Origin of the sequence: Microbacterium sp. 77mftsu3.1, from assembly GCF_900100525.1 — a bacterium.
GTDB classification, from domain to species: Bacteria; Actinomycetota; Actinomycetes; order Actinomycetales; family Microbacteriaceae; genus Microbacterium; species Microbacterium aquilitoris.
In genome coordinates this window covers 344843-401814 of record NZ_FNCR01000004.1, presented here as the reverse complement: position 1 = coordinate 401814, position 56972 = coordinate 344843, and the positions used below count along the sequence as shown (strand labels likewise).

General features: G+C 70.0%; 57 protein-coding genes (2 of these 57 running past the window's edge). 3 read left to right on the top strand and 54 right to left on the bottom strand.

The features are described from left to right. The 46 genes from gltB to BLR68_RS12535 all read right to left on the bottom strand — a co-directional run. On the bottom strand, positions 1-1616 hold the 5' end (the start) of the coding sequence (gltB, locus tag BLR68_RS12760) for a glutamate synthase large subunit (RefSeq protein ID WP_018186774.1). It extends 2989 nt beyond the left edge of the window; the window shows 1616 of its 4605 coding nt (coding positions 1-1616); it begins with the start codon at positions 1614-1616; the stop codon falls past the left edge of the window. Positions 1617-1669: 53 nt separating this feature from the next. After that, positions 1670-2641 carry a prolipoprotein diacylglyceryl transferase gene (gene lgt / locus BLR68_RS12755; RefSeq protein ID WP_018186773.1) on the bottom strand — a complete coding sequence of 324 codons (972 nt, stop codon included), beginning with the start codon at positions 2639-2641 and terminating at the stop codon, positions 1670-1672. Between the two features lie 10 nt (positions 2642-2651). Continuing rightward, on the bottom strand, positions 2652-3452 hold the full coding sequence (gene trpA / locus BLR68_RS12750) for a tryptophan synthase subunit alpha (protein ID WP_018186772.1): 801 nt from the start codon (positions 3450-3452) through the stop codon (positions 2652-2654). Further along, complete coding sequence (trpB, locus tag BLR68_RS12745) at positions 3449-4708, bottom strand: tryptophan synthase subunit beta (protein ID WP_018186771.1); 1260 nt, start codon at positions 4706-4708, stop codon at positions 3449-3451. The genes trpA and trpB overlap by 4 nt, the downstream gene beginning before the upstream one ends. Continuing rightward, on the bottom strand, positions 4705-5481 hold the full coding sequence (gene trpC, locus BLR68_RS12740) for an indole-3-glycerol phosphate synthase TrpC (RefSeq protein ID WP_018186770.1): 777 nt from the start codon (positions 5479-5481) through the stop codon (positions 4705-4707). The genes trpB and trpC overlap by 4 nt, the downstream gene beginning before the upstream one ends. 1 nt (position 5482) lies before the next feature. Further along, positions 5483-5710: a DUF6704 family protein gene (locus BLR68_RS12735; RefSeq protein ID WP_018186769.1), complete on the bottom strand. Its 228-nt coding sequence runs from the start codon at positions 5708-5710 to the stop codon at positions 5483-5485. 94 nt (positions 5711-5804) lie between these two features. Beyond that, positions 5805-6389, bottom strand: coding sequence for a Trp biosynthesis-associated membrane protein (locus tag BLR68_RS12730; RefSeq protein ID WP_018186768.1), 585 nt, complete (start codon positions 6387-6389; stop codon positions 5805-5807). Continuing rightward, complete coding sequence (gene hisI, locus BLR68_RS12725) at positions 6386-6745, bottom strand: phosphoribosyl-AMP cyclohydrolase (RefSeq protein WP_018186767.1); 360 nt, start codon at positions 6743-6745, stop codon at positions 6386-6388. Before hisI ends, BLR68_RS12730 begins: the two co-directional genes overlap by 4 nt. After that, positions 6742-7506, bottom strand: coding sequence for an imidazole glycerol phosphate synthase subunit HisF (hisF, locus tag BLR68_RS12720; RefSeq protein WP_018186766.1), 765 nt, complete (start codon positions 7504-7506; stop codon positions 6742-6744). The genes hisI and hisF overlap by 4 nt, the downstream gene beginning before the upstream one ends. A gap of 1 nt (position 7507) precedes the next feature. Beyond that, the gene (gene hisG, locus BLR68_RS12715; protein WP_018186765.1) at positions 7508-8350 is read right to left on the bottom strand and encodes an ATP phosphoribosyltransferase; all 843 of its coding nucleotides are present in this window, start codon (positions 8348-8350) and stop codon (positions 7508-7510) included. A 46-nt stretch (positions 8351-8396) separates the two neighbouring features. After that, positions 8397-8660 (bottom strand): phosphoribosyl-ATP diphosphatase, encoded by a 264-nt coding sequence (locus tag BLR68_RS12710; RefSeq protein ID WP_018186764.1) that lies wholly within the window; start codon positions 8658-8660, stop codon positions 8397-8399. Between the two features lie 56 nt (positions 8661-8716). Beyond that, entirely contained in the window at positions 8717-9400 is a 684-nt protein-coding gene (gene rpe / locus BLR68_RS12705; protein ID WP_026302856.1) for a ribulose-phosphate 3-epimerase, read from the bottom strand. Positions 9401-9415: 15 nt separating this feature from the next. Continuing rightward, positions 9416-10771 carry an RsmB/NOP family class I SAM-dependent RNA methyltransferase gene (locus BLR68_RS12700; RefSeq protein WP_018186762.1) on the bottom strand — a complete coding sequence of 452 codons (1356 nt, stop codon included), beginning with the start codon at positions 10769-10771 and terminating at the stop codon, positions 9416-9418. Beyond that, the gene (gene fmt / locus BLR68_RS12695; protein WP_018186761.1) at positions 10768-11700 is read right to left on the bottom strand and encodes a methionyl-tRNA formyltransferase; all 933 of its coding nucleotides are present in this window, start codon (positions 11698-11700) and stop codon (positions 10768-10770) included. Before fmt ends, BLR68_RS12700 begins: the two co-directional genes overlap by 4 nt. A gap of 10 nt (positions 11701-11710) precedes the next feature. Beyond that, positions 11711-13660: a primosomal protein N' family DNA-binding protein gene (locus tag BLR68_RS12690; RefSeq protein WP_018186760.1), complete on the bottom strand. Its 1950-nt coding sequence runs from the start codon at positions 13658-13660 to the stop codon at positions 11711-11713. A gap of 5 nt (positions 13661-13665) precedes the next feature. Further along, complete coding sequence (gene metK / locus BLR68_RS12685; protein WP_018186759.1) at positions 13666-14859, bottom strand: methionine adenosyltransferase; 1194 nt, start codon at positions 14857-14859, stop codon at positions 13666-13668. A 116-nt stretch (positions 14860-14975) separates the two neighbouring features. After that, positions 14976-15230 carry a DNA-directed RNA polymerase subunit omega gene (rpoZ, locus tag BLR68_RS12680; protein WP_018186758.1) on the bottom strand — a complete coding sequence of 85 codons (255 nt, stop codon included), beginning with the start codon at positions 15228-15230 and terminating at the stop codon, positions 14976-14978. A gap of 111 nt (positions 15231-15341) precedes the next feature. After that, positions 15342-15923, bottom strand: coding sequence for a CoA-binding protein (locus BLR68_RS12675; protein ID WP_018186757.1), 582 nt, complete (start codon positions 15921-15923; stop codon positions 15342-15344). Further along, positions 15920-17257 (bottom strand): O-acetylhomoserine aminocarboxypropyltransferase/cysteine synthase family protein, encoded by a 1338-nt coding sequence (locus tag BLR68_RS12670; RefSeq protein ID WP_018186756.1) that lies wholly within the window; start codon positions 17255-17257, stop codon positions 15920-15922. The genes BLR68_RS12675 and BLR68_RS12670 overlap by 4 nt, the downstream gene beginning before the upstream one ends. Positions 17258-17287: 30 nt before the next feature. Further along, on the bottom strand, positions 17288-19303 hold the full coding sequence (gene acs, locus BLR68_RS12665; protein WP_018186755.1) for an acetate--CoA ligase: 2016 nt from the start codon (positions 19301-19303) through the stop codon (positions 17288-17290). Continuing rightward, positions 19300-20124 carry an ABC transporter permease gene (locus tag BLR68_RS12660; RefSeq protein ID WP_018186754.1) on the bottom strand — a complete coding sequence of 275 codons (825 nt, stop codon included), beginning with the start codon at positions 20122-20124 and terminating at the stop codon, positions 19300-19302. The genes acs and BLR68_RS12660 overlap by 4 nt, the downstream gene beginning before the upstream one ends. Positions 20125-20126: 2 nt before the next feature. Then, positions 20127-21155, bottom strand: a complete 1029-nt coding sequence (locus BLR68_RS12655; RefSeq protein WP_018186753.1) for an aliphatic sulfonate ABC transporter substrate-binding protein — start codon at positions 21153-21155, stop codon at positions 20127-20129. Further along, a complete protein-coding gene (locus BLR68_RS12650; protein ID WP_018186752.1) occupies positions 21152-21991 on the bottom strand; it encodes an ABC transporter ATP-binding protein in 840 nt (279 codons plus the stop codon). The genes BLR68_RS12655 and BLR68_RS12650 overlap by 4 nt, the downstream gene beginning before the upstream one ends. A gap of 87 nt (positions 21992-22078) precedes the next feature. Continuing rightward, positions 22079-22975, bottom strand: coding sequence for a guanylate kinase (gmk, locus tag BLR68_RS12645; RefSeq protein ID WP_018186751.1), 897 nt, complete (start codon positions 22973-22975; stop codon positions 22079-22081). Next, on the bottom strand, positions 22968-23831 hold the full coding sequence (gene pyrF, locus BLR68_RS12640; RefSeq protein WP_018186750.1) for an orotidine-5'-phosphate decarboxylase: 864 nt from the start codon (positions 23829-23831) through the stop codon (positions 22968-22970). The genes gmk and pyrF overlap by 8 nt, the downstream gene beginning before the upstream one ends. Continuing rightward, complete coding sequence (carB, locus tag BLR68_RS12635) at positions 23828-27115, bottom strand: carbamoyl-phosphate synthase large subunit (RefSeq protein WP_018186749.1); 3288 nt, start codon at positions 27113-27115, stop codon at positions 23828-23830. The genes pyrF and carB overlap by 4 nt, the downstream gene beginning before the upstream one ends. Continuing rightward, a complete protein-coding gene (carA, locus tag BLR68_RS12630) occupies positions 27108-28268 on the bottom strand; it encodes a glutamine-hydrolyzing carbamoyl-phosphate synthase small subunit (protein ID WP_018186748.1) in 1161 nt (386 codons plus the stop codon). The genes carB and carA overlap by 8 nt, the downstream gene beginning before the upstream one ends. Then, the gene (locus BLR68_RS12625; RefSeq protein WP_018186747.1) at positions 28265-28798 is read right to left on the bottom strand and encodes a PH-like domain-containing protein; all 534 of its coding nucleotides are present in this window, start codon (positions 28796-28798) and stop codon (positions 28265-28267) included. The genes carA and BLR68_RS12625 overlap by 4 nt, the downstream gene beginning before the upstream one ends. After that, positions 28795-30099, bottom strand: a complete 1305-nt coding sequence (locus tag BLR68_RS12620; protein ID WP_018186746.1) for a dihydroorotase — start codon at positions 30097-30099, stop codon at positions 28795-28797. Before BLR68_RS12620 ends, BLR68_RS12625 begins: the two co-directional genes overlap by 4 nt. Next, entirely contained in the window at positions 30096-31067 is a 972-nt protein-coding gene (locus BLR68_RS12615) for an aspartate carbamoyltransferase catalytic subunit (RefSeq protein ID WP_018186745.1), read from the bottom strand. The genes BLR68_RS12620 and BLR68_RS12615 overlap by 4 nt, the downstream gene beginning before the upstream one ends. Then, positions 31064-31594, bottom strand: coding sequence for a bifunctional pyr operon transcriptional regulator/uracil phosphoribosyltransferase PyrR (gene pyrR / locus BLR68_RS12610; protein ID WP_018186744.1), 531 nt, complete (start codon positions 31592-31594; stop codon positions 31064-31066). Before pyrR ends, BLR68_RS12615 begins: the two co-directional genes overlap by 4 nt. Before the next feature lie 214 nt (positions 31595-31808). Then, the gene (nusB, locus tag BLR68_RS12605; protein ID WP_018186743.1) at positions 31809-32216 is read right to left on the bottom strand and encodes a transcription antitermination factor NusB; all 408 of its coding nucleotides are present in this window, start codon (positions 32214-32216) and stop codon (positions 31809-31811) included. 7 nt (positions 32217-32223) lie between these two features. Beyond that, positions 32224-32784, bottom strand: a complete 561-nt coding sequence (gene efp, locus BLR68_RS12600) for an elongation factor P (RefSeq protein WP_018186742.1) — start codon at positions 32782-32784, stop codon at positions 32224-32226. Between the two features lie 90 nt (positions 32785-32874). Further along, positions 32875-33321, bottom strand: coding sequence for a type II 3-dehydroquinate dehydratase (aroQ, locus tag BLR68_RS12595; RefSeq protein WP_018186741.1), 447 nt, complete (start codon positions 33319-33321; stop codon positions 32875-32877). 9 nt (positions 33322-33330) lie between these two features. After that, positions 33331-33864, bottom strand: coding sequence for a GNAT family N-acetyltransferase (locus BLR68_RS12590; RefSeq protein WP_018186740.1), 534 nt, complete (start codon positions 33862-33864; stop codon positions 33331-33333). Then, positions 33861-34940, bottom strand: a complete 1080-nt coding sequence (gene aroB / locus BLR68_RS12585) for a 3-dehydroquinate synthase (protein WP_018186739.1) — start codon at positions 34938-34940, stop codon at positions 33861-33863. Before aroB ends, BLR68_RS12590 begins: the two co-directional genes overlap by 4 nt. Then, on the bottom strand, positions 34937-35482 hold the full coding sequence (locus tag BLR68_RS12580; RefSeq protein ID WP_018186738.1) for a shikimate kinase: 546 nt from the start codon (positions 35480-35482) through the stop codon (positions 34937-34939). Before BLR68_RS12580 ends, aroB begins: the two co-directional genes overlap by 4 nt. Next, the gene (gene aroC / locus BLR68_RS12575; RefSeq protein ID WP_018186737.1) at positions 35469-36695 is read right to left on the bottom strand and encodes a chorismate synthase; all 1227 of its coding nucleotides are present in this window, start codon (positions 36693-36695) and stop codon (positions 35469-35471) included. Before aroC ends, BLR68_RS12580 begins: the two co-directional genes overlap by 14 nt. 4 nt (positions 36696-36699) lie before the next feature. Further along, a complete protein-coding gene (locus tag BLR68_RS12570) occupies positions 36700-37548 on the bottom strand; it encodes a shikimate dehydrogenase (protein ID WP_018186736.1) in 849 nt (282 codons plus the stop codon). Continuing rightward, a complete protein-coding gene (gene mltG, locus BLR68_RS12565) occupies positions 37548-38948 on the bottom strand; it encodes an endolytic transglycosylase MltG (protein ID WP_018186735.1) in 1401 nt (466 codons plus the stop codon). Before mltG ends, BLR68_RS12570 begins: the two co-directional genes overlap by 1 nt. Before the next feature lie 19 nt (positions 38949-38967). Further along, positions 38968-39420: a Holliday junction resolvase RuvX gene (gene ruvX / locus BLR68_RS12560; protein ID WP_018186734.1), complete on the bottom strand. Its 453-nt coding sequence runs from the start codon at positions 39418-39420 to the stop codon at positions 38968-38970. Next, positions 39417-42083, bottom strand: coding sequence for an alanine--tRNA ligase (gene alaS / locus BLR68_RS12555; RefSeq protein ID WP_018186733.1), 2667 nt, complete (start codon positions 42081-42083; stop codon positions 39417-39419). The genes ruvX and alaS overlap by 4 nt, the downstream gene beginning before the upstream one ends. A gap of 70 nt (positions 42084-42153) precedes the next feature. Beyond that, on the bottom strand, positions 42154-42390 hold the full coding sequence (locus tag BLR68_RS12550; protein WP_018186732.1) for a hypothetical protein: 237 nt from the start codon (positions 42388-42390) through the stop codon (positions 42154-42156). An 81-nt stretch (positions 42391-42471) separates the two neighbouring features. Then, the gene (gene rpsD / locus BLR68_RS12545; RefSeq protein ID WP_018186731.1) at positions 42472-43128 is read right to left on the bottom strand and encodes a 30S ribosomal protein S4; all 657 of its coding nucleotides are present in this window, start codon (positions 43126-43128) and stop codon (positions 42472-42474) included. 139 nt (positions 43129-43267) lie between these two features. Next, positions 43268-44776 carry a tetratricopeptide repeat protein gene (locus BLR68_RS12540; RefSeq protein WP_256335390.1) on the bottom strand — a complete coding sequence of 503 codons (1509 nt, stop codon included), beginning with the start codon at positions 44774-44776 and terminating at the stop codon, positions 43268-43270. Next, complete coding sequence (locus BLR68_RS12535) at positions 44769-46124, bottom strand: replication-associated recombination protein A (protein ID WP_081626443.1); 1356 nt, start codon at positions 46122-46124, stop codon at positions 44769-44771. The genes BLR68_RS12540 and BLR68_RS12535 overlap by 8 nt, the downstream gene beginning before the upstream one ends. Before the next feature lie 89 nt (positions 46125-46213). On the opposite strand from BLR68_RS12535, the gene BLR68_RS12530 reads away from it, so the two are divergent. The 3 genes from BLR68_RS12530 (at position 46214) to BLR68_RS12520 (ending at position 48545) form a co-directional block, all read left to right on the top strand. Beyond that, entirely contained in the window at positions 46214-46555 is a 342-nt protein-coding gene (locus tag BLR68_RS12530; RefSeq protein WP_256335389.1) for a dioxygenase, read from the top strand. A gap of 70 nt (positions 46556-46625) precedes the next feature. Further along, positions 46626-47879: a DUF349 domain-containing protein gene (locus BLR68_RS12525; protein WP_018186727.1), complete on the top strand. Its 1254-nt coding sequence runs from the start codon at positions 46626-46628 to the stop codon at positions 47877-47879. 96 nt (positions 47880-47975) lie between these two features. Next, on the top strand, positions 47976-48545 hold the full coding sequence (locus BLR68_RS12520; protein WP_018186726.1) for a hypothetical protein: 570 nt from the start codon (positions 47976-47978) through the stop codon (positions 48543-48545). On the opposite strand, the gene BLR68_RS12515 is transcribed toward BLR68_RS12520, so the two are convergent. From BLR68_RS12515 to BLR68_RS12480, 8 genes are all read right to left on the bottom strand, one after another. Next, on the bottom strand, positions 48524-50791 hold the full coding sequence (locus tag BLR68_RS12515; protein WP_018186725.1) for a RelA/SpoT family protein: 2268 nt from the start codon (positions 50789-50791) through the stop codon (positions 48524-48526). The genes BLR68_RS12520 and BLR68_RS12515 overlap by 22 nt on opposite strands. A gap of 69 nt (positions 50792-50860) precedes the next feature. After that, complete coding sequence (gene secF, locus BLR68_RS12510) at positions 50861-51850, bottom strand: protein translocase subunit SecF (RefSeq protein WP_018186724.1); 990 nt, start codon at positions 51848-51850, stop codon at positions 50861-50863. Next, positions 51850-53565 carry a protein translocase subunit SecD gene (secD, locus tag BLR68_RS12505; RefSeq protein WP_018186723.1) on the bottom strand — a complete coding sequence of 572 codons (1716 nt, stop codon included), beginning with the start codon at positions 53563-53565 and terminating at the stop codon, positions 51850-51852. Before secD ends, secF begins: the two co-directional genes overlap by 1 nt. A 39-nt stretch (positions 53566-53604) precedes the next feature. Then, positions 53605-54054, bottom strand: coding sequence for a preprotein translocase subunit YajC (locus BLR68_RS12500; RefSeq protein WP_018186722.1), 450 nt, complete (start codon positions 54052-54054; stop codon positions 53605-53607). 76 nt (positions 54055-54130) lie between these two features. After that, on the bottom strand, positions 54131-55162 hold the full coding sequence (gene ruvB / locus BLR68_RS12495) for a Holliday junction branch migration DNA helicase RuvB (protein ID WP_018186721.1): 1032 nt from the start codon (positions 55160-55162) through the stop codon (positions 54131-54133). Continuing rightward, entirely contained in the window at positions 55155-55766 is a 612-nt protein-coding gene (gene ruvA, locus BLR68_RS12490; RefSeq protein WP_018186720.1) for a Holliday junction branch migration protein RuvA, read from the bottom strand. Before ruvA ends, ruvB begins: the two co-directional genes overlap by 8 nt. 47 nt (positions 55767-55813) lie before the next feature. Then, on the bottom strand, positions 55814-56374 hold the full coding sequence (gene ruvC, locus BLR68_RS12485; protein ID WP_018186719.1) for a crossover junction endodeoxyribonuclease RuvC: 561 nt from the start codon (positions 56372-56374) through the stop codon (positions 55814-55816). A 56-nt stretch (positions 56375-56430) separates the two neighbouring features. Beyond that, a protein-coding gene (locus BLR68_RS12480; protein ID WP_018186718.1) for a YebC/PmpR family DNA-binding transcriptional regulator crosses the window boundary here: on the bottom strand, positions 56431-56972 show its 3' portion. Its footprint extends 223 nt past the window's final position; the window shows 542 of its 765 coding nt (coding positions 224-765); its start codon lies beyond the right edge, outside the window — the gene reads right to left on this strand; the stop codon is at positions 56431-56433.

The following is a 56972-nucleotide window of genomic DNA, read 5'->3' as shown; positions in this document are numbered from 1 at the left end:
GGCGGGTTCGTGACCTGCGCGAACTGCTGCACGAAGTAGTCGAAGAGAAGGCGCGGCCGCTGGCTGAGGACGGCGATCGGCGTGTCCGAGCCCATCGCACCGAGGGGTTCGGCGCCGGTCTGGCCCATGGGGGTCAGGAGGATGCGCACCTCCTCCTCGGTGTAGCCGAACGTGCGCTGACGCCGGGTGATCGAGGCGATGGGGTGCACGATGTGCTCGCGCTCGGGAAGGTCCTTGAGGCGGACGCGACCTGCGTCGAGCCACTCCTGCCACGGGTGGAGCGAGGCGAGGTCGCGCTTGATCTCGTCGTCCTCGACGATGCGGCCCTGCGCCGTGTCGACGACGAACATGCGTCCCGGTCGGAGCCGACCGCGCCGCTTGATGCGCTGGGGCTCGAAGTCGAGCACACCCGTCTCACTTCCGATGACGACGAGGCCGTCCGTCGTCTCGGTCCAGCGACCGGGGCGCAGGCCGTTGCGGTCGAGCGTCGCGCCGACGAGCGAGCCGTCGGTGAAGATGAGCGCTGCCGGGCCGTCCCACGGCTCCATCTGCATCGAGTGGTAGTCGTAGAAGGCGCGCAGGTCGTCGGGGATGTCGGCCTGCTTCTCGTACGCCTCGGGGACCATCATCATGATCGCGTGCGGCAGGCTGCGGCCGGTCAACGTCAGCAGTTCGAGCACCTCGTCGAACGACGCGGAGTCGCTCTGGCCGGGGCTGCAGATCGGCAGCAGCGGACTGATGTCGCCGAGGAGCTCGGACTCGAGCTGGGACTGCCGCGCCCGCATCCAGTTGCGGTTGCCGTTGACGGTGTTGATCTCGCCGTTGTGGGCCAGCATGCGCAGCGGCTGGGCCAGCGGCCACGAGGGGAAGGTGTTGGTCGAGTAGCGGGAGTGCACGACCGCGAGCTCGGTCGCGAAACGATCGTCCTGAAGATCGGGGTAGAACGGCTCGAGCTGGAGCGTCGTCACCATGCCCTTGTAGCCGAGCGTGCGGCTCGACAGCGACACGAAATACGCATCGAGCTCGTGCTGGGCGCGCTTGCGCAGGCGGTAGGTGCGGCGGTCCAGCGCGATGCCGGACAGCGCCGGCGCATCGCCGACGGCGGGCCGTGACACGAAGAGCTGCTCGAACGCCGGGCGTGCGTTGAACGCCAACTTGCCCAGGTTCTCGTCCGCCGTCGGGACCACGCGCCACCCGAGGACCGTCAGGCCCTCGCTCGCCGCGATGTCCTCGACAGCCGCCTTCTGCGCGGCACGCTCATCGTGGTCGGTCGGCAGGAACGCGAGACCGACGGCGTACTCGCCGACCGCGGGCAGGTCGAAGTCGACGACCGCGCGCAGGAACGCGTCGGGCATTTGAGTCAGGATGCCGGCGCCGTCACCGGTACCGGCATCCGACCCGATGGCACCGCGGTGCTCGAGGTTTCGGAGCGCGGTGAGGGCGAGGTCCACGATGTCGTGGCCCGCCTCGCCGCGCAGAGTCGCGACCATCGCCAGACCGCAGGCGTCCTTCTCGAACGCCGGGTTGTACATCCCCTGCTTCGCAGGGAACGAACGACCGGTGATGGACCCGGCCGGCCGGGTCGTGGTGTCTTCGTGACGGGAGCTCGAGGGCATGCCTACCGTCCTCACATGGGTGCTCAACCTGGGACGACGTCGGCCCTGCGGTGCTATCGGGTGGTGAGGGAGCTTGTGGCCCCACCGGAGGATTCTTCGGACGCGGGGGGTGCGCTCACGTCCACGAAGTCATCGGTTCCCTGTGAGTGTACCCCGCCCGGCGGAGTCCATTCGCGACCCGGCTGGTACGGCGAGGGCTCGAGCCCCGGGTGCCGACGCTTCTGCACGATCATGATGACCAGACCCACGATGACACCGAAGATCGCCGCCCACACGTTGGTGCGGAGACCGAGGTACACCTCGCTCGGATCGATGCGGATCGACTCCCAGACGATGCGACCGGCCGAGTACCAGACCAGGTAGAGGCCGAACAGGCGTCCCCACTGCAGTCGGAACCGGCGTCCCGCCGCAGCGATGATGATCACGCCCATGACGTTCCAGATGACTTCGTAGAGGAACGTAGGGTGGAACAGGGTGCCCACGGGCAGCCCGGCGGGCCACGCCGAGTTCGGGTAGTCGATCTCCAGACCCCAGGGCAGGTCGGTGGGAAGACCGTAGAGCTCCTGGTTGAACCAGTTGCCGAAACGTCCGAACGCCTGCGCCAGCAGCAGTGCCGGCGCGAGGGCGTCGGCGAACGTCCAGAAGCGGATGCCGCTCCACTTGCAGCCAAGCCACGCGCCGATCGCACCGCCGATGAGGGCGCCGAAGATGGCGATGCCACCCTCCCAGATCCGGAAGATCGCCCACAGGTCCTTGCCCTCGCCGAAGTAGAAGCCGGGGTGGGTCAGGACATGGAAGATGCGCGCGCCGATGATGGCCAGCGGGACGGCCAGCAGAGCGATGTCGATCACGACCCAGGGCTCCGCGCCGCGCGTGGTGAGGCGACGGTTGGTCCACAGCGTCGCGACGATGATGCCCGCCAGGATGCACAGGGCGTAGAAGTGGATCGTCAGCGGGCCGAGCTGGAACGAACTGATCGACGGGCTGGGGATGCTCGCGACGACAGAGAGGGCAGCAGAAGTCACGACGGCGAGTCTACGCGGTGACGGCGTGCGGTCCTGCGCCCTGCGACAGCTCGCGCGCCGTCGCCGCGAGCCCGTCGACGCCGCCGTCGCGCAGCGCGCGGACGAGCGCCGTGCCGACGATCGCGCCGTCCGCGTACTCGAGGACACCGTCCACCTGGTCGGCGGTGGAGATCCCGATGCCGACGCAGGCGTTCTCGACCCCGTGGGCCCGCAGGCGGTCGACGAGGGCGCGGGCTGCGGCATCCAACTCGGCACGCTCCCCCGTGATGCCCATCGTCGAGACGGTGTAGACGAAGCCCGTGGAGTGCTCGGCGATCATCTTGATCCGCTCCTCGGTGGAAGAGGGCGCCGCGAGGAAGATGCGGTCCAGGCCGGTACGCTCCGACGCGGCGATCCAGTCGGCAGCGGCGTCGGGGGTGATGTCGGGCGTGATGAGCCCCGCACCGCCCGCAGCGGCCAGGTCGTCGGCGAAGCGGTCGACGCCGTACTGGAACACCGGGTTCCAGTACGTCATGACGACGATCGGGACGTCGACGCGCTCGGCGATCGCACGGACGGCCGTGAACGTGTCGCGGAAGCGGAACCCGGCCGCCAGGGCGGCCTGCGTGGCCTCCTGGATGACGACGCCGTCCATGACGGGGTCGGAGTAGGGCGGGCCGAGCTCGAGGATGTCGGCGCCGTTCTCGGCGAGAGCGACGGCGGCGTCGATGCTCGTCTGCAGGTCGGGATATCCGATCGGGAGGTAGCCCACGAAGGCCCCGCGTCCCGCCTCCTTCGCGGCGGAGATCGCCGCCGCGACGCGAGAGGTCACAGTTCGACCCCTTCGCCGCTGCCGTGCGCGGGGTCGGTCGGCACCTCGACGGGCTCCTTGTCGGCGTCGTAGAGCTCGAACCACCGGGCGGCGGTGTCCATGTCCTTGTCACCGCGGCCCGAGAGGTTGATCGCGATCACGCCGTCGGGACCCAGCTCGCGTCCGATGCGCAGCGCCCCGGCGAGGGCGTGCGCGGACTCGATGGCGGGGATGATGCCCTCGGTCCGGCTCAGCAGACGCAGGGCCTCCATCGCCTCGGTGTCGGTGGCGGGGATGTACTGCGCACGGCCGATGCTCGCGAGCCACGCGTGCTCGGGACCGACGCCCGGGTAGTCGAGCCCGGCCGAGATCGAGTGCGATTCGGTCGTCTGCCCGTCCTCGTCCTGCAGGACGAACGTCTTCGCGCCGTGGAGGATGCCGGGGCGACCGCGTTCGATGGATGCCGCGTGCTTGGGCGTGTCGACGCCGTCGCCGGCCGCCTCGACGCCGTACAGCGCCACGCCCTCGTCGTCGAGGAAGGCGTCGAACATGCCGATCGCGTTCGACCCGCCGCCCACGCAGGCGACGACCGCGTCGGGGAGCCGGCCGATCTCGTCGAGGAGCTGCTGACGCGCCTCCTCGCTGATGATCTTCTGGAAGTCGCGCACCATCGCGGGGAACGGGTGGGGCCCGGCGGCGGTGCCGAAAATGTAGTTGGTCGTGTCGACCGACGCGACCCAGTCGCGGTACGCCTCGTTGATCGCGTCCTTCAGCGTCCGCGAGCCCGTCGTGACGGGGATGACCTCGGCCCCGAGCAGCCGCATGCGCGCGACGTTCAACGCCTGTCGCTCGGTGTCGACCTCGCCCATGTACACCGTGCACTCGAAGCCGAACAGGGCGGCGGCGGTCGCGGTCGCGACGCCGTGCTGGCCTGCCCCGGTCTCGGCGATCACGCGCTTCTTGCCGAGCCGCTTCGTGATGAGCGCCTGACCGATGACGTTGTTGATCTTGTGCGAGCCGGTGTGGTTGAGGTCTTCGCGCTTGAGGAAGACCCGCGCGCCGCCGGCGTGCTCGGCGAACCGGGGCACCTCGGTCAGGGCCGACGGTCGGCCGGCGTAGACGCTCAGGAGCCGGGAGAACTCGGCAGCGAAGGCGGGGTCCGCCTTCGCATCCTCGTAGACCGCCGTGAGCTCGTCGATCGCGGCGATCAGGGACTCGGGCATGTACCGCCCGCCGAACTCGCCGAAGAACGGACCGGTAGCTGCACGAAGACTCATGAACCTGCCTCCAGGAAGGCGGCGAGCGTCGACACGGGGTCACTCGTGACGAGCGCTTCGCCGATCAGGACGACGTCGGCACCCGCGGCACGGTAGTGCGCGACGTCGGCGGGTGAGAGGACCGCGGACTCGGCGATCTTGATCACACCCTCAGGGATGTCGGCCGCGAGCCGCCCGAAGAGGTCGCGGTCGAGCTCGAAGGTCGAGAGGTTGCGCGCGTTGACTCCGACCAGACGCGCACCGATGTCGTTCGCGCGCGCCAGTTCCTCCGCCGAGTGCGTCTCGACGAGGGGCGTCATCCCGAGCTCCTGCACGAGACCGTGGAGCTCGGCGAGCAGGTCCTGCTCGAGCCCGGCGACGATGAGCAGCACGAGGTCGGCGCCCGCGGCGCGTGCCTCGAACACCTGGTAGGCCGTCGAGATGAAGTCCTTGCGGAGTACGGGAAGCGTGACCGCGGCGCGGACGGCCTCGAGGTCGGGGAGCGAACCCTTGAACTTGCGCCCCTCGGTCAGGACCGAGATGGCGGACGCGCCGCCGAGTTCGTACCGGCGCGCCTGCAGCGCGGGATCGGGGATGTCGGCGAGGTCACCGCGCGACGGGCTCGCGCGCTTGACCTCGGCGATGATCTTGACGCGCTCTGCGGGTGCGAGGGCGGCGAGGGCGTCGATCGCGGCAGGCTGCGCGAGGGCGAGCTTCTCCACGACAGCAAGGGGGCGGACGGTCTCCCGCTCCCGTGCATCCTCCACCGCGCCGCCCATGAGGTCGGCGAGCATGTCAGTGCTGCTTCGAGACGGTCTTCGACCCGCCGACGCCGTAGCCGGCCTTGGTCATGATGAAGCCGACGACGAGACCGAGGAGCAGCAGGACGACCGAGAGCCAGACGAGGAGCGGCATCTCGAGGAAGAAGAACACGGTGCCGATCGTCAGCGCGACGAGCATGATGATGACCGTCGTCCATGCCGCCGGGGAGTGTCCGTGGCCGGGGTCCTCGATGCCGCTCATTGTTCTCCTTCGATGGGACGCACGGGTTGTCTGGGTCGGCTGACGCCGCCTGATCAGTCTAGCGGGGCGTGCAGACTCCCCCGCCCCGCGGAGCTCAGGTGGTCGGGTCCTCGCCGCGCGAGAGATCGTCCCAGGAGTCGATGCTGTCGCGGGGACCGGCCGCGCGATCCGTGCGGTACTTCCGGCCCGCCGAACTCCATCGGTGTGCCGTCGCGAGGGCGAGCACGCCGCCGAGCAGGATCAGAGCGGATGCCGCGACGGTGACCGCCGGCCAGGGCGTCGCCGTGACCTCGGTCACGATGGCGGCGATGCTCTTCTCCCCGCTGAGACCGGTGGCGTCGGTGACCGGGCCGGCGACGGCATCCACGGGTCGCTGAGAGGCGATGCGGAACGCACCCCATCCGAGGCCGGCGCCGAGGGCCACGGCGATGACGGCGAAGACGTGGCGGAGCACGCGGCCGACGATCGTCAGGGCGAGCCCGAGAGCGAGCGCCGCGAGGCTCAGGGGCGCGACGACGGCGAGGGCATCGGCTCCCGCGACGGCGATCGGCACCGGAGACCCGTCGTCGACGGTCGCCTCGAGCCAGGTCTGGGTCGACCCGATGATGCCGACTGCGCCGCCGGCCAGGATCGCGAGGACGGCCGACAGGCGTGTGCGCCGCGACGTCGCCTCGGTCACAAGAACTCGCCGACGACGGGATCGAGGTCGTCGGCGTCGAAGCACGTGCGGTCGCCGGTGTGGCAGGCCGCACCGACCTGCTCGACGGACACCAGCAGCGTGTCGCCGTCGCAGTCCAGCCGCACGCCCTTCACGAACTGCGCGTGGCCGGACGTGTCGCCCTTGCGCCAGTACTCCTGACGCGACCGCGACCAGAACGTCACGCGACCCTCGGTGAGCGTCCGGCGGAGGGCCTCGGCATCCATCCACCCGAGCATGAGCACCTCGCGCGTGTCGTGCTGCTGCACGATCGCGGGGACGAGGCCGTCGGCGTTGTAGACCACTCGGGACATGCGCTCCTCGATCGACCGGGTCATCGGCGGACCTCCACCCCTTCGCGGACGAGCGCGTCCTTGACGTCCGCGACGGTCAGCTGGCCGGAGTGGAAGACGGATGCCGCGAGCACCGCGTCGGCACCGGCGGCGATCGCCGGGGCGAAGTGCGCGGCATCCCCCGCTCCTCCGGAGGCGATCACGGGCACCGTGGACACCTCGCGCATGAGCGAGACGAGCTCGAGGTCGAAGCCGTCCTTCGTGCCGTCGGCGTCGATCGAGTTGACGAGGAGCTCCCCCGCACCGCGCTCGATCGCCTCGCGCGCCCAGGCGAGCGCGTCGATGTCGGTGAGGGTGCGTCCGCCGTGCGTCGTGACGGCGAAGCCGGACGGCGTGCCGGGATCGCGCTTGACGTCGAGGGAGAGGACGAGGACCTGCGCCCCGAAGCGGTCGGCGATCTCGCCGAGGAGCTCGGGCCGGGCGATCGCGGCCGAGTTGACGCCCACCTTGTCGGCGCCGACCCCGAGGAGCCGTGCGACGTCCTCGGCCGAGCGCACTCCCCCGCCCACGGTGAGCGGGATGAAGACCTGCTCGGCGGTGCGCTGTACGACGTCGTACGTCGTGTCGCGCGCGTCGACGGTGGCCGTCACGTCGAGGAAGGTGATCTCATCGGCGCCCTGCTCGTAGTACCGGCGCGCCAGTTCGACGGGATCGCCCATCTCGCGGAGGTTCTCGAAGTTGACGCCCTTGACGACCTTGCCCGCGGCCACGTCGAGACACGGGATCACGCGGCTGACGAGCGACACGTCAGAGCCTCGCGTTGTGGATGGCGGTCACGAGGATCGCCCGCGCGCCGATCTCGTAGAGGGCGTCCATGACCTGGTTCACGGTCTTCCGGGGACTCATGACGCGGACGGCGACCCACTCGGGGTCGCGGAGCGGCGAGATCGTGGGCGACTCGATGCCGGGAGCGAGGGCGACCGCCTGGTCGACCAGGTGCGCGGGCAGGTCGTAATCGATGAGGACGTAGCGCCGGGCGACCATCACGCCGCGCAGGCGGCGCAGGAGCGTCTCGGTGCCGTCGGCCTCGGTCGGCGCGCCGATGAGGACGGCCTCGGACTCCAGCAGCACCGGTCCGAAGATCTCGAGCCCCGCCTGGCGGAGGGTCGTGCCGGTCGAGACGACGTCGGCGACGGCATCCGCGACACCCAGCTGGACGGCGGATTCGACCGCACCGTCGAGCGGCACGAGGTCGACGGCGACGCCGAGGTCGTCGAGGTACGCGTCGACCAGGCCCGGGTAGGCCGTCGCGACGCGCAGTCCGTCGAGGTCGGCGAGCTCGGTGAAGCGCCCGGGAGGGCCGGCGAACCGGAACGTCGAGCCGCCGAAGCCGAGCTTCTCGATCTCGCGGGCACCCGGCATCCGGGCGTCCAGCAGCAGGTCGCGACCGGTGATGCCGACGTCCAGCGCACCGGAGCCGACGTAGGTGGCGATGTCCTTGGGACGGAGGTAGAAGAACTCGACGTCGTTGACGGGGTCGATGGCGTGCAGGTCCTTGGGGTCGCGTCGACCGGTGTACCCGGCTTCGGCGAGCATCCCCGCGGTGGTTTCGGCGAGCATGCCCTTGTTGGGGACGGCGATGCGCAGCATGGAGCGTCTTTCGGTGTGGAGGTGGGCGGACGAGTCGAGGGACCGATCAGAGATGTCGGTACACGTCCTCGAGCGTCAGGCCCTTCGCGAGCATCATCACCTGCAGGTGGTAGAGCAGCTGCGAGATCTCCTCGGCCGTCTCGGTGTCGGACTGGTACTCGGCGGCCATCCAGACCTCGGCGGCCTCTTCGACGATCTTCTTGCCGATGGCGTGGACGCCGCGATCCAGCTGCGCGACCGTGCCCGATCCCTCGGGACGGCTCGCCGCGGTCTCGCTCAGCTCGGAGAACAGTGCGTCGAAGGTCTTCACACCCTCCAGGGTACCGGCCCGCCGATCCCGGCCGGTCCGCGTGACGGCGGTGCGCGTCAGTGACGGTGAGCGGATGCCGCGGCCGAGCGGAGCGCGCTGATCGCTGCGCCGGGATCCTCGGCCCCGAAGACGGCCGAGCCCGCCACGAACGTGTCGGCACCGGCATCGGCTGCCTGCGCGATGGTCGACTCGCCGATGCCGCCGTCGACCTGGAGCCAGACCTGCGACCCGCGGCGGCGGGCCTCGTCGCTGAGCCGGCGGAGCTTGGGCATCTGGTCGGCCATGAAGCTCTGCCCGCCGAAGCCGGGCTCGACGGTCATAACGAGGATCTGGTCGAACTCGTCGAGGACGTCGAACAGCTGCTCCACGGGGGTCGCAGGCTTGACCGCGACGCCGGCACGTGCGCCGATCTGCCGCAGCCGACGAGCGAGGGCGACGGGGTCGGCGGCCGCCTCGAGGTGGAACGTGACGGATGCCGCCCCGATCTCGGCGTACTCGGGAGCGCAGCGATCGGCGTCGCTGATCATGAGGTGCACGTCGAGCGGGACGGGGCTCGTCGCCTGGATGCGCTGAACCATCTGCGGGCCGAACGTCAGGTTCGGGACGAAGTGGTTGTCCATGACGTCGACGTGGACGAAGTCGGCCGACGCGATGCGGGCGAGTTCCGCCTGCATGTTCACGAAGTCGGCGGCGAGGATGCTGGGGTTGATGCGTACGTCGGAATCGGCCACGTCAGCCATTATCCCGGTGCCCGGTCAGTTCTTGCGGAGCAGCCAGATCGACATCGCGTCGGTGCCGTGACGGTGGGGCCACAGCTGGGCGCGGCCCGATCCATCCGACGGCTCCGCGAGATCGATATCCCCACCGACGACCTGCCGGAGCACCTTGCGCGCGTCGAGCTGGGTGAGAGCGTCACCGAACCGACGTTCGACCTCTGCCACGACACCCGCGGTCTCGGCGAGGTGGGGTGAGCACGTCACGTAGGCGACGACGCCGCCGGGAGCAAGCGCGTCGACCGCCGCGATGAGGAGTTCGGTCTGCAGCTGCGTGAGTTCGGGGACGTCCGCCGGGGCCTTCCGCCACCGCGCCTCGGGCCGGCGTCGGAGGGCGCCGAGGCCCGTGCAGGGGGCGTCGACGAGGATCCGGTCGTAGACCCCGCGGCCCGCGCGGGTGCGGCCGTCCTCCTCCGACACAGGCACGTCGAGAGGGACGGCGGCGACCGACTGCCGGACGAGGCGGGCCCGCGCAGGTGACACTTCGTTCGCCTCGACGATCGCGCCGCCGGTGGCGCCCTCGGCAGCCAGCACGGCGGTCTTGCCGCCGGGCGCGGCGCAGAGGTCCAGCCACCGCTCCCCCGCGCGGATCGGCACCGCACGCGACAGGGCGAGGGCCGCAAGCTGCGACCCTTCGTCCTGCACGCGGACAGCGCCCCCCGACCCGCGGACGATCCGGTCCGGGTCACCACCGGCGAGGCGGAATCCGATCGGGGAGAACGGGGTGCGCTCCGCGTCCTCCGGGATCGACCCGACGCCCGGCAGGGCGGTGAGGGTCACGGTGGGTGCGGCGTTGTCGGCGGCGAGGAGGTCGAGGAGCTCGTCGCCGCGTCCCTCGACGGAGAGTGCGCGACGGAAGGCGCGGATGATCCAGACGGGGTGCGCGAACCGGACCGCCAGGCGCTCGTCGTCGGAGCGGGCGGCATCCTCGATGCGGGTCAGCCACTCCTCCTCGTCCCGTTCCGACACGCGGCGGAGGACGGCGTTGGCGAACCCCGTCGCGCGGCGGCCCGCCACACGACCGACGAGGTCGACCGTCTCGTGGACGGCGGCGTGCGCGGGGACGCGGGTCGCGAGGAGCTGGTGCGTGCCGAGTCGAAGCGCGTCGAGGACGGGCGCGTCGATCCCCGAGACGGGTCGCGACGCCGCCATCTCGATGATGGCGTCGTAGGTCCCGACGCGGCGGAGGGTGCCGTAGGTCAGCTCGGTGGCGAGGGCGGCATCCGCCGTCGACAGCCGGGCGCGCTCGAGTTCGCGCGGCAGGAGGAGGTTCGCGTAGGCGTCGTCCTCGCCGACGGCGCGGATGACCGCGTACGCGACGTCGCGGGCGGCGCTCACGAGACCGCTCCAGGGAGATCGATCCGAGGATCATCGACGCGGAGCCCGCGCCACCAGTCGGCCGCGTTCATCGCACCCTTTCCGGCGGGTTGGACCGTCCGGAGAAGGACGGTTCCCTCCCCCGTGCCCGCGACGACGTCACGGCCGACGAGCGCGACCTGACCGGCCTCGAGATCGGCGTCGGGACCGCGGAGGGCGGCGAGCACCTTCACCCGCTGACCGTCGAGCGACACGTGGGCACCGGGCTCGGGCGTCGTCCCGCGGAAGCGGTCGATCACCCGGTCAGCGGGTTCGGCCAGATCGAGGGCGCCGTCGGCCTGTGTGAGCTTCGGCGCGAGGGTGGGTTCGCCGTGCTGGGGCGTCGTGACCGCCGAGCCGTCGGCGATCGCATCCACGACTCCCGAGACGAGTTCCGCGCCGGACGCGGCCAGGTCCGTGAGCACGTCGCCCGCCGTGGCACCGCGCGGGACGTCGTAGCGGAGCTCGGCGAAGACGTCCCCGGCGTCGAGGGCGGGGACGAGCTGGAACACGGCGGCGCCCGTCACACGGTCGCCGGCGATGAGCGCGTGCTGCACGGGCGCCGCGCCGCGCCAGCGCGGGAGGAGGGAGAAATGCAGGTTGATCCAGCCGTGCGGCGGCATCGACAGGAGCGGTTCGCGCACCAGTCCGCCGTAGGCGACGATGACACCCAGGTCCGCGCCGAGCGCGGCGATCTCGGCCGTCGCGACGTCGTCGAGGCGGTCCGCCTTGACGATCGGGAGCCCGAGCTGCTCCGCCGCCACCGCGACCGGCGAGGGCGTCAGGACGCGCCTGCGTCCGATCGGAGCATCGCGTCGCGTGACGACGCCGACGACCTCATGGGACGAGGCCGCGAGGGCGCGGAGGGACGGGACGGCCGGTTCGGGGGTTCCGGCGAAAACGACGCGCATGCAGGGGTCCTCACAGATCGAGCTCGGGCACATCGAGCCGAACCCTGAGTGTAGTCCGGGGTCCAGGACCCCGCCGGCGACCCCGGACCGCATCGGCGACGACGGATGCCCGCAGCTGCTCGGCGACGGCGCGGCCGTGCGCGTAGTCCACCCGGACGAGAGCGCGCGCGCCGTCGTCGGTGGGCACGGGGCCGAGCACCGACAGCGGGACGAGGTCGGGAACCGCCTCGCGCAGCTCGGCGAGGGCGCGGTCGACGGATGCCGCGGCCCCCTCGACGGCGGCGACCCGGACGGTCGGGGGCATCAGCAGTGGAGCCCGGTCCGCGAGCTCGGCACGTGCGTATGCGGCGTGGGTCCACGTCGCGAGGGCACGGGCGACGGGACCGGTGACGCCGACGAGATGGACCGGCGAGCCGGGAGCCGCCAGCGCGGCGGCGTTCGACCACCACCGCAGGCACGATTCGCCGATCCGCAACTGCTCGGCCATGAGCATCTTGTCGCCGTCGAGGAGGATGACCGCACGGTAGCCGCCCTCCGCCGCGGGCTCCGCTCCGCGCGTAGCGATCACGAGGGCCGGTCGGCCGTCGACCGATGCAACGGGGTGATCGCCGTCGGCGACGATGACGCGGATGCCGGGGAACGCCCGACCGAGTTCGTCCGCCGTACGTTCACTCCCCGATGACGCCATCCGGAAGCGCGTCCCGGCGCAGTTGGCGCACGTCCAGTTCGGCGCCGACCGGCCGCACCATCCGCAGTCGGGAGTCGCACCGGGGCGGCGCGCACGGAGCGGGCCGGAGCAATGCCGGCACCGGGCGGGAGTTCGGCACTCCGCGCAGACGAGGACGGGTGAGTAGCCCGGCCGGGCGACCTGGACCAGCACCGGGCCGTGCTGCAAGGCCTCTCGCGCCGCACCGAAGGCGGCCGAGGGGACGCGGGCACCGCGGTACTCGGCCTCGTGCGTCGCGGACAGGACGACCCTCGGACTGACCCGTCGCGACGCGGGGATCTCACGCACCCACCCGAGCTGGACGAGACGCTCGACATCGGTGGTGCGGGTGTGGCCGGCGAAGACGAGCGCGGAGTGCTCCTCCTCCTGACGGACGAGCGCGGCATCCCGTGCGTGGACTCCCGGACTGAGCGGCTCGGCGAGAAGCGTGTCGCCGTCGTCCCAGACGAAGACGGCGCCGACATCGTGAGCGGGCGCGTACACGGTGGACCTGTTCCCGACGACGATGCAGGGCGTGGGACTCAGCATCCGCAGGTACGTCGCGTACCGCTCCGGGCCCGAGCGTCGGGCGTCGTCGCGGACGACCGCCTCGCCCGGGACGAGGGTCGTGAGGGCGTCGAGGAGCTGCGTCTGGTCCCGGTGATCGGGGACGACGAGCAGCGCGCTCCGACCGCTGTCCAGGACGAGCGCGGCGAGGCTCGCGAGCAGCTCCGCCCACGCACCGCGGAGAGCTCCGGGAGTCGGATGCGGCGGGGCGTCGATCGCGACCCGCTCCCCGTTCAGGACGGCGTCGGCGAGCCCCGGATAGGGTGATGCGAGCTCGTGCGCGCGGGTCGCGGCATCCGGATCCACCTGCGGAGCTTCGGGCGGATCGGCGGCGAGCCAGGCCTTCTCGGCACGCACCATCCGCTTCGGCACCGCAAGGCGCAGGATGTCGCTCGCCGAGCCCGCGGCACGGTCGGCGACGCGCCGTGCCAGCGCGTAGAGGGATGCCGGAAGCACCGGTACCGGAGAGACGACGGATGCCACCTCGGACAGCGGCCGCCCGCCGGGCTCGACCTCGGCCCGCTCGATGACCCAGCCCTCGATCATCCGGCCGGCGCTCCGCAACGGCACCTTCACCCGCACACCCGGTTGCGCGTCGGCGTCCAGGGCGCCCGGCACGGCGTAGTCGAAGAGCCGGTCGAGTTGAGGGAGCGGCGAATCGAGGAGGATCCGTGCGACGGCGATCACGGGCGTCAGAGCCCGGCGGCGGCCCGCAACGCGTCGACGCGGTCGGTGCGTTCCCACGTGAACTCGGGCAGTTCCCGCCCGAAGTGCCCGTAGGCGGCGGTCTGCGCGTAGATCGGGCGCAGGAGGTCGAGGTCGTCGATGATCGCCTGCGGCCGGAGATCGAACGATTCGCGAATCGCGGCGGTGATCTTCTCGTCCGAGACGTGGCCCGTTCCGAACGTCTCGACGTACAGCCCCACGGGGGCGGCACGGCCGATCGCGTAGGCGACCTGCACCTCGAGCCGGTCGGCCAAGCCCGCCGCGACGGCGTTCTTCGCGACCCAGCGCATCGCATACGCCGCCGAGCGATCGACCTTGGAGGGGTCCTTGCCGCTGAACGCCCCACCGCCGTGACGCGCGGCCCCACCGTAGGTGTCGATGATGATCTTGCGACCCGTCAGGCCTGCGTCACCCTTGGGACCGCCCACGACGAAGGGGCCCGCCGGGTTGATGACGTAGCGCACGCCCGAGACGTCGAGCCCCGTCTGGGCGAGGACGGGGTCGATGACCTCGGCCTGCACCGCGGCGCGGAGGGCCGGGAGCGAGATGTCGGGGTGGTGCTGAGTGGAGAGCACGACCGTGTCGACGGTCCGCGGCGTCGTGCCGTCGTAACCGAGGGTCACCTGCGTCTTGCCGTCGGGGCGGAGGAACGGCAGCGCGCCGCTGCGACGCGCATCGGTGAGCCGCTCGGCCAGCCGGTGGGCAGTCCAGATCGCGGTCGGCATATACGAGGGCGTCTCGTTCGTCGCGTAGCCGAACATGATGCCCTGGTCCCCCGCGCCGAGCGCGTCGACGGGGTCGACCGAACCGCCCTCGCGGTGCTCCAGGGCGTTGTCGACGCCCGCGGCGATGTCGCCCGACTGCTCGCCGATCGACACCGTCACACCGCACGAGTCGCCGTCGAAGCCGGTCTCGGAGGAGGTGTACCCGATGCGGTTCACGACGCGACGGACGATCCCCGGGATGTCGACGTAGCCGTCGGTGCGGACTTCACCTGCGACGTGGACGAGGCCCGTCGTGACCAGTGTCTCGACGGCGACGCGGCTGCCGCGGTCGACCGCGAGGAGGGCATCGAGGATGCTGTCGGAGATCTGGTCGCAGATCTTGTCGGGGTGACCTTCGGTCACGGACTCCGACGTGAACAGGCGCAGCGCGCTCATCGGTCCTCCAGAGGGCGGATCGGGGGTGTGGAAACCATCATGCCCGCGGCCCCCGACACGGGGGGCTCGCGGGCATGAGGATGACGCCGTGTGGCGCCCGGGTCAGGAGGTCGAGATCACTCGGCCGCGCGGAGGCGCAGCTTGTCCTCGTGGATCTCGTGGAGGGCGATCGTCAGCGGCTTGTCTTCGACGTTGGAGTCGACGAGCGGGCCCACGTTGTCGAAGAGGTTGCCCTCGTGGAGGTCCGAGTAGTAGTCGTTGATCTGACGCGCGCGCTTGGATGCGTAGATCACGAGCTGGTACTTCGAGTCGACCTTGTTGAGGAGTGCGTCGATGGGCGGGTCGATGATGCCCTGGTCACGGTTGGCCATGGTGGTCCTCCAGGATCGGTGAGGAGAGATGTCTGCCGGAACGCGCGCGGACGCGGCGCGGCATCCTCTCAGTCTACAGGTCGCCGCGCGCCTGTGACGCCTGCGCCCGGCTCACCGGCTGAGAAGCTGCCGCTTCGAGCTGAGGACCCCGGTGTCGAAGCCCGCCAGGTGCAGACCACCGTGGAAGCGGGCGTGCTCGATCTTGACGCACCGGTCCATGACGACCGACAGACCCGCGTCGGCGGCGATCTTCGCGGCGCCCTCGTGCCACGAGCCGAGTTGCAGCCAGAGCGTCGAGGCACCGGCATCCACCGCCTCCTGCGCGACGCCGGGCAGGTCGTCGTGCTTGCGGAAGACGTCGACGATGTCGGGGACGACGGGCAGGTCGGCGAGCGACGCGTAGGCGGGCCTCCCGAGGATCTCGCTCGCCCGCGGGTTGACGTAATAGACGTCGTACGGCGAGCTTCCACTCAGGTAGGTGGCGACGAAGTAGCTCGCGCGCGCCGGGTTGTCGGAGGCACCCACGATCGCGATCGTCTTCGCCCGGCGCAGGATCTCGAACCTCTCCTGAGGGCCGGCGGCGGGCCACGTCCGCACATCGTTCGCCGCCGCCGGCGCGCCGGGCAGCGCGCAGGCGACGCCGTCGGCCGGTGCCGGCGGGGTCGGAAGGGCGCAGGCGTTCGGATCGGTCATAGGGAGACTCCTGTCGCGGCGGTGAGGGCCTGATCGAGGTCCCACACGATGTCCTCGGGGTCTTCGAGACCGACCGAGATGCGGATGAGGTCGGCCGGCACCCCGGCGGCGACGAGCTGATCCGCGCTGAGCTGCTGGTGCGTCGTCGAGGCGGGGTGGATGACGAGCGTCCGGGCGTCGCCGATGTTGGCGAGGTGCGAGGCGAGCTGGAGCGCGTCGATGACCGCCTCCCCCGCCCGGCGACCCGCGGCGACGCGGTCGTCCTCGTTCGCGGCATCGTCGCCGGCCTTCACGCCGAACGCGAAGACCGATCCCGGCCCGAGCGGGAGGTACTTCTCGGCCCGTTCGCGGTGGGGGTGATCCGGCAGCCCCGCCCACGTGACGAACGAGACCCGGGGGTCTGAGGCGAGCCACTCGGCGACGATCCGCGCGTTCGCGCCGTGCGCGTCGATCCGCTGCGGCAGGGTCTCGATGCCCTGCAGCAGCAGGAAGGCGGAGTGCGGGCTGAGAGCCGCACCGATGTCGCGGAGCTGCTCGCTCCGGAGCTTGGTCAGGAAGCCGTACTCGCCGAAGTTGTCCCACCACTTGATGCCGCCGTACGAGGCGACCGGCTCGGTCATCTGCGGGAACTTGCCGTTCCCCCAGTCGAACGTCCCCTTCTCGATCACGACGCCGCCGAGGGTCGTGCCGTGTCCGCCGAGGAACTTGGTCACGGAGTGGATGACGATGTCCGCGCCGTGCTCGAGCGGGCGCGCGAGGTAGGGGGTCGCGAGGGTCGAATCGACGACGAGCGGGATGCCGGCCGCGTGTGCGACCTCGGCGAGGCCCTCGATGTCGGCGATCTCCCCCGACGGGTTGCCGATCGTCTCGACGTAGAGCACCTTCGTCTCGGGGCGGATCGCCGCCGCGTAGTCCGCCGGGTCGCTCGAGGCGACGAAGGTCGTGTCGACGCCGAAACGGCGGAGCGTCACGTCGAGCTGCGTGACCGTGCCGCCGTAGAGCTGCGCCGACGCGACGACGTGGTCGCCGACACCGACGAGCGCGGCGAAGGTGATGAACTCGGCGCTCATCCCGGAGGCGGTCGCCACTGCGCCGATGCCGCCCTCGAGGGACGCGAGGCGCTCCTCGAGTGCAGCGACCGTCGGGTTGCCGATGCGCGAGTAGATGTTGCCGTACTTCTGCAGCGCGAACAGGTTCGCGGCATCCGTCGCGTCGTCGAAGACGAAGGAGGAGGTCTGGTAGATCGGCACGGCGCGGGCGCCGGTCGCGGCATCCGGTGTTCCTCCCGCGTGCAGTGCGCGCGTGCGGAAGCCGAAGCGGTGTTCGTCAGTCATGTTCTCTCTCTGGCGGATGGGTGCCGAAGGTCACGCCGCGGCCAGCGCGGCGGCGATGCGGTCGACGGCGTCGGGGTTCTGCAGCGACGTGGTGTCGCCGAGGGGCGCGGGTTCACGTCCGGCGCGGCGGTCCTGCTCGGCCTCCCACAGCTGGGCGAGGAGGCGGCGGAGGATCTTGCCGGAGCGGGTCTTGGGGAGGTCGGGGACGACGACCACATGACGGGGCTTGGCGACCGGGCCGATCTCGCGGGCGACGTGCGCGCGGAGGGCAGCGGCATCCGGCTGCCCCGCCCCGGACGGGACGACGAACGCGGCGACGGCGTGACCGGTGATCGGGTCGACGACGCCGGTGGTTCCGGCCTCTCCTACGGAGGCGTGCGCGACGAGCGCCGATTCGATCTCGATCGTCGACAGCCGGTGGCCCGAGACGTTCACGACGTCGTCGAGGCGGCCGAGGATCCAGATGTGGCCGTCGGCGTCGCGGGTCGCGCCGTCGCCGGCGACGTAGTACCCACCGTGCTCGCCGTGGCCGGCATAGGTCGACCAGTAGGAGTCGCGATAGCGTTCGGGGTTCCCCCAGACGGTCCGCGCCATCCCGGGCCAGGGACGACGCACGACGAGGGTGCCCGATCGGCCCGGCTCGACCTCGCGACCGTCCGTGTCGACCACGGCGGCGTCGATCCCCGGGAGCGGCACGCTCGCCGAGCCCGGCTTCAGCGTCGTGACTCCCGGGAGCGGGGCGATCATGGCGGCGCCGGTCTCGGACTGCCACCACGTGTCGACCACGGGGACCTCGTCGCGTCCGAAGGCGCGGCGGAACCACGCCCACGCGGCGGGGTTGATCGCCTCGCCGACGGTGCCGAGGAGGCGGATGCTCGACAGGTCGTGGCCCTCGGGGAGGTCGTCGCCGAACCAGGTCATGAAGGTGCGGATGAGGGTGGGCGCCGTGTAGTACACCGTCACGCCGTACCGCTCGATGATCTCGAGGTGGCGCTCCCGGTGAGGTGCGTCGGGGGTGCCCTCGTAGATGACCTGCGTGAGGCCGTTCGACAGCGGCCCGTAGATCTCGTAGGTGTGGGCCGTCACCCACGCGAGGTCGGCGGTGCACCAGTGGACGTCGTCGGGCTTCGCGTCGAAGTGCGCCCAGTGGGCCCAGCTCGCGTGCGCGAGGTACCCGCCCGTGGTGTGGACGAGGCCTTTCGGCTTTCCGGTCGTGCCCGACGTGTAGATGATGAAGAGCGGATGCTCCGCATCGAACGGCGTCGCCTCGTGGACGGGCGATGCCGTGTCGACGACGTCGTGCCACCAGACGTCGCGGCCGGGCGTCCAGGGCACGTCGCTGCCGGTGCGTCGGACGACGAGCACGTGCTCGAGCGCGGGCAGGCCTGCGGCGGCGGTGTCGGCGGCGGACTTGACCTCGACCGCTCCCCCGCGTCGGAACTGACCGTCGCTCGTCACCAGCAGCTTCGCGCCGGTGTCCTCGAGGCGGAACCGGACGGCCTCGGCCGAGAACCCGCCGAACACGAGCGAATGCACCGCACCGATGCGGGCGCAGGCGAGCGCGATGACGACGGTCTCGACGAGGACCGGCAGGTAGACGACGACGCGGTCGCCGGGCTGGATGCCGAGGGCGATGAGCGCGTTCGCGGCCTGCGACACCCGGCGCCGGAGGTCGGCGTAGGTGACCGCGGTGCGGTCGCCCGGCTCGCCTTCGAAGTACAGGGCCACCTTCTCGCCGTGCCCGGCCTCGACGTGACGGTCGACGCAGTTCGCCGCGACGTTCAGGGTGCCGCCGTCGAACCATCGGGCGACAGGGATCGACAGGTCGCCTTCCGCGGAACGGACGGGAGGGCGCCAATCGAGGGCGGTGTGCCACGGCGTCTGCCAGTCGAGCCGCCGGGCGGCGTCCTCCCAGAACGCGATCGGATCGGCCGCGGCATCCGCGTAAGCACCCTGTGACACGTTCGCCTGCGCGGCGAAGGCCGACGGGGCAGGGTACGCGCGCGTCTCGACGAGGCGGAGCTCTTCGGCGGAGTGACCCGTCATGCCCATCTCCTCAGCAGACGGCGCTGCAGCAGGGTCACGAGCGCGTTCGACAGGGTCCCTAGTGCCGCCAGGATGACGATCGCGAGGAAGATGCGATCCACGCGGCCGGTGCTCTGCGCGTCGGTGAGGAGGAACCCGAGTCCCATCGACGCCGCGAGGAGTTCGGCGGCGACCAGGAAGAGCCAGGCCTGTGCGAGCGCGAGGCGCAGCCCCGAGATCAGGGCAGGAACGGTCGCGGGGAGCTGGACCGACCGGAACAGATCCCAGCCGCGGAGGCCGAAGGAGCGTCCCATCTCGACGAGGTGCGGATCGACGTGCCGCAGAGCGCCCGCAACCGTCGTGAACATCGGGAAGAACGCGCCGATGGCGACGAGAGTGACCTTCGAGTCCTCGCCGATCCCCATCCAAAGCAGGAGGAGCGGAACGAGCGCAAGGGAGGGGATCGCGCGGAAAGCGGCAAGGATCGGGCTCAGCAGCACGTCGCCGGAGCGCGTCAGCCCAACGATGGCCGCGACCGCCAGTCCGACGAGCGATCCGAACACGAACCCGAGAACGACGCGCTGCACCGAGATCGCGACGTGGGTCCACAGCGCGCCGCCCTCGGCGAGCTGGATCGCCGCGACCACGACGTCGACCGGAGCCGGAAGCCGGTAGGTCGGGATGAGACCCAAGCCCGTCACCGCCTGCCAGAGCGCGAGGACGGCGAGGGGGACGACGAGACCTCCGATGATGCGGACGCTCGTCCGGGACCAGAACGGCCGCACCGCCGCGACGCCCGAAGGCGCTGCGGCGGTGGCGGTCGTGTCGACGGATGCCGTCATCGTCAGCCCGCCGCCTTCTCGGCGAAGGACGGCTCGATGATCGTGTCGAGTGCCTTGTCGACGGCATCCTGCCCGCCGGTCACGGCGTCGGAGTCGACGAGGACGGGCGCGATCTTCTTCAGGACGGCGAGCTGAGCCTCACCGGGGACGCCGCTGACGTCGAGGTTCGAGCGCTCGCCGATGACGGTCGTCGCGACCTTCGGGTCGATCCCGGCCACCTTCGCGAGCAGCGACGCGGTCTCGTCGGGGTGCGCCAGCGCCCAGGTGCGCGCCTCTTCGTAGGCGTCCACGACGACCTGCGCGACGTCCTTGTGGTCGGTGAGGAAATCCTCGGTCGCGTTGAGGAAGCCGTAGGAGTTGAAGTCGACGTTCCGATAGATGAGCTTGTCGCCGGACTCGACCTCTGCGGCCGCCATGATCGGGTCGAGGCCCGCCCACGCGTCGACGGAGCCGCCGTCGAGGGCGGCGCGCCCGTCCGCGTGCTGCAGGTTCTGCACGTCGACGTCCTTGACGCTCAGTCCCTCGGTCTCGAGCGCCTGCAGGAGGAAGAAGTACGGGTCGGTTCCGCTCGTCGCGGCGACCTTCTTGCCCTTGAGATCGGCGACCGACGTGATGTCGCTGTCGGGGCCGACGACGATGGCCGACCACTCAGGCTGCGAGTACACATCGATGACTTTGATCGGCGAACCGTTCGCCCGAGCGAGGAGCGCGGCCGAACCGGCCGTCGAACCGACGTCGAGGGCGCCGGCGCGGAGGAGTTCGTTCGCCTTGTTCGACCCGGCGGACTGGGTCCACTCGACGTCGACGTCGTCACCGAGAGCCTTCTCGATGAGCCCCTGGTCCTTCACGACGAGGCTGAGCGGGTTGTAAGTCGCGAAGTCGATCGAGAGGGTGTCGGTCGACCACGATCCGGCGCTCGCGCCATTGGAGGACGAGCTCGCGTTCTCGCCCGCGAGGCAGCCCGTGGCCATGAGCATCACCACAGCACCCACGGCGAGGGCGGGAACGGTGCGGCGGATGACGGTGCTCATCGGGTCTCCTGAGGGGTTGAGCGGTGGGTGTCGACGCCGAGTCCGTCGAGGAGCTCGGCGCGGAGGTCCGTGAAGCCGCGATCTGCGCGGTCACGGGGACGGATGCCGGGGACCTCGATCACACGGGCGATCGAGGAATCCTCGGAATCGGCATCGATCGCGCGCAGCTGGAGCACGCGATCTGCCAGATACAGGGCCTCCTCCACGTCGTGCGTCACGAGGACGACAGTCGTGGGTTCGGCGGAATGGATGTCGAGGAGCAGGTCCTGCATGCGGAGCCGCGTGAGCGCGTCGAGTGCTCCGAACGGCTCGTCGAGCAACAGCACCTCGGGACCGCGGGCGAGGGCGCGCGCGAGCGACGCCCGCTGCGCCATGCCGCCCGACACCTCACGCGGCCGGAGTGACGCGGCACCGGTGAGCCCGACGAGCTCGAGCAGCTCCGCGACGCGCGCCGACACGTCGGGGCGCGCGGTGCCGCGCGGCATCCCGATCTCGACGTTCTGCGTGAGGGTGCGCCACGGCAGCAGGCGCGGCTCCTGGAAGGCAACGGCAGTGCGCGCGTCGGTGTCGCGGAGCGGCGTACCGTCGACGGTCACCGACCCGGCGGACGGGGCGTCGAGCCCCGCGAGGAGCCGGAGCAGCGTCGACTTCCCGCATCCCGAGGGCCCCACGACCGCGATGATCTCACCGGGCTCGATGTCGAGATCGACGCCACGGAGGACGGGCACCGGTCCCGCCGCGCCCGCGAACGTTCGGCGGACACCCGACAGCGACACGGCGCCGCGCGGGGCGGCGGCGCGTCGGACGGCGTCGGAGGCGGTGAGGACGGCGGACATGCCCCCAGCCTTCCGGAAGGTGTCGGATCGACCGCATCGCGTCGTAACGGTGTGAAACGAAGCCGTGGCGGGAGCCGTCCCCCGGGGTCAGCGTGCGAGTCGGGCGATCTCCGCCGCGGCACGCGCGACGTCGTCGTTCACCACGCGGTAGTCGAACTCGCCCTGCGAGGCGAGCTCGACGCGCGCGGTCTTCAGACGGCGCGCACGCTCCTCCTCGCCCTCGGTCCCCCGCCCGACGAGCCGGTTCACCAGCTCGTCCCAGCTGGGCGGGAGAAGGAAGACCAGCGTCGCGTCAGGAGCGGCGGCGCGCACCTGGCGGGCGCCCTGCAGATCGATCTCGAGGAGGACCGTCCGTCCCTCGGCGAGGGCGGCGTCGATCGGGCGACGCGGCGTGCCGTAGCGGTAGGCATTGTGCACCGTCGCATACTCGAGGAGGTCGCCCGCCTCGACCATCCGGTCGAACTCGGCGTCGTCGACGAAGAAGTAGTGCTCGCCTTCGACCTCGCCCGGTCGCGGCGGTCGCGTGGTCGCCGAGACCGACAGCAGGATCTCGGGGTGGTGCTCCTTGATGTGGGCGGCGACCGTCCCCTTCCCCACTGCGGTGGGGCCGGCGAGGACGATCAGACGGCTCCGTGCGTCACGAGCGCGCGGCTCGGGGAGGCGACGGTCGAGGTAGTCCTGCAGCACCTGGCGCTGACGGATGCCGAGGCCCCCGATCTTCTTGACCGGAGCGATCTGCAGATCGGCCAGGATGCGGTCGCGCTTGCCCTCGCCGATCGCGGGGATCGCGGTGAGGAACTCGGTCACGCGCATCGCCGCGGCGGCCGACTGCGGCTCCGCCCACGCGTGGCGCAGCAGGTCCTGCGGGCTGATGACGCGCGTCGACACGTCGCGCTTGAGCGCGGCACGTTCACGGCGCGCGGCGACGGCGCGACGGGACGCGGCGGCGCGGTCGACCTCGGGGGGTGTGCGGGAGTCAGGCATGTCGGGCGTCCTGGAGTTCGGAGTTGTGGGTGTCGATGGCGGCGGCGATCCCGTCGGGACCGGCGCCGAGGATGCTGCGGCTGGCGCTGGCGAGGACCTGGGGGGCCAGGGACCCGAAGCGCTCGGAGATGTCGCGAAGGCGGGCACCCTGCGCTCCGAAACCGGGGGCGAGGAGGGACGCGCGGTGCAACGAGGCATCCGTCAGTCCCAGATCGGCGCGCTCCACTGTAGCCCCGACGACGAAGCCGACCGGGCCGAAACGGTCGCCTGCGACCACAGCGGACGAATTCGCCGAACCGGCGCGTTGCGCGACCCAGTCCGCGACCGTCTGACCGCGCTCGGCGTCGACGGTCGTGAGCTCGGCGGACTGCAGGCCGGCGGCCTCGGGGTTGCTCGTCGCGGCGAGGACGTAGACGCCCTTGCCCTCGCGGACGGCGGTCGCGATGGTGCCGCGGAGCGAGTCCGGTCCGAGGTAGGGGCTCACGGTCACGGCATCGGACTCCAGGGGCGATCCCGCTGAGAGCCACGCCTCGGCGTAGCCGTCCATGGTCGTCCCGATGTCGCCGCGCTTGGCGTCGGCGATCACGACGAGGCCCGCCGCGCGGGCCGTCCCGATGACCTCTTCGAGCGCGGCGTACCCGGCGGCCCCGTAGCGCTCGAAGAACGCCACCTGCGGCTTGACCACGCCGACGCGGGTGCGCGCGGCATCCACCACGCGCAGGCCGAAGTCGCGGACACCCGCAGCGGATGCCGGGAGCCCCCACGCGTCGAGGAGCGACGCGTGGGGGTCGATGCCGACGCACAGCGGACCGCGGGCGTCGACCGCCGCGGCCAGCCGCGAACCGAATGAGGTCACACCGACGCCTTCCGGTCGGCGGCGTACTCCTGCAGGCTCCGGACGGCGAAGCCCTCGCGGAGGACCGGCATCGCCGAGACGGCGGCGCCGAGGACGGCCATCGTGGTGAACAGCGCCTTGTCCGCGGCCACCGCGGCGGCGCGGATCTCGTACCCGTCCGCACGGGCGATGCCGCCCGACGGGGTGTTCACGACGATGTCGATCTCACCCGCGTTGATCAGATCGACGACGTTCTGCTCGCCCGAGGCCTGCGTCTCGGAGTACTTGGAGACCACCTTCACCGTGATGCCGTTGCGAGCCAGGATCTCCGCCGTGCCCTCCGTCGCGATGAGGGTGTAGCCGAGCTCCTGTAGCCGATGCGCCGGCAGGATGACGGCGCGCTTGTCGTCGTCGGCGACCGAGAGGAAGACGGTTCCCGAGGTCGGCATCCCGCCGTAGGCTGCGGCCTGGCTCTTCGCGAACGCCGTCGGGAAGTCGCGGTCGATGCCCATGACCTCACCGGTGGAGCGCATCTCGGGTCCGAGGACCGAGTCGACGGTGCGACCGTCCGCGGTCCGGAACCGCTTGAACGGGAGGACGGCCTCCTTGACGGCGACGGGGGCGTCGAGCGGCACCCGCGAGCCGTCCTGTTCGGGGAGGAGACCCTCCGCGATCAACTCTGCGATCGACGATCCGGCCATGATGCGGCTCGCCGCCTTGGCCATCGGGATACCGAGAGCCTTCGACACGAACGGGACCGTGCGCGAGGCGCGCGGGTTGGCCTCGATGACGTAGAGCACGCCCGCCGACACGGCGAACTGGACGTTCAGGAGCCCGCGGACGCCGACGCCCTCGGCGATGGCGTGCGTCGCGATGCGTACGCGATCGATCTCACCGCGCCCGAGCGACATGGGCGGCAGGGTGCACGACGAGTCACCGGAGTGGATGCCGGCCTCTTCGAGGTGCTCCATGACGCCGCCGATGTAGAGCTGCTCGCCGTCGAAGAGCGCGTCGACATCGATCTCCACCGCGTCGTCCAAGAAGCGGTCCACGAGAAGCGGGGCGTCGTCGCGGATGATCGCCTGGTCGGCGATGCGTACGAAGTAGTCGCGCAGGCTCTCGGTGTCGTAGACGATCTCCATGCCGCGGCCGCCGAGCACGAAGCTCGGACGCACGAGCACGGGGTAGCCGATCTCCTCCGCGATCGCGATGGCACCCGCCTCGTCGGTCGCGGTGCCGTGGCGCGGGGCGGTGAGGCCCGCGCGGTCGAGCAGCTGCGAGAAGAGCTCGCGCTCCTCGGCGATGTCGATCGCGGCGGGCTTCGTGCCGAGGATCGTGTAGCCGGCGGCCTCGATCCCCTTCGCGAGCCCGAGCGGCGTCTGACCGCCGAGCTGGCAGACGACGCCGACGATCTCGCCGGACTGCGCCTCCGCGTGGAGCACCTCGAGGACGTCCTCGAGCGTCAGCGGCTCGAAGTACAGCCGGTCGCTGGTGTCGTAGTCGGTCGAGACCGTCTCCGGATTGCAGTTGACCATGATGGTCTCGAAACCGGCATCCGACAGCGCGAACGACGCGTGGACGCACGAGTAGTCGAACTCGACGCCCTGCCCGATGCGGTTGGGACCCGACCCAATGATGACGACCTTGCGTCCTTCACTGGGGGTGACCTCGGTCTCGCGGTCGTACGAGGAGTAGTGGTACGGCGTCAGCGCGGGGAACTCCCCCGCGCACGTGTCGACCGTCTTGTAGACGGGGCGGAGGCCGAAGCCGTGACGGATGCCGCGCACGTCCGCCTCGCCGAGGCCGCGGAGCTCCGCGATCTGCGCGTCGCTGAAGCCGTGGTCCTTCGCGAGGCGCAGGACGTCCTCGGTCAGATCGTCCGTCTCGCGGATGTACTCGGCGACCTCGTTGATGAGGATCATCTGGTCGAGGAACCAGGGGTCGATCGCGGTGGCGTCGAACGCCTGCTCGAGGGTGGCGCCCTTGCGGAGCGCCTGCTGCAGCACGACGATGCGACCGTCGGTGGGCGTCTTCGAGATCTCGAGGAGCTCCTCCATCGAGCGCTCCTCGGGCCCCCAGTGGAAGCTGGAGCCGCGCTTCTCGAGCGAGCGGAGCGCCTTCTGGAGGGCGGTCGTGTAATTGCGGCCGATCGCCATGGCCTCACCGACCGACTTCATGGTGGTCGTGAGCGTCGTGTCGGCGGCGGGGAACTTCTCGAAGTTGAAGCGGGGCACCTTCACCACGACGTAGTCGAGTGTCGGCTCAAAGCTCGCCGGCGTCGCCTTCGTGATGTCGTTGGGCACCTCGTCGAGCCGGTACCCGATGGCGAGCTTCGCGGCGAGCTTCGCGATCGGGAAACCGGTCGCCTTCGAGGCGAGGGCCGACGAGCGCGAGACGCGCGGGTTCATCTCGATGACGATGATGCGGCCGGTCGCCGGGTCGACGGCGAACTGGATGTTGCAGCCACCGGTGTCGACGCCGACGGCGCGGATGATGTCGATGCCGATGTCGCGCAGCTTCTGGTACTCGCGGTCCGTCAGGGTCAGCGCCGGCGCGACCGTGATCGAGTCGCCCGTGTGCACTCCGACGGGGTCGACGTTCTCGATCGAACAGACGACGACCGTGTTGTCGGCGGTGTCGCGCATGAGCTCGAGCTCGTACTCCTTCCATCCGAGGATCGACTCCTCGAGGAGCACCTCGGTCGTGGGCGAGTCGCGCAGGCCCGCGCCGCCGATGCGGCGGAGGTCCTCCTCGTTGTACGCGAAGCCGGATCCGAGGCCGCCCATCGTGAAGGAGGGGCGGACGACGAGCGGGTAGCCGAGCTCCGCCGCACCGGCGAGCAGGTCGTCCATCGTGTGCGCGATGACACTGCGGGCGACGTCGGCGCCGCACTCGAGCACCAGCTCCTTGAAGACCTGGCGGTCCTCGCCCTTGCGGATGGCCTCGACCTTCGCGCCGATCAGCTCGACGCCGTACTTCTCGAGGATGCCGCGGTCGTGAAGCGCCATGGCGGCGTTCAGCGCGGTCTGGCCGCCGAGGGTCGGGAGGATCGCGTCGGGCTTCTCCTTCGCGATGATCGTCTCGATCACCTCGGGGGTGATCGGCTCGACGTAGGTCGCGTCGGCGAAGTCGGGGTCGGTCATGATCGTGGCGGGGTTCGAGTTCACGAGGATGACGCGCACGCCCTCCTCGCGGAGGACCCGGCACGCCTGGGTGCCGGAGTAGTCGAACTCGCAGGCCTGACCGATGACGATCGGGCCGGATCCGATGACGAGGACGCTCTGGATGTCGTCGCGCTTAGGCATTCTTCGTCTCCTGGGTGGCGACCACGAGGTCGCGGAAGCGGTCGAACAGGTAGTTGGCGTCGTGCGGGCCGGCGGCGGCCTCGGGGTGGTACTGCACGCTGAACGCCGGGAGGTCGAGGGCGCGGAGCCCCTCGACCACGTTGTCGTTGAGGCCCACGTGGCTGACCTCGACGCGGCCGTAGCCGTGGGGGCTGTCGATGACGCCCTCGAGGGGCGCGTCGACGGCGAACCCGTGGTTGTGCGCGGTGATCTCGACCCGGCCCGTGGTCTTGTCGAGGACCGGCTGGTTGATGCCGCGGTGCCCGAACGGCAGCTTGTAGGTGCCGAACCCGAGGGCCCGACCGAACAGCTGGTTGCCGAAACAGATCCCGAAGAACGGCAGGCGGGCGTCGAGGACCTCGCGCAGGAGCGCGACGTGACGATCGGATGCCGCGGGGTCCCCCGGTCCGTTCGAGTAGAAGACCGCGACGGGGTCGACCGCCTGGATGTCGGCGAACGAGATCGTCTGCGGCAGGACGTGGACCTCGAACCCGCGGGCGGCGAGGTTGTTCACGGTGGCCTGCTTGACGCCGAGGTCGAGGATCGCGAGGTTGCCGATCTTCTCGCCCACCGCGGGAGTCACCTCAGCGGCGGGCACCGAGACGTCGGCGGACAGGTTCTGCCCGCTCATCTCGGGAGCCTCGCGCACGATGCGCAGTTGCTCGTCATCGGTCAGGGATGCGGCATCCCCCGAGAAGACGCCGCCGCGCATGGACCCGGCCGAGCGGAGCACGCGGGTCACGGCACGCGTGTCGACGCCGCTGATGCCGACGATGCCGTCGCGGACCAGGGCGTCCTCGAGCGAGTGGTCGGCGCGCCAGTTCGACACGATGCGCGAGGGGTCGCGGACGATGTAGCCGGCGACCCAGATGCGGCGGGACTCGTGGTCCTCGCCGTTCATGCCGGTGTTGCCGATGTGGGGTGCAGTCTGCAGGACGATCTGACCCGCGTACGACGGGTCGGTGATCGTCTCCTGGTACCCGGTCATCGCCGTCGCGAAGACGACTTCGCCGAGGGTGGTGCCGCGGGCACCGTAGGCGTGTCCGGGGTGTCGGGAACCGTCCTCGAGGACGAGGACGGCGGGTTCGGGAGCTTGGAATCTCTGAATGCTCATGCGTCGCTTCCGGGAATCTGCTGGGGAGAGGTGGGAGAAGAGGTGGCGGGGAGGACCCGGCTGATCGCGTCGCTGAGCGATCGTGCCGAGAGGTCCTGCGGGCGGAGGTAGCTGTCGACGACCGTGCCTTCGGGCGTGGTCCACGCGAGACGGACGAGGCCGTCGCGCTCGACCACGCGATCGATGGCGACCGTCGCCTGGTCGACCGCGACGAGGGCGTCCGCGGCGAGGAAGATCCGCGGCTGGCCGGTCAGATCGAGCGCCACGCCGGTGTCGGTGACGGTGACGTCGACGCGGGATCGGAAGGCGAGCCCGCGGATCGCGAGCCGCTCCAGCGGATCGCCGTGACGGGTCGTGGCGACGTACAGGCCCTCCGAGCGGAGGCTCGTGACGGCGCCGTCGGGGGCGTCACCGACCGGGGCGGACAGGCCCGCGTCCCGCCTCGATCGTCGTCGCCAGGCGATCAGTCCGACCACGATCAGCAGGACGGCGACCGCCGCCATGACGAGGACGGCAGCCTCGCGGGTCACGAGACGACCTCGGCGACGACCGCGCCATCGGCGACGGTCTGCCGGCCGCGGAAGAACGTCGCCCGGACCTCGCCCGGCAGTTCCCGCCCGAGGTAGGGCGAGTTCACGCTGCCTCCCCGCAGGTCGTCCGTGCTGAACGCGCGGACCGGCGCCGGGTCGTAGAGGGCGAGGGATGCCGGGGATCCGACCGCGATCGGGGTCCCGGCATCCGCGAGCCGGCCGATGCGGGCGGGGGCTGCGGACATGACGCGGACGACGTCGGACCACTCGAGCAGGCCGGTGTCGACCATCGCGGCGTGCACGACGCGGAGGGCGGACTCGAGTCCGACCATCCCGTTGGCAGCCGCCTGCCATTCGCAGGTCTTCGCCTCGGCGGGGTGCGGGGCGTGGTCGGTCGCGACGATGTCGATCGTGCCGTCGGCGAGTCCCTCGCGGACCGCGCGCACGTCCTCGTCCCGCCGCAGCGGCGGGTTCACCTTGAACCGCGGATCGTAGCCGCGCACGAGGTCTTCGGTCAGCAGCAGGTGGTGGGGCGTGACCTCGGCTGTGACGTTGATGCCGCGCTTCTTCGCCCACCGAATGAGGTCGACGGAGCCGGCGGTTGAGAGGTGGCAGACGTGCAGGCGCGATCCGACATGTTCGGCCAGGAGGACATCGCGCGCGATGATCGACTCCTCGGCGACGGCCGGCCATCCCGTGAGGCCGAGCTCGGCCGACACGGTGCCCTCGTTCATCTGGGCACCCTCGGTCAGGCGGGGATCCTGCGCGTGCTGCGCGACGACGCCGTCGAAGGACTTCACGTACTCCAGCGCCCGGCGCATGATGAGCGGGTCGAAGACGCAGAAGCCGTCGTCGCTGAAGACGCGGACCCGTGCTCGCGACGAGGCCATCGCACCGAGCTCGGCGAGTCGCTCGCCCTTCTGCCCGACGGTCACGGCGCCGATCGGCTGGACGTGGGCGTAGCCGGCGGCCTCGCCCAGGGCGAGCTCCTGCTCGACGACGCCGGCGGTGTCGGCGACCGGAGAGGTGTTCGGCATGGCGAACACCGTCGTGTAGCCGCCGGCGGCGGCCGCTCGCGACCCCGACAGGATCGTCTCGGATGCCTCGTAGCCGGGCTCGCGCAGGTGGGTGTGCAGGTCGACCAGGCCGGGCAGCGCGATCAGGCCGTCCGCGTCCACCGTCCGTGCGCCGTTCGCGCTGACACCCGTGCCGAGCTCGGCGATGACGCCGTCCGTGATCAGGATGTCCGCGGCGACGCCGCCATCGATCCGCGCCCCGCGGATGAGGATGCTCTCGCTCATCGGGCCTCCTCCTGTGGATGGGTGGTGGGTCGCTCCCCCGCCAGGAGCAGGTAGAGCGCCGCCATGCGGACCGAGACACCGTTCGCGACCTGCTCGAGCACAGTCGATCGTGGCGAATCGGCGGCGTCGGCGGAGATCTCCAGACCCCGGTTCATGGGCCCGGGGTGCATCACAATGCTAGCGGTCGGAAGAGATCCCATCCGCGCGGCATCCAATCCCCAACGGCGTGAATACTCCCGTTCAGTGGGGAAATAGGCGGCGTTCATCCGCTCCAGCTGGATGCGGAGCATCATGACGGCGTCCGGCGCCGAGGCGATCGCCTGGTCGAGGTCGTAGGAGATCGTCACAGGCCAAGCCGAGACGTCCTGCGGGACCAGCGTCGGAGGTGCGACGAGGGTGACCCGCGCGCCGAGCGTCGTGAGCAGCCAGACGTTCGACCGTGCGACGCGCGAGTGCAGGATGTCGCCGACGATCGCGACGTGGAACCCCGCGAGGTCGCGGCCCCTGCTGTCGTCGCCGAAGAAACGCTTGCGGATGGTGAAGGCGTCGAGCAGCGCTTGCGTGGGGTGCTCGTGCGTGCCGTCTCCGGCGTTCAGGACCCCGGCGGAGATCCAACCGCTCGTCGCGAGCGTGTGCGGAGCGCCCGACGCGCCGTGGCGGATCACGACGGCGTCGGCGCCCATCGCCTGCAGGGTCTGCGCCGTGTCCTGAAGGGACTCGCCCTTGGAGACCGAGGACCCCTTGGCCGAGAAGTTGATGACGTCGGCCGAGAGCCGCTTCGCGGCCGCTTCGAAGGAGATGCGCGTGCGGGTCGAGTCCTCGAAGAAGAGGTTGACGACGGTCTTACCGCGCAGCGTCGGCAGCTTCTTCACTTCGCGGGACTGCGTGTCGCGCATGTCCTCGGCGACGTCGAGGATGCGGAGCGCGTCCTCGCGCGCAAGGGTGCGGGTGTCGAGGAGGTGTCTCATGAGGCGATCGTCACCTCCTCGGCACCGTCGACGTTGGTCAGCCGCACGTTGACGCGCTCCTCCCGCGAGCTCGGCAGGTTCTTGCCGACGAAGTCCGGGCGGATGGGCAGTTCGCGGTGACCCCGGTCGACGAGGATCGCAAGACGCACCACGGCGGGCCGTCCGATGTCCTGCAGCGCGTCCAGGGCGGCGCGGATGGAGCGGCCCGAGAACAGGACGTCGTCGACGAGGACCACGGTCTTCGCGTCGATGCCGCCGGGCGGGATCTCGGTCGGGCGCGGCGTCCGCGTGGGATTGCGGTGCAGGTCGTCGCGGTACATCGTGACGTCGAGCGAGCCGACCGGGACGGTCACGCCCGTGAACGAGGCGATGAGCTCGGCGATGCGTTCGGCGAGGGTGACGCCGCGGGTGGGGATCCCGAGGAGCACGAGCCCGTCGGGGCCCTTGTTCGACTCGAGGATCTCGTGAGAGATGCGCGTGAGTGCGCGGGCGATGTCAGCGTCGTGCAAGACGATGCGCGAAGTCATCCGCCGCTCCCTTCTCCGCCTCACAGGACGGTGTTAAAGGTTGCTTGTTCGAGACCACTCTAGCGGGGCCGGGCGGTGAGGCGCGGCATCCGCTCGCCCTTGCGGACTCCCCCGGCGACGAGAAACGGCATCCCGGTCAAGACTCGGCGCGAAGCCGCGTGTCGTGGGTGGGATGCCGTCTGTCGGTGAATGTGCCAGGTGATCCGGCCCCGGCTCAGGAGCGCGCGATGCGTGCGAGGACGCCGTGGACGAACGAGCCGGAGTCGTCGGTGGAGAATTCCTTGGCGAGCTCCACCGCCTCATCGATCGCGACGGCGGTCGGGACCTGGTCGTTGTGCAGGATCTCCCAGACGCCCATTCGCAGGATCGCGCGGTCGACCGCCGGCATCCGCTCGAGCTTCCAGTCACGCGCGTGCGTGATGATCTGCTCGTCGATCTCGCTCTGAGCATCGATGACGCCGTCGACGATCTCGCGGGCGTAGAGCCAGGAGGCTTCGCGGGCGGGTTCGTTCGCCGCGCGCTTCGCCTCTGCGGCGAGCGTGACACCGAGGTCGTCACCGCGGATGTCGGCCTGGTACAGGATGTCGAGGGCGCGCTTTCGCGCCTTGCTCCGTGCGCTCATCGCGCGGTCAGCTCACGCGGCCGAGGTAGTCCCCGGTACGCGTGTCGACCTTGACCTTGGTGCCCTGCTCGACGAACAGCGGGACCTGGATCTCGTAGCCGGTCTCGAGCGTGGCGGGCTTCGTGCCGGCCGACGAGCGGTCGCCCTGCAGGCCCGGCTCGGTGTAGGTGATCTCGAGGACGACGGAGGCCGGCATCTCGACGTAGAGCGGGTTGCCGTTGTTGAGCGCGATCTGGACCTGCTGGTTCTCGAGCAGGTAGTTGGCGGCGTCGCCGACGACGGTGGCCGTCACGCTCAGCTGGTCGTAGTCGGCGACGTCCATGAAGACGTAGCTGTCGCCGTCGTTGTACAGGTAGGTGAAATCGCGGCGGTCGACGTTCTCGATCTCGATCTTCGCGCCCGCGTTGTACGTGCGGTCGACGGTCTTGCCGGAAACGACGTTCTTGAGCTTCGTGCGGACGAAGGCGCCACCCTTGCCGGGCTTCACGTGCTGGAACTCGACGACGTTCCAGAGCTGTCCGTCGATGGACAGGACGACGCCGTTCTTGATGTCTGCAGTGGATGCCATGAGAGTGCGATTTTCCGTTCGGTGAGTTCGGGGCCGATGCGGCCGACGATCGATTCTACGGGATGCCGCGGCATCCGCCCCGGAAAGCGGTCAGCTCGCGAGGGTCGAAAGCAGTTCGCGGGTCGCGTCGGCGTACCCGGCGACCCCTCGGCCGGCCACGTGGACGACGGCGACGTCGGCGACGTAGGAGTGGTGCCGGAAGGGCTCGCGCGCCGAGACGTCGGAGATGTGGACCTCGGCGACGGGCAGCGCCACCCCCGAGAGGGCGTCGCGCAGCACGACGGAGGTGTGTGTCAACCCGCCCGGGTTGATGACGATCCCCGCGCAGTCCGTGCGGGCCGCATGGATCGCGTCGATGAGGACGCCCTCGTGGTTGCTCTGCACCGCCCGCACCTCGTAGCCGGACTCCGCGGCCGTCCGCTCGACGAGGGCGACGACGTCGTCGAGGGTCGCATGCCCGTAGACGTCGGGTTCCCGGATGCCGAGCAGGTTCAGGTTCGGTCCGTTGACGAGGAGCAGGCGGCGGGAGGTCGACACGTGACGACCCTAGTGGGAGGGGCGGTGCATCTGGATCTCGCGCCCAACCTCTGTGTCGAGGGCGAGCCCGGTCGCCGTGAAACCCAGCCGGCGGTAGGCCGCCTGCGCGCGGGCGTTGTCGATGTGGACGTCGAGGGTGAGCCCGTCAGCGCCGGCGGTCTCGGCCCAGACGGATGCCTCCTCCACCAGGGCGTCGAGGACGCCGCGACCGCGATGGCCCGGGTCGACGAAGACCCCGACGAGTTCGGCCCGTGGGGCGGCGACGCCGCGTCCGAGCGCGTCCGTCGCGCCGGCATCCCGCACCAGGACCGTCACGGAGCCGATCCACCTCTCCCCTGAGATCGCGACGAACTGCGCCGCGTTCTGTCCCAGGGCTGCTTCCGCGGTCCGCGCCTGCCAGTGCGCGTCGTCGCGGGCCGACTCCTGCTCGCGCGTGGTCAGGAAGGCGATGGATGCCGCCGGGTCGCTCACCGCGCGGATGCGGAGGTCGCGGACCTCGCGCCACTCCTGCAGGCGGATGCGGCGGACCGCGGCATCCGTCACCCGGCGATCTCCTGGTACGCGGCGAACAGCAGCGATTCGTCGGGGGCCTGCATGACGGTCGGCTTGCCGATCGCGTCGAGGACGATGAAGCGGAGCATGCCGGCGCGCGACTTCTTGTCGCGCTGCATGACGCCCAGAAGGTGCTGCCAGCCGTCCATGCGGTAGGTCGTCGGGAGGCCGAGCATGTCGAAGATGCGACGGTGCCGGGCGACGTCCTCGTCGGAGAGACGCCCCGCCAGTCGCGACAGTTCGGCGACGTACATCATGCCGATCGAGATGGCGGCGCCGTGACGCCAGCGGTACCGCTCGGCGTGTTCGATGGCGTGCCCCAGGGTGTGCCCGTAGTTCAGGACCTCACGGAGCCCCGCCTCGCGGAAGTCCTCGCTCACGACACGCGCCTTCATCTCGATCGCGAGCTCGATGCAGCGGCGGAACTCGTCGGTCGAGGGGTCGACGGCGGCCTCGGGGTCGCGCTCGACGATGTCGAGGATCTCGGGGAACCAGATGAAGCCGGCCTTCACGACCTCGGCGAATCCGGCGACGATCTCGTTGCGCGGCAACGTGTCCAGCACGTCGAGGTCGCAGATCACCGACCGCGGCGCCCAGAACGCGCCGACGAGGTTCTTCCCCTCGGCTGTGTTGACGCCGGTCTTGCCGCCGACGGCGGCATCCACCATCCCGAGGACCGTCGTCGGAATCTGCACGATCTGCACGCCGCGCAGCCAGGATGCCGCGACGAACCCGGCGAGGTCCGTCACCGCGCCGCCGCCGAAGCCGATGACCGCGTCGGTGCGAGTGAAGTCGGCCTGGCCCATGACCTGCCAGCAGAAGGCCGCGACCTCGATGCGCTTGCCGTCCTCGGCGTCGGGGATCTCTGCGATCAGCACCTCGAGCGCGTCGTCGGCGACGAGGAGGTCTCGGAGCTCCGAGGCCTTCGCCCCCAGGCGCGGGGTGTGGACGATCAGCACCTTTTTCACCGTCGGGGCGAGGTGATCGCGGACTCCGGCGAGGAGTCCCCGCCCGACGTGGATGTCGTAGGGAGTCGCGCCGGTGACGCTGATGGTCGTGTGGGTCATGGGGTGACTCCCGGAATGTCGGCGGCGGGCTCGGCCCAGTCCGCGATGGCGGTCACGATGTTCTCGAGTGGCCCGGATGAGGTGTCGAACGTCGCGTCGGCGACGAATTCGTACAGTGGTCGGCGCTCGGCGTAGATGCGCTCCCAGCGCTGGATCGGCGTCTCGTCGCCCGCCGAGAGCAGGGGGCGGGATGCCGCTTCGCCCAATCGACGCGCGACGACGCGAGGAGCGACGGTGAGGAGCGCGACGCGATGTGCCCGAAGCCGCTCGCGCGTGGTCCCGTCGAGGACCGCTCCGCCGCCGAGCGACACGACGCCGCCGCGCGACAGCGCCTCCTCGACCGCGTCGCGCTCGAGTTCGCGGAAGCGGGGCTCGCCCTGCGTCGCGAAGAGCTCCGCGATCGGTCCGTGCGCTCTCACGACCATCGCATCGGTGTCGTGGAAGGTCCGGCCGAGCCGCTTGGCGACCCGCTTGCCGACACTCGTCTTACCGGCCCCCATCGGACCGATCAGGACGATCGACGACGGCTCAGGCGAGGTCATGCGCGAGGAGTGCCGCCTCGGACGCAGGGGTCGTCTTGAGCGTCTCGGGGATCGCCGCGAGGTAGGTCTCGAGGTTGCGACGCGTCTCACGGATGCTGTCGCCGCCGAACTTCTCGAGTACGGCATCGGCGAGCACGATCGCGACCATCGCCTCGGCGACGACGCCCGACGCGGGAACCGCGCAGACGTCCGAACGCTGGTGGTGGGCCGCGGCGGTCTCACCGGTGGCCACGTCGACCGTGCGCAGCGCGTGCGGGATCGTCGCGATCGGCTTCATGCCGGCCCGGACGCGGAGCACCGTGCCGGTCGACATCCCGCCCTCGGTCCCGCCGGCGCGGTCGGAGGCGCGCGTGATGCCGCCTTCCGTCGCGAAGAGCTCATCGTGCGCGGCGGACCCGCGGCGACGCGTCGTCTCGAATCCGTCGCCGACCTCGACACCCTTGATCGCCTGGACGCTCATGAGGGCCTGGGCGAGCTTGCCGTCGAGACGGCGGTCCCAGTGCACGTGCGATCCGAGCCCCGGGGGAAGACCGTAGGCGAGCACCTCGACGATGCCGCCGAGGGTGTCGCCGTCCTTCTTCGCGGCATCCACTTCGGCGACCATGCGCTCGGAGGTCGCCGGGTCGAAGCAGCGGAGCGGATCGGCGTCGAGCGCGTCGACGTCGTCGGGACCGGGGAGCTCCGCCCCCTCGGGCACCTGCACGGGGCCGATCGAGAGCGTGTGGCTCACGAGGCGGATACCGAGCTCTGACAGGAAGCTGCGGGCGATCGCGCCGAGCGCGACACGAGCGGCCGTCTCGCGGGCGCTGGCGCGCTCGAGGATCGGACGGGCCTCATCGAAGTCGTACTTCTGCATGCCCACGAGGTCGGCGTGACCGGGGCGGGGGCGCGTGAGCGCGGCACCGCGGCCGCGGGAGCGCTCGCTCAACTCGGTGGGCTCGGGGTTCATGACCTCGACCCACTTGGGCCACTCGGTGTTGCCGATGCGAAGGGCGATCGGACTGCCGAGCGAGAAACCGTGTCGGACGCCGCCCGAGAGGTTCAGCTCGTCCTCCTCGAACTTCATTCGCGAGCCGCGGCCGTAGCCGAGCTTGCGTCGAGCGAGGTCGGCGCGGATCGCGTCGAGCGAGACGGGGACGCCGGAGGGCAGGCCCTCCATGATGGCGACGAGTTCGGGGCCGTGGGATTCGCCGGCGGTGAGCACGCGGAGCATTGGTCTAGTCTCCCACGAGCGCACGGCGCATGACCGCCACCACATCGGGCTCGCGCGGGAGCGGTTCGTCGACGCCCCCCGTGGCGAACGCCCGGATCTGCAGGACCGCCTGGTGCAGCAGCATCCCCTCTCCCCCCGAGGCGGGCCGCCCGGCGCGGTCCCACGCCCGGGACAAGTCGGTGGGCCAGTGACCGTAGACGACGTCCATGAGGACGCCGCCCGCCGCCGCCAGGGCGTCCGCGGCCCCGGCATCCACCGATACCCCGCCCGGCAGCGTCGCGATCGTCGCATCGACGGCGTCGGTCCGTTCGCCCGCGAGCGGTGCGGCGACGACGCGGACACCGAGCCGCTCCCCCAGGTCGACGAGTCCCTGGACCGCCTCGGGGCGACGTGCGGCGACCTCGACGTCGCGGACGCCGAGCTCGGACAGCGCCACGAGCGCAGCGGATGCCGTCGCCCCCGCGCCGACGATGCGTGCGCGGTCGACGGCCTCGACACCCTGTTCACGGAGCGCGGCGACGATGCCCCCGGCATCCGTGTTGAACGCCCGCCACCCCGCGGGCGTCCGCACCAGCGTGTTCGCCGCACCGACGAGGGTGGCGCGCACGTCGCGCTCGGACGCGACGTCGAACGCCGCGCGCTTCAGCGGCATCGTCAGCGAGAGTCCGCGGTGGTCGGCGCCGAGGGCGGCGAGCTCGCCCGCGAACGACGCCTCGTCGACGCGTCGTCGGCCGTAGGTCCACTCCCAGCCGAGCAACGCGTACGCGGCCGAGTGCATGACCGGCGACAGGCTGTGCCCGATCGGATCGCCCCAGACTTCCAGAGCGGTGGCCTCCGGGGCGGTGGCCGTCATCAGGAGCAGCCTCCGTCGGGGTTGTCGCGGCACCACTTCTGGTACTGGGCGACGGCTTTCTCATGCTCGGCGAAGGTCGCCGAGAAGACGGTCTCCCCCGTGTCGAGGTTGACCGTGACGAAGTACTGCCACGGTCCCTCGGCCGGGTTCAGAGCCGCCTTCATGGCGAGCTCTCCCGGGTTCGCGATGGGGGTGACCGGCAGACCCTTCTTCTTGTACGTGTTCCACCCGTTGTCGTCCGCGAGCTCCTCGGCGCGCGAACTCGTCCCGCCCTCGCGGTCGGCGAACGGGTACTGGGCGGTCGAGTCCATCTGCAGGAGACCGTTGGTGTCGCTGATCGCCGGATCCAACCGGTTCTGGATCACGCGGGAAACCTTGTAGAAGTCGTCCTCGTAGCGGCCTTCCTTCTCGATGATCGACGCGATCGTGAGGATCTTCTCCCGCTGATCGGCGGGCACGCCGGCGTCGTCGAGGGCTGCGATGGTCCGGTCGACCATCGTCTGAACGACCTCTTTCGCGGTCACGCCGGGGTTGAAGGTGTACGTCGCCGGGAACAGCCATCCTTCGAGACTCGGCGCCTTCACCCCGTAAGCAGCGGGGTCCTTGACGGCCGCCTCGACATCGGCGACGGGCAGTCCGACGCCTTCGGCGATACGCGGGACCGACTGCGCGACCGTCAGGCCCTCGCGCAGCTGGGCGGTGTACTCCTGCTTGTTCGCGGGATCGAGCAAAGCCTCGAACGCCGCTTGCGAAGTCATCTTCTTCTGCAGGGAGTACACGCCCGGTTTGAGGACGTTCGGATCCTCTCCGTTGTCGATCAGATACGAGTAGAACGCGTCGGAGGTCTTCGTGACCCCCGCATCGAAGAGCGCGCGGGAGATGTCGGCACCCGTCTGGCCCGAGAGGACCGTGACGCTCGCCTCGCCTTCGGCGAGACCGGCCTCGTAATCCTTCGGCTCCTCCCATCCGAGGACCTTCCGGATCTGATCCTCGTAGGTGTTGAACACGGCGAACCCGCCGCCGACCAGTCCGCCGATGATGGCGATGATGATGACGAAGACGCCCCACGCGGCGACCCGGCTCTTGCGCCGGTCACGGTCCTGCCGGTGCGGTGCGGCGGACGGGGCCTTCAGTCCCTCGTCCTCGAAGAGCGCATCGATCGGGGCGGTCGACGAGGCGGTCGCCCGCTCGGCCGGACGAGGACGTGGAGCAGCAACGGATGCTGCCTCTTCCCGCTGCCCACCGGGCACGGCTCCGGCGTCCGTCGCCGACCCCGTCGGCTCCTGGCTCTGCGCCCTCCGGGCAGCCCGACGCGACGACGGGATCGCCCCGTCCGTCGAAGCGGAAGGATCTGCCGGGAAGGTCTCGGGGCGGTCGTCGCGCGAGGGGGTCTCGGACATCGGTGGACTCCTGCGTCTCCTACAGCGCCGCACCGGCCGGGTTACCGGTGCTCTTCTCGACGTCGATCGCCTGCTGGAGGAGGACGACCGCGGCGATCTGGTCGACAATCCTACGAGACGACTTCTGCGAACGCCCGTTCTGACGGAGCACGGCGTTCGCCGAAACGGTGCTCAGCCGCTCGTCGACCAGTCGGATGGGCGCATCGACGGCGGCGGAGAGCTCGGTGGCGAACTCGCGCGCATCCGTCGTCGATGCGGTCTCTGACCCGCCGAGGCTGATCGGGAGACCGACAAGGATCTCGAGCGGGTCGTACTCGCGCGCGATCTCGACGATGCGCGCGACCGAGGTCTCGGCCCGGGGCACGGTCTCGACGGGGACGGCGAGCATCCCGTCCGGATCGCACCGGGCGACCCCGACGCGGGCTCGCCCGACGTCGATCCCGAGTCGGACCCCGCGACGGAAACCGCTCACGCGGTCGCACCCTCCAGTGCCGCGACGATGCCGCTCAGCGCGGTCGGCAGAGCGGACGCATCCGTTCCGCCTCCCTGAGCCACATCGTCACGGCCGCCGCCGCCGCCGCCGAGCACACCGGCAGCGGTCTTCGCGAGCAGACCGGCCTTGGCACCCGCGGCACGCGCGGCCTCGTTCGTCGCGACGATGACGATCGGACGCCCACCGGCCTCACCCGCGAGGGCGACGACACCGGCGTCGGAACCGAGACACTCGCGCACCTGCAGCGCGAGGGTCCGCAGGTCGTCTGCGGAGGCGACCGAGCCGATCGACTGCGCCACCACACGGTAGGAACCGGCGGAGACGGCGGATGCCGCAAGAGTCGGGACCCGCTCGCCGAGGGCCTTCGCCTCGAACTGGGCGATCTTCTTCTCTGCCGCCTTGAGGCTCGCCTGGAGCTCCGCGATGCGGGCGGGCAGCTGGTCACGCGGGATCTTCAGTCCCGAGGTGAGCTGGGACACGATCGCCCGCTCGGCCGCGAGCTCGCGGAACGCATCCTGACCCACGAGGGCCTCGACGCGGCGGTTGGAGGCGCCGACCGACGACTCCCCCACGAGGTTGATGAGCCCTACCTGGGCGCTCGAGGACACATGAGTGCCGGCGCACAGCTCGCGCGACCAGGGGCCGCCGATGTCGACCATCCGCACGGTGTCGCCGTACTTCTCGCCGAACAGCGCCATGGCGCCCGCGGCCTTCGCCTCGTCGAGCGACATGACCCGGGTCGTGACCTCGAGGTCGTCGCGGACGGCGTTGTTGGCGATCTCCTCGATCTCGCTCCGTGTCTCGGGCGAGAGCGCCTGACCCCACGAGAAGTCGAACCGCAGATATCCGGCGCGGTTGAGGGAGCCCGCCTGGGTGGCGCTGTTACCGAGGGTGTCGCGCAGAGCGGCGTGAACGAGGTGGGTGGCGGAGTGGGCCTGCGCGGCCGCACGGCGGTTCGCGGCATCCACCACCGTCGTCGCGGCGTGACCGACGGCGACCTCGCCCGTGGTCACCTCGACCGTGTGGCTGATGAGACCGGGGACGGGCTTCTGCACGTCGAGGACCTCGAGCTCGTAGCCCGGACCGACGATGACGCCCTTGTCAGCGACCTGGCCGCCGGACTCCGCGTAGAGGGCGGTCTCGGCGGTGATGACCTCGGCTATCTGCCCCTGCGCGGCACGATCGGCCGGGGCGCCGTCGACGAGGATGCCGAGGATCCGGGACTCCGTCTCGAGATCCGTGTATCCCGTGAAGACCGTCTCACCCAGCGCACGGAAGTCGCGGTAGACGCTCGTGTCGGCGAGCTGACGCTTGCGCGAGCGGGCGTCGGCCTTGGCGCGGTCCCGCTGCTCCTTCATGAGGGTGTCGAATCCGGCGCGGTCGACCGTGAGGCCGGCTTCCTCGGCGATCTCGAGCGTGAGGTCGATCGGGAAGCCGTACGTGTCGTGCAGCAGGAACGCCTGCGAGCCGCTCAGCGCGGTCGACTGCGTGGACTTCGCGGACTCGATCGAGGTGTCGAGGATCTCCGACCCGCTCGCGAGGGTGCGCAGGAACGTCGCCTCCTCGGCCAGCGCGTACTGCGACAGCCGGGCGTAGTCGGTCTCGACGACGGGGTACGACTCCTTCATGGCGTCCCGGGAGACGGCGAAGAGCTCCGCGAACGTCGGTCCCTCGACGCCCAGCAGACGCATCGAGCGGATCGCGCGGCGCATGAGACGGCGCAGGATGTAGCCGCGGCCGTCGTTGGCCGGAGTGACGCCGTCGGACAGGAGCATGAGCGACGAGCGGATGTGGTCCGCCACCACACGGAAGCGAACGTCGTCGTCGTGGTTCTCGCCGTACCGCTTGCCCGAGAGCTCCACGGCCTTGTCGAGGACGGGACGGACCTGGTCCGTCTCGTACATGTTGTCGACACCCTGCTTGATGAACGCGACGCGCTCGAGCCCCATACCGGTGTCGATGTTCTGCGCGGGCAGATCCCCGATGATGTCGAACTCGTACTTCGAGCGCACGTTCGTGATCTCGTACTGCATGAACACGAGGTTCCAGATCTCGACGTAGCGGTCGTCATCCGTGGCGGGTCCGCCGTCGACGCCGTACTCGGGACCGCGGTCGAAGAAGATCTCGGAGCACGGGCCGGCGGGACCGGGAAGCCCCGTGGTCCAGTAGTTGGTGTCCTTGCCCAGGCGCTGGATGCGCTCCTCGGGGAGGCTCGAGTGCTCGAGCCAGAGCTGAATCGCCTCGTCGTCCTCCTCGTAGACGGTGACCCAGAGGTCCTTCGGATCGAATCCGAGCCCCCCGTCGTCGTCGGGCGTGGTGAGGAGCTCCCAGGCGTACCGGATCGCGTCCTTCTTGAAGTAGTCGCCGAACGACCAGTTGCCCAGCATCTGGAAGAACGTGCCGTGACGCGGGGTCTTGCCGACCTCTTCGATGTCGTTCGTGCGGATGCACTTCTGGTTGTCCGCCGCACGCTTGTAGGGCGCGGGAACATCGCCCGAGAGATACGGGATGAAGGGGACCATGCCGGCGACGGTGAACAGCAGCGCCGGGTCGTCGCTGACGAGGGATGCCGAGGGCACGATCGTGTGCCCGCGCTTCTCGAAGTAGTCCAGGTAGCGCCGGGCGATCTCAGCGGTCTTCATCGTGTGTCCTCAAACTGCATGCGGGATCGGTCGCGTCCCAGGGGCCGCGACCGGGAGATGGGGAAGTGGGTCAGTCGCCCTGCGGGGCGGACGCGGCATCCTTCGACAGGGCGTCCTGCGCGTCGGCGACGATGCCCTCGATCTTCGCCTCCTGCGTCCGGTAGGCCTCGCCCATCCGGTCGGTGAACTCGGAGATGCGGAGGTCGACCTCGGAGAGGAGTTCCTGGCCTCGCGGGTCCTTGTTGACCAGGTGCGCGGCGACGAAGCCGGCGACGATGCCCATCAGGAACCAGAGGACTTTCTTCATGGGGTCCATGTTATGTGCAAAGCAGAAGGGGCGCCGGGTGAACCCGACGCCCCTTCGAACCGCTGAGCGGTCGAACCTCGCTTAGCGCGCGGCGTAGTACTCGACGACGAGCTGGACTTCACAGGTCACCGGGACCTCGGCGCGCTTGGGGCGACGCTCGAGACGGGCCTGGAGCTTGTCGAGCTCGACCGACAGGTAACCGGGAACCGGGGGCAGGACTTCGGCGTGACCGCCGGCGGCTGCGACCTGGAACGGCTCGAGAGCCTCGCTCTTGGCCTTGACGTGGATCGTCTGGCCCGGCTTCACGCGGAAGGACGGGCGGTCGACGAGCTGGCCGTCGACGAGGATGTGACGGTGCACGACGAGCTGACGCGCCTGCGCCGTCGTGCGGGCGAAGCCCGAACGGAGCACGAGCGAGTCGAGACGCATTTCGAGGAGCTCGACGAGGTTCTCACCGGTCAGACCCTCCGTGCGGCGGGCCTCGTTGAAGGTGTTGCGCATCTGCTTCTCGCGGATGCCGTACTGCTCGCGCAGACGCTGCTTCTCGCGAAGACGGACGGCGTAGTCGCTGTCCTGCTTGCGCTTGGTGCGGCCGTGCTCACCGGGAGCGTAGGGACGCTTCTCGAGGTAGCGGGCGGCCTTGGGGGTCAGTGCGACGCCGAGGGCGCGCGAGAGGCGCACCTTGCGGCGGTCCTGGGACTTCGTTGCCACGAAATCTTCCTTCCATGACGTGGCCATGTCTTTCACGGCTCACGGGCGTATCGCCGTCTCTCGCCCTCTCGGACTGCACGCCGGGGCACGCCGAAAGGTGGGAAAGAGAGAAGAGGATGCCCGAAAACACGGTTTCGAGCCGATTAAGCCTAACAGACGGGTGGGATCATCCCTGGCCGTGAGCCAGATCGAGCGCACCGGGCGGGTAGAAGGGGAACGCATCCGGGTGGAGGTCATCGAGCCGGTACCAGCCGACCGACGTCTCACCGTCGAGAACCTGGATCCGCTCGTCGACGCTCAGGGCATCGAGCTCGGGACTACTCACCGCGAAGAGGTACGCGATCTCGTGTCCGGGCCGGCCCTCGTTGTCGAAGATGTTCTCGATGACCCCGAGGAGCCGCGACTCCGTCACCGTCGCCCCGAGTTCCTCTGCGAGCTCTCGGCGGACGGCCGCCTCGGCCGTCTCCCCCGGTTCCACACCGCCGCCCGGAGCCCGCAAGAAGGCCGGGCGGACCGTCGTCGCCGGATACAGCTCCCCCAGGATGAACCCGTCCCTCATGACGACCGCCACCGAGATCACGCGGATGCGAGGGCGGGAACGGACCTCGGCTGCGTAGGCGCGGAGCGCCCGGCCGTAGAGCGGTATCCCGTCAGCGAGAGCCGCGAGGGCGGTGCGGAGCGCACGGACGGCTTTGTCGTCGTCGTACAGGGCGAGCGCTCGGAAGCCGGCCGCGGCGCCCGCCAACGGGTCGGTCGGCGGGACGTCCCTCAGAATGGCGATCGCGCCCGAGGCATCCCCCACGTTGCGCAGGGAACTCGCCAGCTGGATCCTCGCCTGCGTCTCGTAGGGAGACTCGAGCCCCGCAGCGAGCGCCGCGCGATAAAGCGGGATCGCCGCCGCCTCCTCCCCCAGGAAGTCCTCGACGGACGCACGCTCGAACAGGGCTCGAGGGTCGCTGCCGGGAGTCCCCGCGAGCGCGCCGCTCATCGCGGCGCGGAGCTCGTCGGGCTTCTCTTCGTCGGCCGCCGCCCACACATCGTCGATCCTCCGGCCGAGGTCATCGGCCCCGCCTGCTGCAGGTGCATCGCCGCTCAGCATCGCTCGGACGCGCCGCTGCAGCGGTTCCAGCCCCACGTCGACGTTCGCGTCACGCGCGAAGACGGTGAGTCCGCGCAGCGCCACGCCGGCATCACTCAGCTCGCCGGACAGCAGATGGGCGAAGAAGGCGGCATCCGGGACCTCGCGCACGGTGCCGTGCTCGAGCTCATCCCATTCCGGCGGGCCTTCCGGGACGCAGTCCGCGGCGATCAGGACGTGCTGACGCCGCGTCGAGTTGGCGCCGCTCCACTCGGAGCCCGCCTCCACGACGATGCCCGCCCGATAGCCGGTCTCTTCGCGGAGTTCCCGGACGCCCGCCTCTCGCGGCGACTCACCCGGATCGACGGCGCCCCCGGGGATCTCGGCGATGACACGCTGCGGGCCGACCCGGAATTGATCGAAGAGAACCACCGTGCCATGCGGGGTGAAGGCGATGACCGCGATCGTGTCGCCCTGGTCGAGGACGTCCCAGTCGGCGCGCGCGCCGTCCGGCATCCGGTACACGTCGCGCCGGATCCGGGTGAAGCCGTCGTAGACGACCTCACCCGATTCGCGCACCCACCGAGGATCAGTCACCGAGGATCTTCCGGATCTTCTCGAGTCGGGCGGAGATGTCCCGCTCCACACCCCGACCGGTCGGCTCGTAATAGCGGCGACCACGCAGTTCGTCGGGCAGGTACTGCTGCGTCGCGACGCCGACATCGAGATCGTGCGGGTACACGTACCCCTTGCCGTGACCCAGGCGCTTCGCTCCGGCGTAATGCGCGTCCCTCAGGTGGATCGGCACCCGGCCGAAACCGCCGGCACGGACGTCCGCGATCGCCGCGTTGATCGCGGTGTACGCGGCGTTCGATTTCGCCGTGGTCGCGAGGTAGGCGGTCGCTTCCGCCAGGGGGATGCGTCCCTCCGGCATCCCGATGAACGCAACCGCGTCAGCCGCGGCGACCGCGATCTGGAGCGCCTGCGGGTCGGCGAGTCCGATGTCCTCCGCGGCGGAGATGACGAGGCGCCGCGCGATGAACCGGGGATCCTCACCGGCTTCGATCATCCGGGCGAGGTAGTGGATCGCGGCATCCGGGTCGGATCCGCGGATCGACTTGATGAAGGCACTGATGACGTCGTAGTGCTCGTCGCCCTGCCGGTCGTACCGCAGCAGCGCGCGGTCGACGGCCTGCGCGACGTGCTCCGCCGTGATGACCGGCGGGGCGGTCTCCTCGGCGCCGTCATCCGATTCGTCGGTCGGCTCCGCGGGTTCAGCCATGGACGCCGCGGCCTCGAGCGAGGTCAACGCACGCCGCGCGTCACCGGATGCGAGGTGGACCAACGCGGCGCGCGCCTCGTCCGACAGGCTGACCGCACCCGCGAGTCCCCTCGCGTCGCTGACGGCTCGGTCGATCAGCATCCCGAGGTCCTCATCGGTGAGCGGCTGCAGGGTGAGCAGAAGCGACCGCGACAGCAGCGGCGAGATGACCGAGAAGGAAGGGTTCTCGGTGGTCGCGGCGATGAGGATGACCCACCCGTTCTCGACACCCGGGAGCAGCGCATCCTGCTGAGCCTTCGTGAAGCGGTGGATCTCATCGAGGAAGAGGATCGTGGAGGCGCCGTAGAGGTCGCGCTGCGTCATCGCCTCCTGCATGACCTCGCGGACGTCCTTGACGCCGGCAGTCACCGCGGACAGCTCCACGAACCGACGGCCCGACGTCCGCGCGATCGCTTGCGCCAGCGTCGTCTTCCCCGTCCCCGGCGGCCCCCACAGGATCACGGACACCGCGCCGGTGGTCGCGCGCCCCGAATCTGCGAGGGCGACGAGCGGCGAACCGGGGCGCAGCAGATGCGTCTGACCGGCCACCTCGTCGAGAGATGCCGGTCGCATCCTGACGGCCAGTGGCGTCGCTCCACGGAAAAGCGCGTCACTCTGTGCCATCGTCCCAGGCTAATCGCCGTCACCGACATCCCGGGTCGAGGCATGGCCCCCGGGTTTTGTCGCGAGCGCGCGAGCCGAATAATCTGCAGGTGGCTGGGCTCGTGCGCAGCCCCGACGGAAGGATCGCCGTGGCAGCGGGCAAGAGCAGGCCGCGCGCAAGCGCACAGGAACGGGAGCGCGTCCGCCTCTATGAGGCGCGCCGACGCTTCAACGCGTCGCTGGTGCAGCGCCGCCGCCGCGACAACGTGATCGCCGGCGTCGCGGGCGGCATCCTTCTTCTGGGGATCCTGGCGGGTCAGGCGGCCTACTACACCGTGGGCCCCGGAACTCCCGAACCCGCACCGAGCCCGACCCCGACCTCGACGACGAGCGAGACACCCGCGCCGTCGCCCACGGCGACGGATTCGCCGACGCCCACTCCGACCCCGTGACCGCCGCGTACTAGGCTGAGTCACTAATCCGACCCCCCATGCGGCGCATGCCGCCGACGAGGTGACCCCCGTGAGTTCCGCCACCCCCGAATCCGCCGAGACCCAGCCGTGGGGCCGCGTCGACGACGACGGCACCGTCTCCGTCCGTGAGGGCGACCAGTGGCGCGTCGTCGGCCAGTACCCCGACGGCACCCCCGAAGAGGCGCTCGCCTACTTCGAGCGCAAGTATGCAGACCTCGCCTCCGAGGTGACGCTGCTCGAGGTGCGCCACCGTCGGGGCGGCGCCTCGGCATCCGACCTGCGCGGCACCGCCCGGACGATCCGTGAACGGCTCGACGGCGCTGCCGCAGTCGGCGACCTGGCCACGCTCGAGGCACGCGTCACCGCACTGGAGGGGGCACTGTCCGAGGCGAGCGCGGAAGAGGCGCAGGCGCAGCGGGCGGCAGTGGATGCCGCCGTCGCCGAGCGCGAGAGCATCGTCGCCGAGATCGAGGCGATCGCCGCCAAGGACCCGCGCTCCATCCAATGGAAGCAGACGACGGCGGACGTAGCCGCGCTGTTCGCACGCTGGCAGGAGCACCAGAGCACCGGCCCCCGTCTGCCCAAGGCGGTCGGTCAGCAGCTCTGGAAGCGATTCCGTGACGCACGTGCCGTCGTCGACAAGAACCGGCGCGAGTTCTACTCGAGCCTCGACGAGCAGCACAAGAGCGCCCGCGATGCGAAGACGCGCCTCGTCGAGCGCGCCGAGGCGCTGGCGCCGAGGGGTGAGGATGGCATCTCGGCGTACCGCGAGCTGCTCGACCAGTGGAAGAGCGCCGGCCGCGCCGGAAAGAAGGCGGACGACGCGCTCTGGGCCCGGTTCAAGGCAGCCGGCGACGTCCTCTACGGCGCGCGCATCGAACGCGAGAACGCGGACGTAGAAGCATCGAAGGAGAAGATCGAGGCCAAGCGCGCTCTGCTCGACGAAGCTGCCGCCGTCGCGAAGGAGAAGGACAACGCCAAGGCGCGCACACTCCTCACGAACATCCAGCGCCGCTGGGACGAGATCGGTCGGGTGTTCCCGCGCGACACCGAGCGCGGGCTGGACGACCAGCTCCGCAAGGTCGAGACCACGCTGAAGTCCCGCGAGGACGAGGACTGGAAGCGCAACAACCCCGAGACGAAGGCGCGTCAGAACGACATGACGAGCCAGCTCCAGGACGCCATCACCAAGCTCGAAGAAGAACTCGCGGCCGCAGAGGCCACGAAGGACAAAGCCGCCATCGCCAAGGCGAAGGACGCTCTCGAAGCCCGCAAGGGCTGGCTGCGCGCCCTCGGCGGCTGACACCTCGTACCGACAGAGAGCGGAGCACTCCCCCGGGGTGCTCCGCTCTCTGTGTTCTCCACAGAGGTGTCGGCAGTCCGACGGCGACGCACCTCGATGGCGCAGACTGCCCTCATGTGGCCGTTCCTCTACTTCGCCGATGATCGGTTGTCGACTGCGGAGCTGACTGCCGCCCGTCTCGACGGCGACCTGGTGGAGGTCGGCGAGGCGTTCATGCCGGCGGACGCCGTCGAGACACGAGAGCTGCGCGCAGCATCCTTCCGCTCCATCGGCGGGCCGGAGCGCGCAGTCACCCACGCGAGCGCGGCGTGGGTGCACGGTGCCATCCCGGACCCGCCGCTCATTCACACTCTGCAGCGCGCCGGCCGGCGGCGAGCAGCCTTCCCGGTCGACGCGCGCATCCGGTTCCGGGATGTCGCGCTACCCGCCGGCGACGTCGAGCTCATCAGCGGCGTCGCTGTGACGACGCCCGTCCGCACCCTCGTCGACCTCGTCCGCGACGCCGTGGTCGGCGGATCGCCGCGCCACCTGGTCGATGACATGCTCGCGTGGCGACCGGACCTCCTCGCCGATGCCGTCATCTGGATCGACGCGGCGGGTCCCATCCACAACAAACGGGCGGCGGCCGCAGAACTACGGCGGCGTCAGGAAGAGGTGACCCGGTAGACGTCGTACACGGCGTCGATGCGCCGGACGGCGTTCAGCACGCGATCGAGGTGGACGGTGTCGCCCATCTCGAAGACGTAACGGCTGAGGGCGAGACGGTCGTTGGTCGTCTGGACGGATGCCGACAGGATGTTCACGTGGTGTTCGCTGAGCACCCGCGTGATGTCGCTGAGCAGGCCCGAACGGTCGAGCGCCTCCACCTGGATGTGCACGAGGAAGACGCTCTTCGACGTCGGAGCCCATGACACGTCGATAAGTCGATCGGGCTGATCGCGGAGCGAGCCGACGTTCGTGCAGTCCGCTCGGTGCACCGACACACCGCTTCCACGGGTCACGAAGCCCACGATCTCGTCGCCCGGCACCGGTGTACAGCACTTGGCGAGCTTGACGAGGATGTCGGGGGCACCGCGGACGAGGACACCGGAGTCGCCGCCGCGCGGCGCCTTCGAGCGCCCTACGGCCGGCAGGTCGATGGGACCGGTGGAGGTCTCCTCCTCCTCGGAACGGACGAGCGCGGTCACCTTCTCGATGACGGACTGCGTCGAGACGTGGCCTTCGCCGACCGCCGCGTAGAGCGCGGTCACGTCTTCGTACCGGAGCTGGTGGGCGACGGCGGTGAACGAGTCCTGGCTCATGAGCCGCTGCAGCGGTAGGTTCTGTCGGCGCATCGCGCGAGCGATCGCGTCCTTGCCCTGCTCGACGGCCTCGTCTCGGCGTTCCTTCGTGAACCAGCCGCGGATCTTGTTGCGCGCTCGGGTGCTCTTGACGAAGGCCAGCCAATCCTGGCTCGGCCCGGCATCCGGATTCTTCGAGGTGAACACCTCGACGACGTCACCCGAGTGGAGTTCAGACTCGAGGGGAACGAGCCTGCCGTTGACCTTCGCCCCCATCGTGCGGTGGCCGATCTCGGTGTGCACCGCGTACGCGAAGTCGACCGGGGTCGCCCCCGCGGGAAGCCCCACGACACGACCCTTCGGGGTGAAGACGTAGACCTCCTTCGCACCGATCTCGAAGCGCAGCGAGTCGAGGAACTCACCTGGGTCTGCGGTCTCTGCCTGCCAGTCGGAGATGTGCGCGAGCCAGGCCATGTCCTGGTCGATCGCCTTGGAGTCCGCCTTGCCGCCGGCGATCTGCTCTTTGTACTTCCAGTGCGCCGCGACGCCGTACTCGGCCTGCTGGTGCATCTCGTGCGTGCGTATCTGGATCTCAACCGTGCGTCCGCCAGGACCGATGACCGTCGTGTGGAGCGACTGGTAGAGGTTGAACTTCGGCGTCGCGATGTAGTCCTTGAACCGGCCGGGGATCGGCGTCCACCGTGCGTGGATCGCACCGAGGACGGCGTAGCAATCCCTGACCGTGCCCACCATGATGCGGATGCCGATGAGGTCGTAGATGTCGTCGAACTCGCGACCGCGGACCACCATCTTCTGGTAGACGGAGTACAGCTGCTTGGGCCGCCCCATGACGCGTCCGCGGATGCGGAGGTCTCGCAGGTCCGCCTCGACGTTGTCGATGACCGTGTGCACGTACTGCTCGCGCTGCGGGGTGCGCTGCTTCACGAGCGAGTCGATCTCGGCGTAGAGCTTGGGGTGGAGCACCGCGAACGACAGATCCTCGAGCTCGCTCTTGGCGGTCTGGATGCCGAGACGGTGCGCCAGCGGCGCGTAGATCTCGAGCGTCTCGCGGGCCTTCTTGGCGGCCTTCTCGGGAGGGACGAACCCCCAGGTGCGAGCGTTGTGCAGGCGGTCCGCGAGCTTGATCAGCAGAACGCGGATGTCTTTGGACATCGCGACGATCATCTTGCGGACGGTCTCCGCCTGCGCAGCGTCGCCGTACTTTACCTTGTCGAGCTTCGTGACGCCGTCGACCAGCATCGCGACCTCGTCGCCGAAGTCGGCGGTCAGCTGATCGAGCGAGTAGTCGGTGTCCTCGACCGTGTCGTGCAGAAGAGCCGCGGCGATCGCGCGCGGACCGAGGCCGAGTTCGGCGAGGATCTGCGCGACCGCGAGCGGATGCGTGATGTACGGCTCGCCGCTCTGGCGCTTCTGGGACGCGTGCGCTTTCGCCGCCGTCCGGTACGCGCGCTCGACGATCGCGATGTCACCCTTGGGGTGGTGGACGCGAACCGTCCGCATGAGCTCTTCGAGGGCGTCGCGCGACGGGGCCCGCGAGAAGATGCGCGGCACGAGCCTGCGCAGCGATTGCCCACCCGTCGCAGAGCCTGTCGGAGTGACCGCTTCAGCCATGCGATCGCCTCCTGTATGCCCGCACGCGCTTGGAACTGGAGGTCAATCCTACGCCCGCGCGCATCCGGCTCAGACCGCGGCGACGGCTGCCGAGCGAGTCTCCACGACACGCTGGTCGCGCGCCTTGAGGTCGGCCTCGTTCTCGCGCAGGAGCGAGTACAGCGGCGCGGCGACGAACAGCGTGGAGTACGCCGCGACGATCGTTCCGACGAAGATCGACAGCGAGATGTCGGTCAGAGTCTGAGCCCCGAGCCACAGGGCGCCGATGAAGAGGATCGCCCCCGTCGGCAGCACCGCCACGACGGTCGTGTTGATCGATCGGATGAGGGTCTGGTTCACGGCGAGGTTGACCGACTCACCGAAGGTCCGACCCGACTTCTCACCGTCCTCGAAGGTATTCTCGCGGATCTTGTCGAAGACGACCGTGGTGTCGTACAGCGAGTAGGACAAGATCGTGAGGAAGCCGATCACGGCCGCGGGCGAGATCTCGAAGCCGAACAGCGCGTAGACGCCCACGGTGACGACGAGGACGTCGACCAGACCGATCATGGCGGCGACCGACATCTTGAAGGTACGGAAATACAGCGCGAGGATCACGAACGTCAGTACGAGGAAGATCGCCAGGCCCCAGAGGGATTGACGAGTCACGCTCTCCCCCCAGCTCGGTCCGATGAACGACGAGCTGACGCTGTCGTCCGACACCCCGTACGCCTCGACGAGAGCCGAGGTGACCTCGCGGGTCTCGATCTCACCCATCTGATCGGTCTGGATGCGGAGGCTGTCGTCGCCGACCGTCGTGACGCGCGGCGCGGCATCCGGGACGACCGACTGGACCGCCTTGGTCGCGAGCAGCTGGTCGGGCTTGGCGACGTCGTTGACGGTGAACTGCGATCCGCCGGTGAACTCGATCGAGAACTGGACCGGACGGAAGACCGGCACGAGCGCCGAACCGATCACGAGGATCGCCGCGATCAGGAACCAGAGACGGCGACGGCCGACGAACGGGAAGGAGACCTTGCCCGTGTAGAGGTCGTTACCGAAATCACTCATGGAACGCATCAGTCGTTCCCCTCCCCTGCCGAGCGGTTGGTGCCGCTCTGCTCCGCGAGCTTGCGCTCAGCGATGGTCTGTCGGCGGACGGCTTCGCTGCGGGACCGCGACGAGCGCTTCTCGGCCTGGGACTTGCCGCCGGCGGCGACGGGTGCGCGGAACTGCGCACGACCACGGTAGACGGCACCGAGTGCGGTCGGGTCGAGACCCGAGAGCGGATGCCCCCCGCCGAAGAAACGCGTCCGCGCGAGCAGCTGCATCACAGGGTGCGTGAAGAGCACGAAGATCAGCACGTCGATGACGGTGGTCAGACCCAGCGTGAAGGCGAAGCCCTTCACCGTCGAGTCGGCCAGGATGTACAGCACGACGGCGGCGAGGATGTTGATCGACTTCGAGATGTAGATCGTGCGCTTGGCGCGATCCCAGCCGTCTTCGACGGCACCGGTGATTGACTTGCCGTCGCGGAGTTCGTCCCTGACGCGCTCGAAGTAGACGATGAACGAGTCGGCCGTGAAGCCGATCGTCACGATCAGGCCGGCCACACCCGCAAGCGAGAGTCGGAACCCCATCCGCCACGCGAGGATGCAGAGGGTGATGTAGGTGAGGACGCCCATGACCGCGAGCGAGGCGATGATGACCGAGCCGAGGGCACGGTAGACCGTCAGCGAGTAGATGGCGACCAGGGCGAGACCGATGAGTCCGGCGACGAGACCGATGAGCAGCTGCTGCGATCCGAGCGTCGCCGAGATCGAGTTGCTGCTCTGGACCTCGAAGCTCAGCGGAAGAGCGCCGTACTTGAGCTGATCCGCGAGCGTCTTCGAGGTCTCCTGGTCGAAGTTGCCGGTGATCTGCGGCTTGCCGTCGGTGATCACGGCGTTCATCGACGGAGCGGAGATGACCTCGCCGTCCAGGACGAAGGCGAACTGGTTCTGCGGCGACTGCAGGTTGAAGAGCCGCTGGCTGATGTCGCCGAAAGTCTTGGTGCCGGCGCCGTTGAAGACGATGTTGACGGCCCACTGGCCGTTCTGCGAGTTCAGACCGTTGGTCGCGTCGGAGATCGCGGAGCCAGTGAGCTCCACGGGTCCCAGGAGGTACTTGGCCGAACCGTCCGCGTCGCAGGTGATCAGCGGCTGATCCGCGGGTTCCTGGGCCGGGTCGTTCGCGGGCTTCGCGCAGTCGTAGGCGAGGAACTCGGCCTGCACCTCTTCCGTCGCCCACGACAGATCGCTGCCGTTCGTCGGCGCCGGAGTGGGAGTCGCGTTCAGGGACGGACCGGGCGTCGGGTACGGGGTCTGCTTGCCGTCGTCACCGACGAACGTGTTGCTCGGGGCCGCCGTGTAGAGGACGGCCCGCAGCTGCATCTGCGCCGAACGGCCGATGCGGTCGCGCGTCTCCTCGTCGGCGATGCCCGGAAGCTGCACCACGATCTGGTTGCCCGCCTGCGTCGTGATGTCGGTCTCGCCGACACCCGAGGCATCCACGCGCTGACGGATGATCGAGACCGCCTGCTGCATCTGATCCGCTGTGGGCTGAGCGCCCTCCCGGGTCTGCGCCTGCAGGATGATCTGCGTGCCGCCCTGGAGGTCGAGCGCCAACTCGGGCACCCACGAACTCTTCTCGAAGAGGATGACGCCCGCGGCGTTCACCCCGAAGAGCACGGCGGTCAGGGCGAGGAGTCCGATGAGTGCGCGCCAGGCGCGGCGGACGGGGGTGGATGAAGCCACGGAGGGAACTTTCTTCAGGGACCGCCGAAGCGGAGGAGATCAGGCCTTGGGCTTGTCGTCCGCGTCGGGAGTGCTGTCGACGGGACGCGAGTCGAGGATCGTCTCGTCGCGCGAGACGATGACGTCGTCACCGGCGACCTGCTCGTCCTCGTCGACGACGGGCTCCTCGTCCTCCACGATGCGGAGGATGGCCTGGCTGTGGACCTCGACGACCATGCCGGGAGCGAGCTCCACGTGAGCCGGCTTGGAGAGGTCGGTCGGGTCGTACTCGACGATCGTGCCGTAGAGCCCGCCCTGGAGCAGGACCTTGACGCCCGGGACCATCTGCTGAGCCTTCTGCTCCTGCTGCTCCTTCATCTTCTTCGCGCGGCGACGCGAGCTGACGAACATGAAGACCAGCAGAGCCGCCAGCAGGATGAGCAGGCCGTAGTCCATGAAGAAGTTTCCTCCGGTGGCCTGCTGGGTGTTCTGCTGGGAGAGAAGCAACATGGACGCGGGTCCGCCTTTCGGGAGGGCACGCCGCATCGATGCGGCGAAGAGGGTGGGAGGCCGGAGCCTTCAGCGATTATAGGTCATCGAGGGTCAGCGCCCCGTCGTGCCGGGGGATCCCCAGGTGGGCGTAGGCTTCGGGGGTCGCGACCCGCCCCCGGGGAGTGCGTCCCATGAACCCGATCCGGACGAGGTAGGGCTCGACGACCGACTCGATCGTGTCGGCTTCCTCCCCCACCGTGACGGCGAGGGTGTTCAGTCCCACGGGGCCGCCGCGGAAACGTCGCACGAGCGCGTCGAGCACCGCGCGGTCGAGGCGGTCGAGTCCGAGGTCGTCGACGTCGTAAAGCTCGAGGGCCGCCGAGACGTCGCCCGTGGTCGCCTGTGTCGACGAGCCGCCGTGGACGACGACGTAGTCGCGCACGCGGCGCAGCAGCCGGTTCGCGATGCGAGGGGTGCCGCGCGATCGACGGGCGATCTCCTCCCGGGATGCCGCGGGCACATCGACGTCGAGCATCACCGCCGAGCGGGCGATGACCTGCTCCAGCTCGACCGGCTCGTAGTACTCGAGGTGCGCGGTGAAGCCGAAGCGGTCGCGGAGGGGGTTGGGGAGCAGCCCGGAGCGGGTGGTCGCACCGACGAGGGTGAAGGGGGCGAGGTCGAGCGGGATGCTGGTCGCACCCGCTCCCTTTCCGACCATGATGTCGATGCGGAAGTCCTCCATCGCGAGGTACAGCATCTCCTCGGCGGAGCGCGCCATGCGGTGGATCTCGTCGATGAACAGCACCTCACCCGGCACGAGGCTCGACAGGAGGGCGGCGAGGTCGCCGGCGTGCTGGATCGCGGGACCGCTCGACATCCGGAGCGGCCGCTCGCTCTCGTGGGCGACGATCATCGCGAGAGTCGTCTTGCCCAGTCCGGGCGGGCCCGACAGGAGGATGTGGTCGGCGGGACGCTGTTGGATGCGGGCGGCATCCAACAGCAACTGCAGCTGTCCGCGCACCTTCATCTGCCCGATGAACTCCGCGAGCGAGCCGGGGCGGAGCGCACCCTCGACAGCGAGCTCGGTCTCGTTCTCGGGGAGGCGCTGGTCGCGGGGATCAGACACCGGAGCGCTCCGCACGGGCCGGGCCCAGCTGGGCGAGCGCGAGTTTGAGGAGTGCCGGTACCGACGCTCCGGCGGGCGCATCGGCGAGGACGTTCTCCGCCGTCTCGAGTGCGACGCGTTCGTTCCACCCGAGCGCCATGAGGGCCGCGGACACCTGCGCGCCCAGCCCCTGCGGAATCGGGGCGCCCGCGGCGGTGCGGGTGGGCGCCGTGAGCTTGCCGGCCAGCTGGACCACGATGAGCTTGGCGGTCTTCGGACCGATGCCCGAGACGCGACGGAACGGAGCGTCGTCCTCGTCGGCGACCGCCGTCGCGATCTGGTCGACAGTGAGGGACGAGAGAACACCGAGGGCGGACTTCGGACCCACGCCGGACACGCTGAGCAGATGCCCGAAGACGTCGAGCTCGGAGCGGTCCTCGAATCCGAAGAGCAGCATTGCGTCTTCGCGGACGATCATCGCCGTGTGGACGAAGACCTCGTCGCCCAGGTGCACCTGCCGTGCGTACTGAGCGGTGACGGCCACGGCGTATCCCACACCGTGCACGTCGATGACGGCGGAGTCGGGTTCGAGGTGGATCACGCGACCGCGCAGCGAGGAGATCATGCGACGAGCCTACGGGAGCGTTCGGACGTATGTTCGAGCGACACGCGTCAGCGTCGCGACGCCTTCTCGGCCTCAGCCCAGGCGCGCTGGGCCGGCGTCAGCGCCGCACCGACGGGGGCCGACGACCCGCGCCTCCAGGCATGGCACAGCGCGAGCGCCAGGGCATCCGCTGCGTCGGCCGGCTGCGGGAGAGCGTCCAGACGCAGCACGCGGGCGACCATCGTCTGGACCTGGAGCTTCTCGGCGTTCCCATATCCGGTGATCGCCGCCTTCACCTCCGACGGAGTGTGCGTCGCGGCGGGCAGCCCGTGCTCGGCCGCGAGGAGCAGGGCTATGCCGCTCGCCTGGGCGGTGCCCATCACCGTGCTCCGGTTCTGCTGCGCGAAGACCCGCTCGACGGCGACGACGTCGGGCCCGTGCTCGGCCAGGACCGCACGGATGCCGGCGGCGATCGTCGCGAGGCGCTGCTCGATCGGCGCCTCCGGCGAGGAGCGGACGACGCCTACATGGACGAGCGAGGCCGACCGGTCGGGGCGGACATCGACCACTCCGACGCCGCACCGGGTCAGGCCCGGGTCGATCCCGAGAACGCGAAGAGCGGATGCCACTCCCCCACGCTAGGCGGGAGGTGCGGCATCCGCTCGTCGGCGCGCCCGGTGAGGCCTTACTCTGACTCGTCGTCCTCGAGCTCGGCCTGCACCTCGGCGGTGAGGTCGAAGTTGGCGTACACGTTCTGGACGTCTTCGCTGTCCTCGAGGGCGTCGATGAGTCGGAAGACCTTGCGCGCCGTGTCGGCGTCGATCTCGACCTTGAGGTTCGGGACGAACTCGACGTCCGCCGACTCGTACTCGATGCCCGCGTCCGTCAGCGCGGTGCGGACAGAGACGAGGTCGGATGCCTCGGTGACGACCTCGAAGCCCTCGGAGTGAGGCTCGATCTCCTCGGCGCCCGCCTCGAGGGCGGCCATCATGACGTCGTCCTCGGTCGTGCCCTCGCCGGAGACGACGATGACGCCCTTGCGGGCGAAGTTGTACGCGACCGAGCCGGGGTCGGCGAGCGTGCCGCCGTTGCGGGTGAGGGCGGTCCGGACCTCGGCGGCGGCGCGGTTCTTGTTGTCGGTCAGACACTCGACCATGAGTGCCACGCCGTTCGGGCCGTAGGCCTCGTACATGATCGAGGTGTACTCGACGGACTCGCCACCGATGC

What these genes read in the sequence shown, in the direction of transcription:
- carA (WP_018186748.1), bottom strand. Translation starts at nt 28,268, where the DNA reads ATGAGCATTCAGAGATTCCAAGCTCCCGAACCCGCCGTCCTCGTCCTC.
- BLR68_RS12550 (WP_018186732.1), bottom strand. Translation starts at nt 42,390, where the DNA reads ATGAAGAAAGTCCTCTGGTTCCTGATGGGCATCGTCGCCGGCTTCGTC.
- rpoZ (WP_018186758.1), bottom strand. Translation starts at nt 15,230, where the DNA reads ATGGCCAACCGTGACCAGGGCATCATCGACCCGCCCATCGACGCACTC.
- BLR68_RS12580 (WP_018186738.1), bottom strand. Translation starts at nt 35,482, where the DNA reads ATGACCTCGCCTGAGCCGTCGTCGATCGTCCTGATCGGTCCGATGGGG.
- secF (WP_018186724.1), bottom strand. Translation starts at nt 51,850, where the DNA reads ATGCGTTCCATGAGTGATTTCGGTAACGACCTCTACACGGGCAAGGTC.
- rpsD (WP_018186731.1), bottom strand. Translation starts at nt 43,128, where the DNA reads ATGGCCACGTCATGGAAGGAAGATTTCGTGGCAACGAAGTCCCAGGAC.
- BLR68_RS12500 (WP_018186722.1), bottom strand. Translation starts at nt 54,054, where the DNA reads ATGTTGCTTCTCTCCCAGCAGAACACCCAGCAGGCCACCGGAGGAAAC.
- hisI (WP_018186767.1), bottom strand. Translation starts at nt 6,745, where the DNA reads ATGACCCGGTCGATCGAGGAGCGCATGTCCCGAGTGGTCTACAACGCC.
- metK (WP_018186759.1), bottom strand. Translation starts at nt 14,859, where the DNA reads ATGAGCGCGCTGCGCCTGTTCACGTCGGAGTCCGTGACCGAAGGTCAC.
- gmk (WP_018186751.1), bottom strand. Translation starts at nt 22,975, where the DNA reads ATGCCTGACTCCCGCACACCCCCCGAGGTCGACCGCGCCGCCGCGTCC.
- BLR68_RS12670 (WP_018186756.1), bottom strand. Translation starts at nt 17,257, where the DNA reads ATGACTGACGAACACCGCTTCGGCTTCCGCACGCGCGCACTGCACGCG.
- hisG (WP_018186765.1), bottom strand. Translation starts at nt 8,350, where the DNA reads ATGCTGCGCATCGCCGTCCCCAACAAGGGCATGCTCGCCGAAACCACC.
- trpC (WP_018186770.1), bottom strand. Translation starts at nt 5,481, where the DNA reads ATGCTCGCCGACCTCATGGGCGGCGCGGTGGAGGATGCACGGGAGCGG.
- carB (WP_018186749.1), bottom strand. Translation starts at nt 27,115, where the DNA reads ATGCCTAAGCGCGACGACATCCAGAGCGTCCTCGTCATCGGATCCGGC.
- BLR68_RS12520 (WP_018186726.1), top strand. Translation starts at nt 47,976, where the DNA reads ATGGCGCAGACTGCCCTCATGTGGCCGTTCCTCTACTTCGCCGATGAT.
- BLR68_RS12535 (WP_081626443.1), bottom strand. Translation starts at nt 46,124, where the DNA reads ATGGCACAGAGTGACGCGCTTTTCCGTGGAGCGACGCCACTGGCCGTC.
- aroC (WP_018186737.1), bottom strand. Translation starts at nt 36,695, where the DNA reads ATGCTCCGCGTGCTCACCGCCGGCGAATCCCACGGCCCCGAACTCGTC.
- aroB (WP_018186739.1), bottom strand. Translation starts at nt 34,940, where the DNA reads ATGACCCACACGACCATCAGCGTCACCGGCGCGACTCCCTACGACATC.
- rpe (WP_026302856.1), bottom strand. Translation starts at nt 9,400, where the DNA reads ATGGCTGACGTGGCCGATTCCGACGTACGCATCAACCCCAGCATCCTC.
- BLR68_RS12675 (WP_018186757.1), bottom strand. Translation starts at nt 15,923, where the DNA reads ATGACCGATCCGAACGCCTGCGCCCTTCCGACCCCGCCGGCACCGGCC.
- ruvA (WP_018186720.1), bottom strand. Translation starts at nt 55,766, where the DNA reads ATGATCTCCTCGCTGCGCGGTCGCGTGATCCACCTCGAACCCGACTCC.
- nusB (WP_018186743.1), bottom strand. Translation starts at nt 32,216, where the DNA reads ATGAGCGCACGGAGCAAGGCGCGAAAGCGCGCCCTCGACATCCTGTAC.
- BLR68_RS12615 (WP_018186745.1), bottom strand. Translation starts at nt 31,067, where the DNA reads ATGAGACACCTCCTCGACACCCGCACCCTTGCGCGCGAGGACGCGCTC.
- BLR68_RS12620 (WP_018186746.1), bottom strand. Translation starts at nt 30,099, where the DNA reads ATGAGCGAGAGCATCCTCATCCGCGGGGCGCGGATCGATGGCGGCGTC.
- BLR68_RS12515 (WP_018186725.1), bottom strand. Translation starts at nt 50,791, where the DNA reads ATGGCTGAAGCGGTCACTCCGACAGGCTCTGCGACGGGTGGGCAATCG.
- BLR68_RS12570 (WP_018186736.1), bottom strand. Translation starts at nt 37,548, where the DNA reads ATGACGGCCACCGCCCCGGAGGCCACCGCTCTGGAAGTCTGGGGCGAT.
- pyrR (WP_018186744.1), bottom strand. Translation starts at nt 31,594, where the DNA reads ATGACTTCGCGCATCGTCTTGCACGACGCTGACATCGCCCGCGCACTC.
- fmt (WP_018186761.1), bottom strand. Translation starts at nt 11,700, where the DNA reads ATGCGCGTCGTTTTCGCCGGAACCCCCGAACCGGCCGTCCCGTCCCTC.
- BLR68_RS12660 (WP_018186754.1), bottom strand. Translation starts at nt 20,124, where the DNA reads ATGACGGCATCCGTCGACACGACCGCCACCGCCGCAGCGCCTTCGGGC.
- BLR68_RS12650 (WP_018186752.1), bottom strand. Translation starts at nt 21,991, where the DNA reads ATGTCCGCCGTCCTCACCGCCTCCGACGCCGTCCGACGCGCCGCCGCC.
- BLR68_RS12735 (WP_018186769.1), bottom strand. Translation starts at nt 5,710, where the DNA reads ATGAGCGGCATCGAGGACCCCGGCCACGGACACTCCCCGGCGGCATGG.
- acs (WP_018186755.1), bottom strand. Translation starts at nt 19,303, where the DNA reads ATGACGGGTCACTCCGCCGAAGAGCTCCGCCTCGTCGAGACGCGCGCG.
- trpB (WP_018186771.1), bottom strand. Translation starts at nt 4,708, where the DNA reads ATGAGTCTTCGTGCAGCTACCGGTCCGTTCTTCGGCGAGTTCGGCGGG.
- alaS (WP_018186733.1), bottom strand. Translation starts at nt 42,083, where the DNA reads ATGAAGACCGCTGAGATCGCCCGGCGCTACCTGGACTACTTCGAGAAG.
- efp (WP_018186742.1), bottom strand. Translation starts at nt 32,784, where the DNA reads ATGGCATCCACTGCAGACATCAAGAACGGCGTCGTCCTGTCCATCGAC.
- mltG (WP_018186735.1), bottom strand. Translation starts at nt 38,948, where the DNA reads ATGTCCGAGACCCCCTCGCGCGACGACCGCCCCGAGACCTTCCCGGCA.
- BLR68_RS12655 (WP_018186753.1), bottom strand. Translation starts at nt 21,155, where the DNA reads ATGAGCACCGTCATCCGCCGCACCGTTCCCGCCCTCGCCGTGGGTGCT.